Source organism: Streptomyces sp. NPDC052114 (genome assembly GCF_040680155.1).
GTDB lineage: Bacteria > Actinomycetota > Actinomycetes > Streptomycetales > Streptomycetaceae > Streptomyces.
In genome coordinates, this window is the sequence record NZ_JBFAWC010000015.1 from 56,660 (window position 1) to 111,404 (window position 54,745).

A 54,745-nucleotide genomic window follows, 5' to 3' on the forward strand; every position below is an offset into this window, starting at 1 on the left:
GGCGACCTCGTGCTCACGTACGAAGGAGGCGCGGCGCGGGGACGGTCCGTGCGCGACGGCGCGGTGCGCTGGGAACAGCCCCTGCCGAAGGGCACGCGCGTCGGTGACGTGGTCCTCGGGGAGCGCACGGTCTTCTTCACGGTCAAGGAGGACGACTCGACCTCGGTCCACGCCTTCGACGCCGCCAGCGGCAGGCCGCTGTGGCAGCGGCCCCTGTCCAACCGCAAGGCCACAGGAACCGGTGGGGCCGGTGGGGCCGGTGGGGCCGGTGAGGTGGGACAGGCCGGTGAGAGCGTTGGGGGCGACAGGGCCGACGGGGTCCGGTTCGGCGCGCAGGCCTTCGCGCAGGGGCGGGTCATCGCCACCTCGCCCGGCGGCCTCACCGGGTTCGACGCACGCTCCGGCGACCCCGTGCGCTTCACCACGGACAGCGGCGCCGCCTGCGTGCGGGTGCGGGCCATCGGCGCCGAGGTGCACTGCGGGCTCCCGGAGGGCGGCCTGGTCACCCTGGACGCCAAGACCCTCGAGGCCGTCGACGGCGCGAGCCTCGGCAAGACCGCGGGCGACGGTCTCGCGGCGCAGGAACTGGTCGACGCGGGCAGCGCGCTCTACCGCCTCGGCCCGGACAAGGACGGTACCCGTATCGAACTGCAGCCCCTGGCGGGCGGCGAGGCCGACGCCGAGCCGCGCACCGTCGGCACCTACCGCGCGTACAGCCCGCCCTCCGAGCAGTCGATCATCGGCAAGTACGCGGTCTACGCCGACAATTCCGCCCTGTACACCCTCCCCGTCGACGGCGGCCCCCGGAAGAAGCACCGCGTCGAGGGCGCCCCCGGCGAGCGGAATCGCGCCGCCGATCCCGCTGACCCCACCGACCCCGACAGGCACAGCTGGCAGCCTCAGATCCTCTCGATCGGCGGCGCGCTCTGGCTCGCCTACCACGACGGCACCGTCACCTCCTTCGAACTGCCCTCCTGAACCGCTCTCTTCGGCCGTGTGGCCCGCGCCACTCCCGTGTGCGGGAACTGGCCGCCGTATCCGTCCGACTCCTGAAGCGGCGCGGTCCGGCCGGTCCGCGTCCTGAGCACGACGCGACCGGGGAACGGCGATGACTGAGGACTCACGGCGACGCGGATTCCTGCCGCCGCCCGCGCTCTGCGGATTCCTGGTGCTGCTGGTGCTGGTCTTCGCGGTGTCGTACGCCGTGGGCAGGGCCGTCGGCCCCGTCGCGCCCGGCATGCGGGAGAGCGTCACGGACTCCGGGGACGGCGGCGGCAGGGGCCGCGGCGACGACGAGGGAGACATGGGCGGCATGCACGGGGACGGGCACTGATGGGCGCCGGAGCACTGGTCACCACCGACCTCGCCGTCACCGGCATGACCTGCGCGGCGTGTGTGAAGCGGGTCGAGAAACGACTCGGGCGGCTGGACGGCGTCAGCGCGACCGTGAACCTCGCCACCGGCCTCGCCCGGGTCAGCCATCCCCCGGACCTGACGCCGGACGCGCTGATCGCCGAGGTCGAGCGGGCCGGGTACGCGGCGGAGCCGCCCGCACCGCCCGAGCCGCGCGGCGCACGGCCGCCAGGTGCGGCGGAGCCGACGACGGACGATCCCGAAGCGGCCCGCGAACGGCGGCGCCTGCTGGTCACCGCGCTCCTCTCCGCGCCGGTCCTCGTCCTCTCCATGGCGCCCGCCCTGCAGTTCCGCAACTGGCAGTGGCTGTGCTTCGTGCTCGCCGCGCCGGTCGCCGCCTGGAGCGCGTGGCCGTTCCACGCGCGGGCGCTGCGGGGCCTGCGGCACGCGGCGGCGACCATGGACACGCTGGTCTCGCTGGGCGTCACGGCGTCCTTCGGCTGGTCGGCGTACGCGCTCTTCCTCGGGGGCGCGGGCGTGCCCGGCATGACGATGCCGTTCAGCCTGCTGCCCACCGCCGATGAGGGCACCGCGCACGTCTATCTGGAGGCGGCCGTCGGCGTCCCGCTGTTCGTGCTCGCCGGGCGCTTCTTGGAGGCGCGGGCCCGCCGGGGCACTGGGGCGGCGCTCCGCTCCCTCGCCGAACTCACCGTCAAGGACGTCGCCGTACGCGACGGCGACGGCGAACGTGTCGTGCCCGTGGCCGAGTTGGGGGTCGGTCAGGTCTTCGTCGCCCGGCCCGGCGAGCGGATCGCCACCGACGGTGTCGTCGTGGAGGGCCGCTCCGCGGTGGACCTGTCGCTGGTCACCGGCGAGAGCGAACCGGTCGAGGTCGGACCGGGCACCGAGGTGACCGGCGGTGCCGTCAACGCGGGCGGGATGCTGCTCCTGCGCGCCACGGCGGTCGGCGCGGACACCCGACTCGCCCGCATCACCCGCCTGGTGACGGAGGCCCAGTCCGGCAAGGCGCGTGCGCAGCGCCTCGCGGACGCGGTGGCGGGGGTGTTCGTGCCGGTGGTGCTCGCGCTCGCCGCGACGGTGCTCGGGTTCTGGCTCGGCGCCGGTGCCGCACCACAGGCCGCCGTCACCGCCTGCGTCGCCGTCCTCGTCGTCGCCTGCCCCTGCGCCCTGGGCCTCGCGACACCCACCGCCCTGCTGGCCGCCACCGGCCGGGGCGCCCGCCTGGGCGTCCTGGTCCGCGGGCCGCGGGCCCTCGAAGCCCTGCGGCACATCGACACCGTCGTCCTCGACAAGACCGGCACCCTCACCTCCGGACACATGGACGTCACCGGAGTCACCGCGACGCGGGACGGCATCGGACGGGAGGCCGCGCTGCGCCTGGCGGGGGCCGTGGAGCAGGGCTCGGAACACCCGTTGGGCCGCGCGATCACCTCGTACGCGCGACGGGAGGCGCCGGGGCGCCCGCTGCCGGAGGTCCACGCGTTCCGGGCGGTGACCGGCTGGGGCGTACGGGGGCGGGTCGAGGGACACCTGGTCGAAGTCTGCGCCCCCGGCGACGAGTTGATGACATCCGGCGACGAGTTGACGCCATCTGGAGACGGCCCGACGCCACCCGGAGACGGCCCGACCCCGCCCGGAGACGGCCCGACCCCGCGCACCGAACCGCTCGCCCGCGCCCTGGCCGACGCCGAGAACGCCGCGCACACCCCCGTCCTCGTCCGCGTGGACGGCGTACCCGAGGCGCTCCTCGCGGTCGGCGACCTGGTGCGGCCCGGGAGCTACCGCGCCGTGGACCGGCTGCGGCGCCTCGGCGTGCGCCCGGTCCTGGCCACCGGCGACCGCGCGGCCACCGCGCGCGCCGTCGCCGCGCACCTGGGCATCGACGAGGTCCACGCCCGCCGCACCCCCGAGGAAAAGGCAGCACTCGTAGGGGAGTTGAGGGAGCGCGGACGCCGTGTCGCGGTCATCGGCGACGGTGTGAACGACGCCGCCGCGCTGGCCCGCGCCGACCTCGGGATCGCCATGGGCACCGGCACCGACGTGGCGATGGGAGCCGCCGACGTGACGCTCGTGCGCGGCGACATCGAGGCCGTCGCGGACGCGGTCCTCCTGGCCCGGCGCACCCTGCGCACCATCCGCGGCAACCTCCTGTGGGCCTTCGGCTACAACGCCGTCACGCTGCCGCTCGCCGCGGTCGGCCTGCTCAACCCGATGGTCGCGGCGGCGGCGATGTCGGCGAGTTCCCTGCTGGTCGTCGGCAACAGCCTGCGGCTGCGCACCTGGCGGCCGACGCGCGGCCCCGCCGCCGGCGTGGCGAGGCGCCCCGCGGCGGCGGCCCGGGGCGGTGTCCGATGACCGCCGAACGGCACCCCTGGCGGCCGACCCGCCGCGGCCTGCGCGCCGCCGCCCTCGCCGCCCTCGCGCCCGTGACGGCCTGCGCCGTCGCCCTCGGCGCGCTCGCCGCGTGGGCCGGGTCCGGCGCCGCGGGCAGTCCGCCCCGCGTCGAGGTCGCTCCCGGCACGCTCTATCTGCCGTACGGCGACAGGACGGAGACCGCCGCGTTCTTCCGCGTCGCCAACTCCGGTGGCGCCGACGACCGCCTGACGTCGGTGACGTCCCCCGCCCTCGACGACGTGGTGCTGGGCCGGCACGCGGCGGCGGGCGAGGGTTCGGCCACCATGCGGATGGTCGGCTCCGCCGCCGTTCCGGCCCGCGAGGGGCTCACCATGTCCCCGCACGGCCTGGACGTCATGGCCCGTGTCCGCACGCCGCTGAAGGAGGGCGACCGGATCCCGTTCGTCCTGACCTTCCGGCACGGCGGACGGATCGCGACGGAGGCGGTGGTGGTCCGCCCGGTCGGCTGACCGGAGCCGGGCCCGCCGGCCCGCGCCCGGCGAGGCGGGGCACCCGTCCACGCCCCACGGAGACGTCCTAGGATGCGTGTGCATCCACTTCGATGCGTGTGCATCCACTTCGAGGAGGCGACGGTGCTCGGACGAGGGCTGCTCGCGGGCGCCATGACCGTCGCCTGCATGGTGCTCCTCGGCCCCAGCGCGCCGAGCGGCGCCCTCGTCGCGCAGGCCCTGCCGGCCGGCGCCGCCGACGACGTCGTACCGAACCGCGTCATGACGTGGAACATCTGCAACCCCTGTGGGAGCGGCAACAACGCGGGCCGGGCGGCGGAGATCGCCACCTACGCCCCGCAGGTCATCGGCATGCAGGAGGCGTGCGTCCGGGACGTCGAGCGGATCCGGGACTACCTGAAGCGCTTCTACGGCCTCGACTACCACGTCGCGTACGGGTCGGTCCTGAACAACGGGGGCCGCTGCGGGGGATGGCCGTGGAGCCCGGGGGCCTTCGGCCAGGCGATCCTCTCGGCGGCGCCCATGACGGACCGCGTGAACGTCGAGTATCCCGACGGCGGGTCCGAGGACCGCGGGTACATGGCCGTCACCACCGAGGTGGGCGGCCGTCCCGTCCGGGTCTTCAACACGCACTTCGCCCAGCGCCGTCAGGAGGAGGTCCGGGCGGACCAGGCCGAGGTCCTCGCCAAGGAGGTCGCCCGGCACGACCGCGCGATCGTCCTCGGCGACTTCAACGCCGTGCCGTACGCGCCCGAACTCGCCCCGATGTGGGACGTGGCCACCGACACGGACCCCCGCTGCCGCCCCTCGGACGCCGGGGCCTGCGAGCCGACCACCGACTGGCAGAGCAAGTTCGACTACGTCTTCCTGCGCGGCATCGCCCCGCTCCGGCACGCCGTGCGGCCCAGCCCGTACTCGGACCACCACATGCTCCAGACCGACCTGGACCCGCTCTGAGCAGGCCTGCCCACCGACCGCCTGTTCGGCCTATGACTCGCTGCGCCGAGGGCCCGCGCGCCGCATGATCGCTCCATGGACAGAGGCACAGACTCAGCCGGCGACAGCAGGCGCACCCCGGTGGGCCTGCGGGGACGTGCGGTCCGGGCCGCGGCCGCGGTCGGCCTGGCCCTTTCCGTGGGAGTGACGCTCCTCCCGGCGGAAGCCGCGAGCGCGCAGCCTCCCGCAAGCCGGTGCCGGGCCGCCACCGGCCCGTACCAGTGGCAGCTGGAGAAGTACTTGAAGCTGAAGCAGGACGGCGTCCAGTCCGAAGCGGACTGCCGCGCCATCCGTGCCTTCCAGCAGCGCCACCGCGTCAGGCCCGCCACCGGCCAGGCGAATCTGCGCACGTACCGCATGCTGCTGATCGTCCAGGCGGGCAAGACCCCGAACAAGGCGCGCCGTTGCCCGCAGCGCTCCTACCGGGTGGTGTGCGTGGACCGCTCGCGGCAGTTGCTCTGGGTGCAGCAGGGCGCCAAGGGCAAGCTGGTCATGAGGCCGGTCCCGATCCGCACCGGAGCCCGCGGCGTGGAGACGCGCGGCGGCATGCACCGCATCTTCCGGCGGGTCCGGCACGACGTCTCCCGCCTCTTCGGCTACGCCCGCATGCCCTACTCGCAGTACTTCAGCGGCGGGCAGGCGCTGCACGGCACCTACGGCGACGTGTACGACGGCGGCGGATCGCACGGCTGCGTCAATCTGGAGCTCAACGCATCCGCCCGGTTGTGGCGCCAGGTCGGCAGGGGCAACCGCGTCTACGTCTTCGGCATGAAGCCGGGCACCCGGCCGCGCAGCGCCACCCGGGGCGACGACGAACTGATCGCGACCACGCGGTGGGGCTACGAGGACGGCTCGGCGTACGAGGAGCCGCAGGGGCCGCCCGTCGCCCGGTAGCCCGGCCTCAGGCACGGCGGGCGGGACCGCCCCAGGGAGTGTCGGGAACCTTCGCGGCGCTCCTGCCCGCCACGATGTCGATGCGCACCGGTCCGGGCAGCCCGCGCACGGTCGCCTCGACCCGCCGCAGATCGCCCGTCGGGCCGATCCAGTACTTCAGCGGGGAGCGGCTGGTGCGCACCGCGGGCTTCTCCTTCGCCGAGGGGCGAGGCCCGGAGACGATGTCGTAGTCCGTGCCGTCGAGCGATTCCCGGCCGAGCCAGCGCGGCCCGGCCTGCGCGAGGAGCTGGGCGTTCTCGGGGCGGTTCGAACCCAGCATGTGCGTCATGCGCAGGGCGATGTCGAGCGGGTCGGTGCTGTAGGCGCGGGGGGACCAGGCCGGTCCGCGCAGGCCCGAGGCCGCCTTGGCGATGCTCCGCGGATCCGCGTCCCGCGCCGCGTCCGCGCCCTGCTTCGCCTTGTCCGGGGCCACCCCCAGGCCTCCCATGTCCCAGGCCAGCATGCCCGTGCCGCCCCGGGCCGGACGGTCCGTCATGCGGTAGCGCCCCACGGCACGGTGGACGCGGTAGTCGACGAGGCCCTCGACGACCATCGCCTGCTTCTCGTCCTGCGGGACGGTGATCCGCAGCTCGGCGGGGCTCGCCTCGTACGTGCTGAGCCGGGCCATGGCGAAGCGCTGGACCTCGGCGCCGGTGAGGGCCCGCTCGGGCGCGGCGTCCGGGCCGTGCGCCGCGACGCCGACGGTCAGGGCCGCGCCGGCCGCGACCACCCCCGCACAGGCGAGCAGGGTGCGGCGGCTCAGTCGGCGCAGTGGATTCGTGAGGGGCATGGGCCCGCCTTCCGTGAAGTGTGCGTGGGATCCGTGGAAATCCCCGGAACGGGGACGGCAGCCCGCCCGCGGCCGTGGGGCCGGGGCGGACTGCCGCAGTGGTCCGAGTCGTTCGAGAGCCGGACTACTTCTTCTTGATCGGCTTCTCCGGCTTGTTCTTGAGCGTCACCCGGAGCGGGTTGAACTCACAGTTCTTCTCGGTGACCTTGAGCGGCCCCGTCACGGCCGCCGCGCCCACGGGCTTGATGTAGCCCTCGGGGGTGGCGGTCTCGACCAGGTAGTAGCTGCCGATCATGATCTTCGGGAAGACGCACTTGCCCTTGGCGTCGGTGGCGCACTCGCCGAGGCGCTTGTCGGCCTTGCCGCTGCGCTGGAGGCCCTTCTTGCCGTTGGACTCCTGCCACAGCTGGAAGACGGCGCCCATCACGGGCTTGCTGTCCTTGGCGCTGACCTTGGTCAGGATGATCTGGGTCGGCTTGTGGAAGCCGAAGTCGATGTCGTGGTCGTTCTCCCCGGCGCCGTCGATCTTGACGTCGGCGGCCGAGAAGCCGTTGCCGTAGGGCTTGCCGTTGGAGTCGACGGCCATGTTGCCGCCGTTGCCGAACTGCGAGGGCTTGTAGCCGTAGAGCACGCCGCCCTTGGCGTAGTCGGCCGGGTTGTCCATGCGCACGAAGTACTTGCGGCCGTACTTCCAGTCCGCCGCGGCGACGTTCTTGACCAGCGTCGAGTCGAAGTAGTACTCGCCGCGCGCGTTCGTCTTGGCCGTGCCGATCTTCTTGCCCTTGGCGTCGTACAGGTTCACCGTGGCGCCCACGACCGGCTTCTCGTCCGCGTCCTGGATGCCGTTCTTCATGCGCTTGCCGTTGTCGTACCAGACACGGTTGCCGATCTGGAACGGCGCCTCGTCACAGAGCACTTCGAGGTCGGCCATGGAGCCGCCCTTGCCGAAGTTGTCGGTGAGGCGGTTGCCCAGACCCTGCGCGCGGGCGGGGTCGAAGCGGTTCACGAACATCGTGCCGCTGTTGTAGGTGGCGTCGGCCACGTCGATGCCGGAGCTGGCGATGGTGTCCTCGACCTTGGACAGGGCGATGCCGGAGAACGCGGACTCCTGGTGCCAGACGGTCCGGTACTCGCCCGGGTAGTACTCCTTGACGTCCGCGGCCTGTCCGCCGTTGTTCTGCGGGGTGGCGTTGTTCGTACAGCCGCCGTTGCCGTCCAGGACGAACTTGCCGCCCTTCTTGCACGCCCGGTTCAGGTCACCGCCCGCGGACGGCGAGGACAGGAAGCTTCCCGGCTTGGTGCGGAGCCCCTCGCCCGTCTGGTCGGCGTAGCGGTCGCGGAAGCCGAGGATCAGGTCGCCGTCGGTGTCCACGACGATGTCGCCGAGGATCGGCTGCGGGTAGGCGTGCCGTGCCCCACAGGTCCTGCCGTCCTGCTGGTCGCGCCAGCCGTCGGCCCACGGGTACCAGCCGGCTCCCTGGCAGGCGCCACCGAGGGTGTCGGCGATGCCGCGGGGGAAGTCGAGCTTCTCGTCCATGACCGTGCCGGTGAACGCGCCGCTCTTCGGGTTGAAGGTCTGGATGACGGCGCGCATGTCGGCCTTGTCCTGGCTCGACTCGGCCGAACAGACACCGCCGACGTACACCGTGCCGTCCTGGACGCCGAGGCCGAAGGGGCGCCAGTCGCCGGCCGCGGCGCAGCCCGGGTCCGGGATCGCGTACGACGCCTTCGGCGCGCTCGCGGTCTTCTTGGTGGCGTCGTACCGGTACAGCTTGCGGTCGTTCAGGTTGACGACGTAGAGGTCCTTGCCGTCCTCGGACACCTCGACGTCACCGAGCGACTCCTTGGTCACCGCCTTGCTGAAGGCGACGTCCATGTCGGGCTGCGACATGTCGTGGTCGGTGCCCCCGACGTTGGGGACCTTCGTGAACACGGTGGTCTCTTGGGACGGCCGGTCGGTCAGGTAGATGGCGCCCCGGCCGCCCGGACCGTAGTCGGCGGCGCGGCGGGCCATCGCCCCGGAGAAGATCCACTTCTTCTGCTTGCTGTAACCGATGCCGTAGAGCGCACCCGTGGTGGCCTTGTCCGACAGGTTCGTCGTCTGGTTGTCGTTGCCGCGGGCGTTGTACGGGAAGGCCACCAGCGTCCGCCGGTCGGCGGGGTCCGAGAAGTTCTCGACGTCCCTGCCGATACAGGCCGTCACCAGCTCGGCGTTCTTCTGGCAGTAGTCGCCCGGGTTCCAGAACGACGTGGTGAATTCGGCGTCCTTGCCGCCCTTCAGGTCCACGAACTCCACGTTCGAGGACATGATGTTCGGGTCGCTCAGGTCGTCCTTGGGCTGCGCGAAGCCCGGGAAGAGCACGCCCGGCTTGGGGTTCTTGGCCTCGACGCGGTACTTGCCGCCCCGCAGCTTGGTGCCGGGCGCGAGGTCGACGACGCCGTTCGCCCCGGTCTTGCCCGTGATGCTGCGGCCCTCGGCGTCGGTGAGAACCACCTCGACCCCGGACATCCCCGGCTCCAGCGCCTGGTCCCACTCGCCGTTGGCGTCGACCGCGCGGACGACGCGGACCTTGACCGAGCCGTCCCCCGCGTCGCGGACCTGTGGGGCCGCCCCGGCGAAGGCCGGTAGCCCGGCGCCGGCGGTCGCGACGGTGAGCAGCATGGTCATGCCGCCGAGCGCCCGCCGCTTGATGTGTTGTTCCACGGTTGTCCTCTCTGCGTCTCGAATTCGAGAAACCACTCGAAATTGCACATTTCGCTCATAAGGGACGACAGGAGGCGCGCCAAGGGATGATCAATTCGGAAGGGATCGCGCGTCCATCCGGACGAGGGAACGAAAGGTCGAAAGAACAGAGAGTCGAAAGAACAGAAAAGCGATAAACGCCTACGCCCGGGCCCGCCGACGGCGCACCTGGCGGAAGAAATAGGCCGCTTCGTTTCCGAGACTGACGCCCGTGGCCAGCACGACCATCAGGGCGACGGCCTGCACCATGTGCGTGACGCCGTGCTCGGATTCCCTGATGGCCAGCTCGCTCAGCGAGCGATAGAGGACACTGCCCGGCAGCAGCGGTGTGACGGCGGGAATGACCAGGGGCAGCGCCGACTCCCCGGTGCGCCGGACGATGAGCCGCCCCGCCACGCTGATGCCCGTCGCGACGACACCCGTGGTGAGCATGCGCGAGTAGCCCAGGTCCCGGAGGGCGACGTAGGCGATGACTCCGCTCACCCCGAGCAGCATCACGGTGAGCCACCGGCGGGGCGGTACCCGCATTCGGGAAGCGATCGCCGTCGCGAAGGCGGCGGCGCCCACGAAGCGCCACGTGAAGTAGTCGATCGTGGTGCTGTGCGAAAGGAGCGGCAGGTCCTGCCCGTTCTTGGTGGCGATGACGAGGACCACGCCGATGCCGGCGACGATCGCGACGAACACCAGCGCCGCGTCCATCACCCGGGCATACGCGGTCAGATAATGACCGGCCAGGGCGTCCTGCACGGCGCTCACCATGGTGAGCGTGGGCAGCAGCGACAGCACGCCGCCGACGACGAGGGCCGGGCTGATCTCGCCGTACCCGAGGATCTCGGCGACGTAGGCGAAGAGGGCGGCGGGCATGGCGGCCAGCGCGAAGCGGTAGAAGGGCAGGACGCCCAGCGCGGACAGGGCGCCGGTGAGGTATCCCGCGAGGGTGGCGGCGACGAACGACGGGACGACGACCAGCAGGTCGCCCCCTGCCACCAGGCTGCCCGACGCGGCGACGACACCGCTGTGCGCGGCCGCGACACCCCACCGGGCGGCCCGGCCCCGCCGCACCTCGCCCTCCGGCGGCGGCCCGAGCGCGAGCGCGCGTTCCCGGGCCTCGGTCGCGGTCACCGTTCGCTCGCTGATCTCCTGGACGAGGCGGTGGGTCCGCCCCAGGGCCGTGAAGTCGTTGGTCCTGCGGCGGACCACACGCTGCTCCACCAGCGGGCGGGCGTCCCCGGGCATCCGGCCCGACAGGGACACCACCCACATCGTCACGTCCGGCTCGCACCAGTGGAGCCCGAAGGACTCGGCCGTCGTCATCATGCCCGCGGCCGTCTCCTCGGCGGACGCGCCGTTGGCGATCAGCGCCTCGCCGATCATCAGCGCGAGAGCGATGACGAACGCGGCGTCGGGGCACCAGGGGTCGTCGGGCGGCGGCAGCGCCGGATCCGGATCGGGCTCCAGGCCGCGCAGCCGGCCCAGCTTCTCCTGCAGCCACGCCGGCGACTCGCTGGCCACGGCACGGTCCTTTCCTGTTCTCCGCCCCTGTCTTCGCGCCCATGGGGCCGGAGCGGTGCGCTGCTCCGGGCCCGGGTCAGGCCAGCCGGTCGCCCAGGTGCTCGCCCCGTCCGGGCGCGGGCAGGACGTAGCCGATCGCCGAGGCGCGGTGCTCGGTGAAGGCGTTCATGGCGTCCTTGTCGGCCAGCCGCTGCTGGACGCGGACGAAGAGCGCCGGGTCCCGCATGTACGCGATGAAGAGGAGGCCCTTGTCGTGGCTTCCGTCGTCGTAGGAGTAGCCGCGCCGCAGCATCCGGGCCCCGCTGTCGAGCCGGGAGTGCGCCAGGCGGACATGGGCGTCGGCGGGGATCACGTAGCGGCCCTGCGGAGTCTTGGCGTACAGGTCGACGTCGTCGCGTTCCGTGCGCCCGCCCAGGGGCGCGCCGCTGCCGCGATGGCGGCCGATCACCGCCTCCTGGCGGCCCCGGGACAGTGCCGTGAAGCGGTCGACGTCCATGCGGATGCGCCGGTAGACGAGGTGGGTGCCGCCGCTGCCGTCCCACACCCAGCGGGCCAGTTCGTCCTGTGCGGGGTTCTCGGTGCCGTCCTTGAAACGGAAGAGGTTGCGCGGGGTCTCGTGGGCGGCGTGCGGGGGCAGGAACCCCTTCTGCCGCCAGCGCGGGACGAAGGCGTCCTTGGCTTGGGCGGTCAGGCGGGCGGCGGCGCGGCGGCAGGCGAGCGGGTCGTCCGCGCAGAGCTGGACCAGGAGGTCGCCGCCGCAGCGCCGCTCCTCCAGCCGGTCGCCCGGGAAGGCGGGGGGTTCGCGCAGGCCGTCCGGCGCGGGAAGGTCCAGCTTGCGGTAGAGGTCCGGTCCGACGGCCACGGTCACGGTCAGTCGGCGTGCCGGGGGCGTCGTCCACGCGGCGAGGGTGCGGCGCACGGCGTCCACCGCCTTCCCCTTGCCCTCGGCGCGCAGGTCGTACGCGGCCAGCAGGACATGACGGGGCTGGGCCCCCGAGATGCCCGCCTGGACGCGACGCCTGGGCCGCTGGTCGTCGGAGCCGGTCGGGCGGGCCGCGCAGCTGCTCGCGCCGGCCAGGGCGGCGGTCGTGGCGAGCAGGGAGCGACGGGGCAGGGACGGGGGAGCGGTCACCGGTACTCCTCACAGGGGGGCGCGCCATCGTGGGCCGCTGAGGCAGGCATGACGGTACACCTTTGCGACATGAAGTCAGTTATTGCGAAATGTCGTGTATCGCCAGTCTGGTGGCGCCGTTCCGTCCGCACGGGAGCCGCCGTGCTGGCCGGGGCGGTCCTCGCGTCCCTGTCCGGCTGCGGATTCTCGGCCTCCGACGGCCGCCCCGGCCCGAGCGGACCTCCCGCGGTGCTGCGCGTTCCGGGGCAGTACCCGTCAATTCAGCGAGCGGTCGATGTCGCACGATCGGGTGACGTGGTGCTCGTCTCTTCGGGGGTTTACCGGGAGGCCGTGGTCGTGCGGCGGTCCGGGGTGACGCTGCGGGGCGCCGACCGCTCGCGCACCGTCATCGACGGGGAGTTCAAGCGGGCCAACGGCATCACCGTGACGGGCCCGGCCTCGGTGGTGGAGAACCTGACGGTGCGCAACCACCTCGCCAACGGGGTTCTGTTCACCGGCGTGACCGACGAGCGCCTCCAGGGCCCCGGCGCGGGCGGCGCCGGCTACGACCCGCTGGACACCGTCAAATTTCCGCCGCTGAAGGGCTTCAGGGCGTCGTACGTCACCGCGCACAACAACGCCTTGTACGGAATCTACGCCTTCGACGCCCGCAGCGGCGTCATCGAGCACTCCTACGCGTCCGGCCAGTCCGACTCCGGCATCTACGTCGGCCAGTGCGACCCCTGCGACACGGTGGTGCGCGGCAACGCGCTGGAGCACAACGCCATCGGCATCGAAGTCACCAACGCGTCGCGTGACTTGTACTTCCTCGGCAACGTGATCCGCCGCAACCGCGTGGGCATGACGGTCAACTCCAACAACCTGGAGGCGCTCGGCCCGCAGCACGAGGCCGTCGTCGTCGGCAACACCGTCACGGACAACAACGACCACCTCAGCCCCGAGCAGGCCGAGGGCGGCTACGGGATCGGCGTCGGTGTCGGGGGCGGCACCCGCAACCGCTTCGAGCGCAACCGCGTCGAGGGCCACCGGGTCGCCGCGTTCGTCCTCAGCGACGTGCAGGGCTATCCCGTCAAGGCCAACCGCGTCACCGGCAACGCCATCGGCCCGCGCGACACGGCCCTGGTCATCGAGGCGCGGCGCACCGGCGGCAACTGCTTCACGGGCAACGGCGCGTCGCCGACCAGCCCGGCGCCGCTGCCCCGCGCGGCAGCGGCCTGCCCCGGCCGGGACCGGCCGCTCACCCCACCCGGCAGGACGCGCCCGGTCGAGGTGCCGCCGGGCATCTCCTTCAAGGAGGTCGCCGCCCCGGCCCCGCAGCGCCCGATGCCCGCGGCGGCCACCGCACCGGGCCGCCCCGCACTCCGCCTCCCGGGCCCCGTCGACCTCGACACCTACCGGCTGCCCGCGCCCGTGCGCGACTGACGCCGGGCCGGGTGTCCTCGGGGCGCGTGGGTGATCCCAGGTGCGTGGTCCGCGCGGTGCCGGGGTCCGGCAGTGGTCCGAACCGGCTGCACTCTGTCTCTTGGGAAGATCCCTCGCCGACGCGTAACGTGAAGCGGCATGAAGATCCTCATCAGCGCCGACATGGAGGGCGCCACCGGAGTGACCTGGCCGGCGGACGTGTTGCCGGGCACCGCTCAATGGGAGCGGTGCCGGGCGATGTTCACCTCGGACGTGAACGCCGCCGTGCTGGGGTTCTTCGACGGCGGCGCCGACGAGGTGCTCATCAACGAAGCGCACTGGACCATGCGCAATCTGCTGCTGGAGCAGCTGGACGAACGGGCCGAGATGCTCACCGGCCGGCACAAGTCGCTGTCCATGGTCGAAGGGGTGCAGCACGGGGACGTCGACGGCATCGCGTTCATCGGGTACCACGCCGGCGCCGGCATGGAGGGCGTCCTCGCCCACACCTACCTCGCCAACCAGATCACCGGCGTCTGGGTCAACGGCGTACGGGCCAGCGAAGGGCTGCTCAACGCCCATGTCGTCGCCGAGTACGGCGTCCCCGTGGTGCTCGTCACCGGTGACGACCTCGCCTGCGAGGACGCCCTCGGCTACGCGCCCGGCGCGCTGAAGGTCGCCGTCAAGGACCACGTCTCGCGGTACGCGGCGGTCTGCCGCACCCCGGCCCGCACCGCCGCCGACATCCGCGGCGCGGCGAAGGAGGCCGCGGCGCTCGCCGTACGCCATGCGCCGGTGGCCGCCGGGCCGTTCACCGTAGAGGTCGAGTTCGACGCCGAGCATCTGTCCATGGCGTCGACCGTCGTACCTGGCGTGCGCCGTACGGGGGAGCGCAAGGTGGCCTATGACAGCGAGACGATGTACGAGGGGATCCGTACCTTCAAGGCGGTTACGACGATCGCCTCTGCCGCCGTGGAGGAGCAGTATGGGTGACCAGAGCCACAGCCAGCGTCAGAGCCGGGAGAACGAGGGGCAGGTGGACGACGACCACATCGACGCGCGGGCGCTCGACGAGGTCGTCACGTTCACCTCCGAGCTCATCCGCATCGACACCACCAATCACGGCAGCGGAGACTGCCGGGAGCGGCCGGCCGCCGAGTACGCGGCGGAGCGTCTCGCCGACGCGGGACTCGAACCGACGCTCCTGGAGCGCACTCCGGGGCGCACGAACGTCGTCGCCCGCATCGAGGGCACCGACCCCGGCGCCGACGCGCTGCTCGTCCACGGGCATCTGGACGTGGTCCCCGCGCAGGCCGCCGACTGGAGCGTCGACCCGTTCTCCGGGGAGGTCCGCGACGGCGTCGTCTGGGGCCGGGGCGCCATCGACATGAAGAACATGGACGCGATGATCCTCGCCGTCGTCCGGCGCTGGGCGCGCGCCGGGGTGCGCCCGCGGCGCGACCTCGTGATCGCCTTCACCGCCGACGAGGAGGCCAGCGCCGAGGACGGCTCCGGGTTCCTCGCCGACCGCCACGCCCCGCTCTTCGAGGGCTGCACGGAGGGCATCAGCGAGTCGGGGGCCTTCACCTTCCACGACGGGCGCGGCAACCAGATCTACCCCATCGCGGCGGGCGAGCGCGGCACCGGCTGGCTCAAGCTGACCGCACGCGGCAAGGCGGGCCACGGCTCCAAGGTCAACCACGCCAACGCGGTGAGCCGGCTGGCCGCCGCCATCACCCGCATCGGCGAGCACCGCTGGCCCGTGCGGCTCACCCCGACCGTGCGGGCCTCCCTCGTCGAACTGGCCACGCTCTACGGCCTGGAGACCGACCCGGAGGCACCCGGTTTCGACGTGGACGCCTTCCTGGAGAAGCTCGGCTCGACCGCCGACCTGGTCGCGCCGACCGTCCGCAACAGCGCCAATCCGACGATGCTGCAGTCCGGTTACAAGGTCAATGTGATCCCCGGGGAGGCCGTGGCCTACGTCGACGGGCGCTTCCTGCCCGGCGGCGAGGACGAGTTCCGTCGCACGCTTGACCGGCTCACCGGCCCTGACGTCGACTGGGAGTTCCACCACCGGGAGGTGGCGCTGCAGGCACCGGTCGACTCGCCGACGTACGCGCGCATGCGGGCGGCCGTCGAGGAGTTCGCGCCGGAGGGCCATGTCGTGCCGTACTGCATGTCGGGCGGCACGGACGCCAAGCAGTTCTCGCGGCTCGGCATCACCGGCTACGGCTTCTCGCCGCTGAGGACACCGGAGGGTTTCGACTACCAGGCCCTCTTCCACGGCGTGGACGAGTGCGTCCCCGTCGACGCCCTGCACTTCGGGGTCCGAGTCCTCGACCGCTTTCTGCGTACGGCCTAGGGAAAATGGGGGAAGTAAAGGACATGATGCAGACCCGGGCGTACGGATCATGGCCGTCACCGATCGACGCGGAACTCGCGGCCGCCCACGACGGCGCCCCGGGGTACGTGGGGTTCGTCGGGGGAGAGACCTGGTGGACGGAGCCCCGGCCCACCGAGTCGGGGCGCCGCGCGCTGGTGCGGCGGCTGCCCGGCGGCGAGGAGCGCTCGGTGCTCCCCGCGCCGTGGAACGTGCGCACCCGCGTCGTCGAGTACGGCGGCCGCCCCTGGGCCGGGACCGCGCGCCCCGAAGGGCCGCTGCTGGTCTTCGCGGACTTCGCCGACCAGCGCCTGTACGCGTACGAGCCGGACACCCCCGGCGCCGAGCCGCGCCCCCTGACGCCCGTCTCGGACGTCGGCGGCGGGCTGCGCTGGGCCGACCCGGTGCTCCGCCCGGACCGGGGCGAGGTCTGGTGCGTCCTGGAGGAGTTCACCGGCGAGGCGCCCACCGACGTGCGCCGCGTCATCGCCGCGGTGCCGCTCGACGGCTCGGCCGCCGAGGACCGTGGCGCGGTGCGCGAACTCTCCGACGGCGCCCACCGGTTCGTCACAGGACCCCGGCTCTCGCCCGACGGCACCCGGGCCGCGTGGATCGGCTGGGACCACCCGCGCATGCCGTGGGACGGCACCGAACTCGTCGTCGCCGACGTGCGCGAGGGCGGCGTCCTCGCCGCGCCGCGCACCGTCGCGGGCGGCCCCGACGAATCGGTCGCCCAGGTCGAATGGGCCCGCGACGGACGCCTGCTGTACTCCAGCGACCGCACCGGCTGGTGGAACCTGTACCGCGCCGCCCCGGACGGCGACGCCACCGCGCAGCCGCTCTGCCCCCGCCAGCAGGAGTTCGCGGGGCCCCTCTGGCAGATCGGCCTGAACTGGTTCGCGCCGCTGGACAGCGGCCTGATCGCCGTCGTGCACGGCAAGGGCGCCGCCGTGCTCGGCATACTCGACCCCGAGACCGGTGAGATCGTCGACGCGGCGGGACCCTGGACGGAGTGGGCCGCGACCGTCGCCGCCGAGGGCCCCCGCGTGGTGGGCGTCGCCGCGAGCCCGCGCAGCGCGCCCGAAGTGGTGGAGCTGGACACCGGCACCGGCCGCGCCCGCGTCGTCGGTGCCGCGCACGCCGACCCGGTGGACCCCACGTACTACCCCGAACCCCAGATCCGTACGTTCTACGGACCGGCCGGACGCGAGATCCACGCGCACATCTACCCGCCGCACAACCCGGCCCACCTCGCGCCCGACGACGAGCTCCCGCCCTATGTGGTGTGGGCGCACGGCGGCCCCACCGGGCGCTCGCCGCTCGTCCTCGACCTGGCCATCGCCTACTTCACCTCGCGCGGCATCGGCGTCGCCGAGGTCAACTACGGCGGCTCCACGGGATACGGCCGCGCCTACCGCAACCGGCTGCGCGAGCAGTGGGGCATCGCCGAGGTCGACGACTGCGCGGCCGTCGCCCTCGCGCTCGCCGACGAGGGCACCGCCGACCGGGACCGGCTCGCGATCCGCGGCGGCAGCGCGGGCGGCTGGACCACCGCCGTCTCGCTCACCGGCACCGACGTCTACGCCTGCGGGACGATCATCTATCCCGTCCTGGACCTCACCGCGTTCGCGTCGGGCGAGACCCACGACCTCGAATCCCGCTATCTGGAGTCCCTCGTCGGCCCGCTCGCCGAGGTGCCCGGGCGGTACGCGGAGCGCTCGCCGGTGGCGCACGCCGAGCGGATCACCGCGCCGTTCCTGTTGCTCCAGGGGCTCGACGACGTGGTCTGTCCGCCGGCCCAGTCCGAGCGGTTCCTCGCCAGGATGGAGGGGCGCGGCATTCCGCACGCCTTCATCGCCTTCGAGGGGGAGGGCCACGGATTCCGCCGCGCCGACACCATGATCCGCGCGCTGGAGGCCGAACTCTCGCTGTACGCCCAGGTCTTCGGGCTCACCCTCGCGGGCCGCGTACCGACCCTGGAGCTCGCCAAGTGAGACCCCTGGCACGGCCCGCGCGTCTGAACCCGGGCGCGCGGGTCGCCGTCGTCGCGCCCAGCGGCCCCGTCCCCGAGGCCGCCCTCGAAGCGGGCCTCGACCTGCTGCGCGGCTGGGACCTGGAACCGGTCGTCATGCCCCACGCGCGGGACCGCCACGAGGCGTTCGACTACCTCGCGGGGACGGACGCCGACCGCGCCCGCGACCTGGAGCGGGCCTGGTGCGACCCGACGGTCTCCGCCGTGTTCTGCGCGCGCGGCGGATACGGCGCCCAGCGCATGGTCGACCTCGTCGACTGGGCGGCGCTGCGGGCGGCGACCCGGGCCGCCGGGCCCAAGGTGTTCCTCGGCTACAGCGACATCACCGCGCTGCACGAGGCCTTCGCCACGCGCCTGGGCCTCGCCACCCTGCACGGCCCGATGACCGCCGTGACCGACTTCCTGAAGAACGCGCGGGCGCAGGAGCACCTGCGCACGACGCTCTTCACGCCGGAGGACGCCCGGGTGATCCCGGCCGCCGCGCCGCACGCCGCGACCCTGGTGGGCGGCCGGGCCCGGGGCGTCACGCTCGGCGGCTGCGTGTCGCTGCTGGCCGCCGAGCTGGGCGTGCCCGGGGCGCGGGCGTCCGCGCGCGGGGGCCTGCTGTTCCTGGAGGACATCGGCGAGGAGCCGTACCGCCTCGACCGCATCCTGACCCAGCTCCTGCGCTCCGGCTGGCTGAGCGGCGTCGCCGGGATCGCGCTCGGCTCCTGGGTGGACTGCGGGCCGTACGACGAGGTCAGGGCGCTCTTCGCCGACCGGCTCGGCGGCCTCGGGGTGCCGGTGGTCGAGGAGTTCGGATTCGGGCACGGCGAGGGGGCGCTGACCGTGCCGTTCGGCGCGGCCGGCGAACTGGACGCCGACGCGCTGACGTTGACGCTGGACGAGCCCGCGCTCGTGTGACGGCGGTGGTGGCCCGGCCCCGGGCGGCCCGCGCCCGGCCGCTCCGACCTTCGCCCGGCGACCTTGGCCTTCGCCCGGCGACCCCGGCCCCCGTCCGTCACCCGCATGGCCCAGCGCCCCACCCGGGGGACACGCCCACCGCGCGCGAACCCGTACCGCTGCCCATGCTGGGGACCGGGGGAGGCCGGACGTACCTCCGACGGAAGGGTCCACACCATGAGCCCCAACACCTCGACGGGCGGCTCCAAGAGCGGCGGCCCGGGCGGCGGGCTGATGACGCCCGGCCGGGTGGCCGTCGCCGCGGTCGCCGTCCTCACCCTGGTCTTCATCTTCGAGAACACCCGCAGCACCAAGATCCGACTGCTGATCCCCGAGGTCACCCTGCCCCTGTGGATGGCCCTGCTCGGCACGGCGCTGATCGGCGCCCTGTGCGGGGCCTACTTCGTCCGGAGGCGCAAGTGAACGTCAGGCTCAAGCGCGCGGGAGTGGTCGTGGGCGGCGCCGCGGCCGCGACCCTCATGGCGGTCACCACGGCGACCGCCGCGGGGCCTCCGCTGCCGGACTTCCGCGGACGGGGCCTGATGCACGTCTTCTCCACCGTCGACTACCGCACCCGCGTCGACGTCCAGGACGCGAGCGGCTTCCACCGCCACGTCCTGTGGCCGCTGAACTGGAAGGTCTGCACCCAGTCACCGGCGCCGGGCCGGCAGCTGGGCGGCGGCACGCTCACGATCGGCGTCGTGAAGAAGCAGGAGCGGTGCCCGGCGGCCTAGCCCCGGCGGCCTGGCCCCGGCGGGCGCCGGACGCGCCCGCGCGGGCAGCGGATAGCGTGGCCCGATGCCCGACAGAGCAGGTCATCTCGCCGCAGGCCCCCGCGTGGGGATACGCCACATCACTCCCGCGGACGGCGCGGAGTTCACCGCCCGCGCCCGGGAGAGCCGGGAACTGCACCGTCCCTGGCTCTTCCCGCCGGCCGACGGGCCCACCTACCGGACCTACGCCGAGGCGCTCGTCGGGGACCCGGCGAAGGCCGGATTCCTCGTGTGCGCGCGGGACAGCGGTGCCATCGGCGGATTCATCAACATCAACAACATCGTCCACGGCGCCTTCCGCTGCGGCGCCCTGGGCTACGGCGCCTTCGCCCACGCGGCGGGGCGCGGCCTGATGTCCGAGGGGCTCGGGCTCGTCCTGTCGTACGCCTTCACCGAGCTCGCACTGCACCGGCTCGAGGCCAACATCCAGCCGGGCAACGCCGGTTCGCTCGCGCTGGTGCGCCGCGCGGGCTTCCGGCGCGAAGGGTTCTCGCCGGACTTCCTCTTCATCGACGGGGCCTGGCGCGACCACGAACGCTGGGCGATCACCGCCGACATGGCGCGGCCCCCGGTCAGCGGCGCGACGGCTTCCGGTTGATCTTCATGGTGTCCATGTCCGTCACCGTGGACCGCAGCCCGCCGAAGCCGTGGCCCAGCGCGGTCAGCAGCCCCTCCGCCCTCTCCTCGGCCAGCGCCCCCGCCATCTCCTCGCCGTCCTCGGCGTCCGAGACCACCACGAAGCGGTACGAGAAGTGCTTGAGCACGCGGTCGTAGGTGAGCGAGCCCTCCGGGGTGAACTTCATCTGCGCCAGGCCGTGCTCCTCGACCTCCGCGAGGAGCGTGGCCCGGGAGGCGTCCGTCAGGCCCTCGAAGGTCCCCCGGACGATCACCCGGTAGGTGTGCTGCGTGCCCATGATCCGATCCGCTCCTCTCGCCCGACAGCGCCCGCGGCACTGCGATCGAACAGTGTGTTGAAAAGGCCAGCCTATGTCGCCGAGGATGATCCGCATGCGGAATATCGTGGTCGTCGACGCCCCCTCCAACCTGGGCCTGCGCCCGCCCGCCCCCGGCACCGTGCCCGGCTGCTACAAGCTCGCCGGAGCGCTGCGGGAGCGGGGTCTCCCGCGGCGCCTCGGCGCCTTCGAGGGCGGGGTCGTGGTCCCGCCGCGCTACGACCGGGGCGACTGGCGGGAGGGCGACGGCGTCTTCAACGCGGCCGCGATCGCCGCGTACACCGTCAAGCTCGCCGACCGCATCGAACACCACGTGCGCGCCGGTGACTTCCTCGTCGTGCTCGGCGGCGACTGCTCCATCCAGCTCGGCGCCGCGCTCGCGCTCCGGCGCATCGGGCGGTACGGCATCGCCGCCGTGGACGGCTCCGCGGACTTCCGCCACACCGGCAACTCCGACCGGATCGGTGCCGCCGGCGGCGAGGAGCTGGCCCTCGCGACCGGCCGCGGACAGGAAGACCTCACCGACATCGAGGGGCTGGGGCCCTATCTGCGCGACGAGGACGTGCGCCTGTTCGGGATGCGGGACGACGACGAGGACCGCGCCGAGTTCACCGAGCTGAAGATCTCCCACGCCACCGTCGGCGAGATCCGGGAGCGGGGTCCGCATGAGATCGCGCGCGCCGTCGTGCAGACGCTCGAAGTGCCCGTACTGGACGGCTTCTGGGTGCACCTGGACGCCGATGTCCTCGACCCGTCCGTGATGCCCGCCGTCGACAGCCCCGACGACGGTGGTCTGCTGCCCGACGAACTCCTCTCGCTGCTGCGGCCGTTGGTGAACTCGCCGCGCTGCGTCGGGCTCAACGTGACCATCTACGACCCCGACCTCGACCCGGACGGCACCGCCGGAGACCTGCTCGCGGATCTGGTCGTGGGCGCTTTTGCGCAATCCTGACCTGGGAACCCTCTGGTCGTGGCCGCGGTGACCGTGTTCCATGGTGATCGTGAAGACCACCGTGCGACGCGACGTACTGACCCTGCCCGCCGCCGAGTCGGGGCCCGAGAACCCGCTGCCTCCGCTGCTGCCGCTGCGGCACGTCCACACCCTGGACGAGCGCGACAAGGAGGGCCTGCCGCGCGACATGGCGCGCCAGCTCGGGTACGAGCCGCTGGGCTCACCGCTGCCCACCCGGGTCCTCGACGGCTTCGGCCGCGAGCGCGCCGAGACACGGCTCGACGTGATCGTCGTCGAGAACGACCGGCTGCGGGCCACGGTGCTGCCCGGCTACGGCGGCCGCGTCCACTCCCTGTTCCACAAGCCGACCGGGCGCGAACTGCTCTACCGCAACCCCGTGTTGCAGCCCGCCGCGTTCGCGCTCAACGGCGCGTGGTTCTCCGGCGGCATCGAGTGGAACATCGGCGCCACCGGCCACACCACCCTGTCCTGCGCGCCCGTCCACGCCGCCCGCGTGACCGGTCCCGACGGCGGTGAGATGCTGCGCCTGTGGGAGTGGGAGCGGCTGCGCGACCTGCCCTTCCAGGTGGACCTGTGGCTGCCCGATGGCTCCGACTTCCTCCATGTCGGCGTCCGCGTCCGCAACCCGCACGAGAAGCCCGTGCCCGTCTACTGGTGGTCGAACATCGCGGTGCCCGACGACCGCAGGGTCCTCGCCCCGGCCGACGAGGCCTGGCGGTTCGCCTACCCCGGCGGACTGCGGAAGGTGCCCGTCCCGGAGTACGACGGCGCCGACCGCACCTACCCGCGGCGCAGCGAGTACCCCGCCGACTACTTCTACGACGTGCCGGACGGCGAGCGGCGATGGATCGCCGCGCTCGACGAGGAGGGGCACGGCCTCGTCCAGACCTCCACCGACCTGCCGCGCGGCCGCAAGCTCTTCCTCTGGGGCACGGGCACCGGCGGGCGGCGCTGGCAGGAGTGGCTCACCGAGCCCGGCACCGGCGGCTACGCGGAGATCCAGTCGGGCCTCGCGCGCACCCAGCTCGAACACGTACGCCTGGACGCCGAGGCCGAGTTCAGCTGGCTGGAGTCGTACGGACCGCTGTCGGCGCCCGCGGAGCGGGTGCACGGCGACTGGGCGCAGGCGCGCGGCGAGGTGGCGGCGCGGCTCGCCGACGCGCTGCCGCGCGAGGACGTCGACACCGCGTACGAGGCGTGGCTCGCCCACGCCGACACCGAACCCGGCGAGGTGCTCGCCGTCGGCTCGGGCTGGGGCGCGCTCGAAGTCCTGCGCGCCGAGTACAAGTTGCCGGGCACGCCCTTCGACGAGTCGACGCTCGGCCCCGAACAGGAGCCGTGGCGGGAGCTGCTGGAGACCGGCGCCGTGCCCGAGCCGCGCAAGGTCGCCCCGCCCGGCCCGACGCTGGTCTCGCCGCACTGGCGCGACATGCTGGAGACGGCGCCCGCGCGCCCGCTGGCCGAGTACCACCTGGGCGTCGCCCAGTGGCACGCCGGGGACCGCGCGCAGGCGGTCCGCAGCTGGGAGCGGGGCCTCGCACTCGCGCCCTCGCGCTGGCCGTTGCTGCGCTGCCTCGCCGTCGCCGACCGTGCGGAGGGCAACACCGAGCGGTCCGCCGACCGGTACGCGGAGGCGTTCGACGACCTGTGCCTGGAACGGCGCGACGAGGGCGCCGCCTGGACGACGGCGACCGCCGCGCTCGGCCGCGAGGCGATCGAGGCGCTGCTGGACGCCCGCCGCACCGAGGCGGCCCGCGAGGTCTGGACCCGCCTGCACGAGGCCACCCGCGCCGAGGGCCGCTTCCGCCTCCTGGAGGCACAACTCCTCTACGCCGAGGGCGACATGGCTGCCGTCCGCGCCGTCTTCGAGTCCGGCTTCGAGCCGGCGGACCTGCGCGAGGGCGCGGAGGAGCTGGGCGACCTGTGGGCGGCCGCGACGGGTGAAGAGATACCGGAGCGGTACGACTTCAGGATGCGGCCGCCCCAGGAGTGAGCCGGGCGGTGCGGCCTCGCGCGGGGCCGCACCGCCGTCCCACGTCAGACGAGCCTGCCGCCGCGCGCCACCACCCGGCCGCCGTGCACCACCACGTCCCGCTGCGGCATGTCCACCACGACCTGCGGCAGGCACTCGGCCCTGACCAGGACGAAGTCGGCCGGGGCACCGGGGGAGAGGTCGGCGCGGGGCAGGCCCATGACGTCCGAGCCGCCGTGCGCGCCCACCTCGAAGCAGTCCGTGAGCTCCTCGTCCAGACGGACGTCGGTGACCCAGCCGAGGATGTGCGTGCGGTGGAACATGTCCGCGTTGCCGAACGGGCTCCAGGAGTCGCGCACCCCGTCCGAGCCGAGCCCGACCCGCACCCCGTGCTCGTGCAGCTTCGCGATGGGCAGGACCAGCGACTCGTTCGGCGCCACCGTCGTCAGGGAGATGTCGAGGTCTCCCAACTCGGCTGCCATCGGGCCCAGTTCGGTGTCGGACAGGTTCGGCAGGCAGAAGACGTGGCTGACTGTCACCTTGCCGCGCAGCGACAGCGCCCGGGTGCGCTCCATGATGGCGCGCAGGACCCGCACGCCCTTCTCGTCGCGGTCGTGCAGATGGATGTCCACGCCGATGCCGTGCCGGTCGGCGAGGCCGAAGACCAGGTCGAGCTGCTCGTCCATCGCGTGGTCGAAGCTGATCGGGTCGATGCCGCCGACGAAGTCGACGAGCCCGGAGCGGGCCGCCTCCTCCAGGAGTTCGGCCGTGCCGGGCGTGCGGACCACGCCGTGCTGCGGGAACGCCACGATCTGGACGTCGAGCGCGTGCTTCAGCCGCTTGCGTGCCTCGGCGACCCCTTCGAGTCCCGCCAGGTCGTAGGCGGGCGCCACGTCCGCGTGGGCCCGCATCGCGCGGGTGCCGCGGGTCACGGCATGCGCCATCAGGCCGTACGCGCGCTCACCGACCGAGCGCGACTGGCTCTTGAACAGTTCCACGTCCTGGGCGACGTAGTCGGCGATGCCGTTCGCGGGCCTGCGCGAGATCCAGTCGCCGCCCCACGTCGTCTTGTCGGGGTGGATGTGCGCGTCCACGAGGGAGGGCAGCGCGATCCGGCCGCCGCCCTCGACGACCTCCGCGCCCTTGGGCGCGGGCTTGTCGGAGATCCGGCCGTCGACCACGGTGAGGTCCACGGGCCGCTGCGCGCCGAGCGGGCGTACGTCGCGGAAGACCACGGCCCTCGGGCGGTGCCCGGCGCCGTGGCCGCCGCGGTCGTCGCGGTCGCGGGTGTCGGCGTACGCGGCCGTGGCGCCGGAGGGCAGGGTGGCGCCGGTGCCGGCCAGGGCGGCGGCGCCGGCGAGCACACCGCGGCGGGAGAGCGGGGTCATGGGTACTCCTTCGATGGGTGGCTTCGGGTCGTTCGGGCTCTGGTGGTCGGGGGCCGGACGTCGGGGGCCGGACTCAGAGGGCGATGCCCGAACGCACCACGCGTACCGGCTTCTTGAGTACACGGACGTCGGCCAGCGGGTCACCGTCGAGGAGGATCGCGTCACCGGCGAAGCCGCGCGCCAGACGCCCCGCGCGGCCCTGGAGTCCCAGGAGACGGGCCGCGCTCGTGGTGGCGGTGCGGATCGCGTCGAGGGCGGGCAGGCCTGCCTCGCGCATCAGCTCCACCTCGCGGCCGATCGGCTTGACCTTGCCGCCGGAGGAGTCGGTGCCCGCGGCCAGCGGCACGCCCAGCTCGTGGGCGGCGAGCACCGCCCGCTGGAGGGCCGGCAGATAGGTGCGGCCGCGCTCGGCGAGCACCGGGTCGGCGGACTCGGCGAGCCCGGCGATCGCGGTCAGGGTCGGCGTGAAGTACGTGCCCCTGCGCCGCATCTCGCGCAGCGTGTGCTCGCCGACGAACGCGCCGTGCTCCAGCGAGCGGATGCCCGCCATGACCGCGTCGTGGCAGCCCTTCTCGCTGTAGCTGTGGCAGAGCACGCCCTTGCCGCCGCGCCGGGCGGCCGCGACGACGGCGGAGAGCTGCTCGCGGTCGTACACCTGGGCCAGCGGGTCCTGCTCGGGGAGCCCGGCGCGTTCGTTGACGCGGGTCTTGATGACGTCGGCGCCCCGCGCGAGGTTGATCTCGACGACGCGGCGCAGCGCCTCGGGCGAGCGCACGCCGTCGCGCAGCCGCGCGAGCGGGGTGAGGTCGGGGTCGGCGAGGACCGTGTCGCCGAGGTCGGGCGTGACGAAGACGCCGGCGGCGCGCAGCCGGGGCGCGAGCCGCGGCGCCCGGCGGGCCAACTCCCGTACGGCGATGTCCTGGTAGAAGTTGGTCGAGCCGCTGCGGGCGCTGGTCGCCCCGTACAGCACGGCGTCCCGCGCCTCGGCCGCCGTGTTCAGGTGGATGTGCGCCTCGACGAGCCCCGGCAGGACCCAGCGGCCGTGCGCGTCGAGCACCTCGACGCCCTCGGGCACCGCGGTCCGGCCCCTGGCGCCCGCCGTGCGGACGACCCCGCCGACGATGACGACGACCGTGTCCTCGGTGACCTCGCCGGTCGCGGGGTCGAGGAGGGTGCCGCCCTCGATGACGAGATCGCCGCCGACGGATTCCGGGCGGGAGCCGGAGTGCCGGGCACCGGCCGCGGCGGCGCCGGGCGCGGCGGCGGAGAGGGCGGCGGTGGTCCCCGCGAGCGCGGCGGCGCCGGCGAGGATGCCGCGCCGGGTGAGCCGGGAGGGCGGGGGCGGGGTGTTCTCGACGCACATGAGGGCGGCTCCTGGGGAGGGAGTGGGCGGTGGACCGGCCAGGGACCGGAGGGGACGCGTCCGCCAGTTTGTATACCAAGTGGGGAACGGCTGCAAGGGTGGGCCGCATCAGGTGGGGAGTATTGCGCATTTACTGCGGGAAAGAGGGCGGGGTTCCGGATGTCCGGTATACAGAAATGGCGTATGCCTAGGCTGCACGGATGAGTGTCAGGCTGGCGGCGTACGCCGTGTGCATCGAGAACGGGCGCGTGCTGCTCGCCCACCACGTCCCGCCGTGCGGCGCGTCCAACTGGACGCTGCCCGGCGGCAGGGTCGAACACGGGGAGGACCCGCTGGACACCGTGGTCAGGGAGGTCGCCGAGGAGACCGGCTGCGACGCGGTGGTGGAACGGCTGCTGGGGGTCGACTCCCGGGTGGTCCCCGCCGCCGACCGGCGGCCCGGCCTCCCCGAGCTCCACAGCGTCGGCGTCTTCTACCGGGCCCGCATCACCGGTGGGCGGCTCCGGCCCGAGCCGAACGGCGAGACCGCCGAATCGGTCTGGACCCGGCTCACCGACGTCGCGGACCTCGGCCGCTCTTCGCTGGTCGACATCGGCCTCGCCCTGGCGCGGACCGCCCCGCCGACCGGTCATGTCGCCCCCGTGCCGGTCGGCGGTCTGCTCCGGCACTGAGGCCGGTCAGCCCTGGCCGTCGACGGCCGGTCGGCCCGGGGCGCCAACGGTCGGTCAGCCCTGGCCGTCCCCGGCCGGTCAGTCCTGGTCGTTCTCCTCGAAGAGCGATCGCAGGGCCACCGCCTGGCTGTCCCTCACGTGCAGCAGGGTGACGGCCGCCGCCGTCTCCTCGTCGCCCGTCGCGATGCGGTCGTAGATCAGCCGGTGCTGGGAGCGCATGTGGGCCGGTTCCGCGCGGATGCCGAACAGGAGCTGGAGCTGCCAGCTCAGCTGGTCCATCGTGCGGGCGAGGAGCGGATTGCCGGAGAGTACGACGATGCCCTCGTGGAAAGCGGTGTGCGCGGCGACCTCGCGCGGCCCGTCGTCCGCGTCCGAGGCCCGCTCCGCGTGGCCGAGCGTGGCCCGCAGCGCGGCGAGGCCCGGCGGCTCGTCCGGCGCGCACCGCGCCACCCGGCGCGCGGAGAGGCGCGACGCCTGGACGGCCAGGGGCTCCCACACCTCGTACAGATGACGTACGTCGTCGCGGTCCAGGCGCCGCACCCGCACGCCGCTGTGCGGGAGGAGTTCGAGCAGGCCCTCCGCGACCAGGGACCGCAGCGCCTCGCGGACGGGAACGCGCGACATCCGCAGCTCCTCGGCGACCTCGCGCTCCACGAGGCGCGCGCCGAGCGCGTAGCGGCGGTCGACGATGCGCTGCCGGACGGCCTCGCGGGCCTGCGCGCTCAGCGACGTGCGCTCCGCGCCGCCCGCCGTGTTGCCTGCCACCTGCACCGTCCTCCGTTCCGGGCGGGGCCCGGTGCCCCGCCGTGGAGGATACGGGTGAGGAGGCGGGTCACGTTTTGGCGCGGCGGTCCACGTACTCGAAGACGGAGCCGTCCGGGTGCATGGCCATGAGGCTGCGGCCCGCCGGGGTGGGCAGCGGGCCCGCGATGACCCGGCCACCGGAGGCCGTCAGGACCTCGTTGGCCTCGTCCACGTCCTGCACCGCGATGGTCGCCGAGACCTTGCGGAGCACGTCGAGCTCTCTCGCCGGACCGCTCATCAGCAGGAAGCAGCCGACCGCGGCGACGGACACCCCGCCGCGCTCGAAGCGCATCGCCTTGCCGCCCGCGAGCCGCTCATAGAAGGCGACCGAGGACTCCAGGTCCTCGACGCAGATGCGCAGTGTGGTTCCCAGGATCTCCATGGCTGGACAGCTCTCACCTTTCTGACCTGCGGCGACCTTGACCGAGCGGGCGGCAGTGGGCGACAGCGTGCAACAGCCGTGAGCTGACCGGTCGTTGCGCCCCTCGCGCGCTCCCTCGGGCCTGCAACGATTTCATGATTGCCTGCCTTGTCGCCACCGTCCCGGGGAATCCGGGGCGGGCCGTCACCCCGCCCCGGCCGCCGCCCACGGATCGGCTTCGGCCAGCACCTGGGCGAGGGGACGGCCGGTGCGGGCCGCGATCCGCCGCCGCTCCTGGACCTCGCGCATGGTCCGCGGCCGGTAACCGGGACCGTCGGCGCAGCAGCGGCACGCCGGGTGGAACCGCAGCCCCGCGCCCAGGACCGCCGCCAGGGCCTGCCAGCCGTCGGTGTCGCGGCGGGGCGGCACCGCCAGCTGCTCGCCGGCGTCGATCATCGGCCCCGCGCAGGACGGGCAGGGGCTCGGTCCGGTGCTCTCGCGCTTGAAGCCCTGACGGCAGTCCAGGCACACGTAGTGCGTTCGCATGATCAGTGGCATGGCGGCACTCTACGGAGTACGCGGAGGGGGCGCACCGGAGATTCGAGGGAGGCGCCGGTTGCTCCCGCGCCGTGCCGTTACGCATCCGCCGCCCCGGGTACCCGGGGCGCCATGACTGGTCCCGAGAACCCGCTGACCGGACTCGACAAGCCCATGACCGACGAACTGGTCCGGGCGATCCGCGCCGAGCTGCGCGAGGAACTGCGCGAGCAGACCGCGCGGCAGCGCCGCAGGGCCGCCCTCTACGCCGCGTCGGGCACCTCGGCCCTCTACGCGGGCGCCGCGACCGCCCTGGCGATCGGCCTGGCGCTGGCCCTCGGCCTGCCGGACTGGGCGGCGGCCCTCGTCGTGGCCGCCCTGTTCGCCGTCGTCGCCGTCGTCCTGCGCAACGCCGCCCGCCCGAAGGGCGTCCGCGACCGGGCGCCCCGGACCGACCCCGCCACACGGGCGGCCGACGCCGTACGCGCGACCCCCGCCGCGCAGGCGGACCCCACCGGCGCCGGACTCGCCGCCCCCGTCGCGCCCCCGGGCGCGCCCGGCACCCCCGCGCCCCCGCTGCCGCGCCGCAAGCCCTGAACCGGCGCCACCCGGTCACGGCCACCCGGTCACCGCCACCCGGTCACCGCCGCCTGGTCACCGCCACCCGGTCACGGCCACGACCTCCCGGGCGATGTCCGTCAGGGCGCGGTCGTCCGTGGCGATGCGGTGGGTGTCCCGCGGTACGTGCTCGTCCAGGTGCCGGGCCATGAACCGGCTGCGGCGCAGCTGCTGTTCGAGCTCCGAGCCCCGCTCGCGCGCCCGCAGCCGCTCCTCGGCCGTGGCGTCCTTCGCGGTCAGCAGGACCCGGACGACCCGCGGTCCGTCCAACGCCTCGGCGAACAACGACTCCTCGCTGCCCAGCACGCTCGCCGTGTTGGTGTAGACGAGCCGACGGCAGCCGAGATCGCGGTAGTTGGCCCAGATCGCCGCGAGGTTGCGGCCGGTGATCCGCGAGCGGTGGGGGTCGTCCGGCGGCGCCGGATGGACCGCGTCCAGGAGGTCGCCCTCGATCAGCGCGTGGCCGACGTCCGCCGCGCGCAGCAGCGCCGCGACCTCCAGGCCGACCGACGACTTGCCGACGCCCGAGCGGCCCCCGATGAGCAGTACTTCGCTGTTCCCCATGCCCGGAGCGTGTCAGGCGGCGCGCCCCGTACGCGACCGGAATGCCGGCGCACCGGCCCCGCCCCGACGCGCACGCGCGCTCACGCCACCCGGAACTCCGCCACCTCGTCCGTACGCAGCAGCAGCCCGTGCCCGATCCCGCCGTCCGGGCTGACCACGCCCCCGGTCGGGTCGAGCGCCCCGTCGAAGAACATCGACTCGATCCGGACGTGGTCGTGGAACCACTCGATGTGCCGCAGGTTCGGCACGCAGGCGGCCACCGCGGCGTGCGCGTGCGGCGCGCGGTGCGCCGAGACCTCCAGGCCGTGCGCCTGCGCGAGGGCCGCCGCGCGCAGCCACTCCGTGAGGCCGCCGCAGCGCGTCGCGTCCACCTGGAGGCAGTCCACGGAGGGGATCATGCGGGCGAAGTACGGCAGGTCGCAGCCGTGTCCGCCCGCCGCCACGTCGCACACCAGCGCGTCCCTGATCAGCGCGAGCCCGCGCAGGTCGTCGGCGGAGACCGGCTCCTGGAACCAGCCCACGCCGTGCTCGGCGAGCACCCGGCCCACCCGTATCGCCTGCTTGCGCGTGTAGCCGCCGTTCGCGTCGACGTACAGCTCGGCCTGCGGGCCGATGACGTCGCGTGCGGTGCGGACCCGGGAGACGTCACGGGCGGCCGCCCGGCCCCAGCTCTCCCCGACCTTGATCTTGACGCGTGGGATGCCCTGTCCGTGCACCCAGCCGTTGAGCTGCGCCGCCAGATGCGTGTCGTGGTACGTCGTGAAGCCGCCGCTGCCGTAGACGGGGACCTCCGTGCGGGCCGCCCCGAGCAGCCGGCCGAGGGGCAGCTCCAGCAGGCGGGCCTTGAGGTCCCACAGCGCGATGTCGACCGCGGAGATCCCGCACGCGGCGGCGCCGGGGCGGCCGGTGTCGCGGACCGCGTGGGCCATCGCGTCGTGCAGGGCGGGGATGTCGAGGGCGTCGCGGTCGGTGACGACGGGGGAGAGCTGCTCGTCGACGAGGGCGGCGACGGACGCGGGCGCGTAGGTCCAGCCGGTGCCGGTCGCGCCGCCCGCCGTGATCTCGACGACGACGATCGTCGTGGTGTCCCAGGCGAAGGTGCCGTCGGCCTCGGGGCCGTCGGCGGGCACGGTGTACGCGGAGACGGCGGGCCGCTCGATGGGGACTTCCTGCTTCATCGGGATCTTTCCTCGGTCATGGGGTGTGAGGCGGGGCAGTGAGCGGTGTGTGAGGTGTGTCGGAGGGGAGGGGAGAGAAGAGGCGGGGTGTGGTGGTGGGCCCGGCCCCTCGGCCGTGCGGGCCACGAGGGGGCCGGCGGGGCGGAGCGCGCGGGACGGGTACGACGTCGGGTATCCCCGTCGCGCGGGCGCAAACGGCGTGCACGCGGGGCACGACCGGTGCGGATCCAGGGCCCGGGAGCGCGGGCGCCGCACGGGGCCGTGACCCGAGTTTGGCGGTCGCCCCGCAGGGGCACGCGGGAGGCCCGAACCCGCCGGAGGTGGACCGTGGGCCGACCCCGCATCGTCGTCGTCGGAGCCGGATTCGCCGGCTACCGCACCGCACGCACCCTGTCCCGACTGACCCGGAGCAAGGCCGACATCACCCTGCTCAACCCGACCGACTACTTCCTCTACGTGCCGCTCCTGCCGCATGTCGCCACGGGCGTCCTGGAGCCCCGGCGCGTCACCGTCTCGCTCTCCGGCACGCTGCCGCACGTGCGCCTCGCGCTCGGTGAGGCCGACGGCGTCGATCCGGCGGGGCGCACGGTGACGTACACCGACCCCGAGGGGCGGCCCGGGGAGCTCGCGTACGACCGGCTCGTCCTCGCCGTCGGCAGCGTCAACAAGCTGCTGCCCGTGCCCGGCGTCGCCGAGCACGCGCACGGTTTCCGCGGCATGCCCGAGGCGCTGTACCTGCGCGACCACATCATCCGCCAGATCGAACTGGCCGCCGCCGCGCCGGACCCGGACACCTGCCGGGCCCGCTGCACGTTCGTGGTCGTCGGCGCCGGCTACACCGGCGTGGAACTCGCCGCGCACGGCACGCTGTTCACCGAGGCGCTGCTGCGCGACCAGCCGCTGCGGCAGGGCATACGGCCCCGCTGGCTGCTCCTGGACATCGCGGACCGTGTGCTGCCCGAACTCGACGAGCGGCTCTCCGCCACCGCCGACCGCGTCCTGCGGCGGCGCGGCGTCGACGTGCGCGCCAAGACCTCCGTCAAGGAGGCCACCTCGGACGGAGTGCTCCTGGACGACGGGGAGTTCGTCGACACCCGCACGCTGATGTGGTGCGTCGGCGTACGGCCCGACCCCTTCGTCGCGGGGCTCGGCCGGCCGCTGGAGCGGGGGCGGCTGCTCGTCGACCCGTTCCTCCAAGTGACCGGACAGCCCGACGTGTTCGCCTGCGGTGACGCCGCCGCCGTGCCCGATCTGCACCGGCCCGGCCAGTACACCCCCATGACCGCGCAGCACGCCTGGCGCCAGGGCGCCGCGGCGGGCCGCAACGTCGCGGCCTCCCTCGGCATCGGCACCCGCCGCTCCTACCACCACCGCGACCTCGGCTTCACCGTCGACCTCGGCGGGGTCCAGGCCGCCGCCAACCCGCTCGGCGTGCCGCTGTCCGGACCGCTCGCCGGGGCCGTCACCCGCGGCTACCACCTCGCCGCGATGCCCGGCAACCGCGTGCGGGTCGCCGCGGACTGGCTCCTGGACGCCGTACTGCCGCGCCAGGCCGTGCAGTTGGGCCTCGTCCGCTCCTGGTCGGTGCCGCTGGACACCGCGTCACCGGAACTGGCCCGGGTGCCGGAAGCACGAGAGGCGCCCGAAGCGCGTGAGGCGCCGGACGCGCGAGAGGTGCCCGACGGGCCCCGGTCGCCGGACGCGCGCCGGGCGCCGGACGGGACGCGCGCGTCGCAGACCAAGGAGGAACCCCATGGACACCAGTGAACTCACCTCGCTCGCGCGGCAGTTGCGCGTCGACGCCGTCCGCGCCGCGGCCGCCGCGGGATCCGGGCACCCCACCTCGTCGATGTCCGCCGCCGACCTGATGGCGGTGCTCGTCGGCCGCCACCTCCACTACGACTTCGAGCGCCCCGACCACCCCGGCAACGACCGGTTCATCCTCTCCAAGGGCCATGCCTCGCCGCTCCTGTACGCGGCGTACAAGGCGGCAGGGGCGCTCACCGACGAGGAGCTCCTGACCTTCCGCGCCCGGGGCAGCCGGCTCGAAGGGCATCCGACGCCGCGCGCCCTGCCCTGGGTCGAGGTCGCCACCGGATCACTCGGGCAGGGCCTGCCCGTCGGCGTCGGCATGGCGCTGTCCGGCAAGCGGCTCGACCGGATCCCCTACCGCGTCTGGGTGCTGTGCGGCGACAGCGAGCTGGCCGAGGGATCCATCTGGGAGGCGGCCGAGCATGCCGGGTACGAACGCCTCGACAACCTCACCGCGATCGTCGACGTCAACCGCCTCGGCCAGCGCGGCCCGACCCGTCACGAATGGCACCTGAAGGCCTACGCCGACCGCTTCAGGGCCTTCGACTGGCACGTCGTCGAGACCGACGGGCACGACATCGACGCCGTCGACCGCGCCTTCCGCGAGGCGGGCTCCACCGCGGGGCAGCCCACGGTGATCCTCGCCCGCACCGTCAAGGGCAAGGGCGTCGCGTCCGTCGAGAACCGCGAGGGCCTGCACGGCAAACCGCTGCCGGACCCGGAGGCGGCGATCGCGGAGCTGGGCGGCGCCCACGACGTGCACGTGGCCGTGCGCAGGCCGCCCGCCGCGCGCACACTGCACGCGGTGCGCAGCGGCCACCTCGAACTGCCCCGCCACGAAAAGGGTGAGCGCGTCGCGACCCGCACCGCCTACGGCCAGGCGCTCGCCGCCCTCGGCACCGCGCGCGGCGACGTCGTGGCCCTCGACGGCGAGGTCGGCGACTCGACGCGGTCGGAGTACTTCGCCAAGGAGCACCCCGACCGCTTCTTCGAGTGCTACATCGCCGAACAGCAAATGGTCGCCGCCGCCGTGGGGTTGGCGGCACGGGGCTGGGTGCCGTACGCCTCGACGTTCGCGGCGTTCTTCACCCGCGCCCACGACTTCGTGCGGATGGCGGCGATCAGCGGCGCGGGGATCAGCCTCGTCGGCTCGCACGCCGGTGTCGCGATCGGCCAGGACGGGCCCTCCCAGATGGGCCTGGAGGACCTCGCGATGTTCCGGGCGGTGCACGGCTCGACGGTCCTCTACCCCTGTGACGCCCACCAGACGGGACGGCTCGTCGCGCAGATGGCCGGCCTCGACGGCGTCCGCTACCTGCGGACGTCGCGCGGGGACACGCCCGTCATCTACGGACCCGGCGAGGAGTTTCCCGTCGGCGGCTCCAAGGTGCTGCGCTCCGACGACGCGGACCGGCTGACCGTGGTCGCCGCAGGGGTGACCGTCCACGAGGCGCTGGCCGCGGCCGAACTCCTGGACCGCGAGGGCATTCCGGTGCGGGTGATCGACCTGTACAGCGTCAAGCCCGTCGACCGCCGCACCCTCAACGAGGCCGCCGCGCGCACCGGTTGCCTGCTCACCGTCGAGGACCACCGCGAGGAGGGCGGCATCGGCGACGCCGTCCTCGACGCCTTCAGCGACGGCCGGCCCGTGCCGCGCCTGGTGCGGCTCGCGGTGCGGACGCTGCCGGGCTCGGCGGCGCCCGCCGAACAGCTGCACGCCGCGGGCATCGACGCGGAGTCGATCGCGGCGGCGGCGCGGCTGCTGGTGGAGGAGGGAGTGGTGCGGTGAGCGGCGTGGTGCGTTGAGCCGGAGGTGTGTGAGCCAGGAGGAGCGGTGAGCGGGGCGGCGCGGTGAGCCGGGCGGCGCGGTGAGCGGGGCGGTCACCGAGGGGAGCCGGCCCTCCTGAACCAGGCGTTCGCCGTCGGGCGGAACATCGCGACCACCGCGGTCAGCGCCGCCGCCCCCAGCAGGACCCGGCTGCCGCCCGACAGGACGTCCACCACGCCCACGTCCCGGAACGCGTCGCCGAGCACCTGACCGTCGGCGAGCCACCGGACGGGGCCGGCCACCACGGACAGCGCGCCGAGCACGCCGAACGCGCAGGCCAGCGCCGCCCGTGCGGCCCGCGAACCGCGCCGCATCCGCACCGCGACCAGGACGGCCGCCGAGAACACCGCCATGCGCAGCGCGGGACCGCCCCCGACGGAGGTGAGGGACGCCTCCCCGTCGGCCACCGCCCCGGGCACGGCGAGCACCGTCCCGAACACGCCCGCCGCGACCGCGGCGAGCCAGAGCGCGAAGGACGCCCTGACGGCGGCGGGTGCCGGTGGCTCGTCGGTCCCCGGCAGCATCGGCGGCAGGAGCCGCGGCTCCTGCGGGCGTGGCCGCGGGCGGGAGCGAGGGGTGCGGTGCGGGTCGGCGCTGTACACGGGGGAGCGGTGTGTCATGGCTGTCCTTCTCGACGGGCCCCGGTGCGGGACGGCTGGCGGTACCCCTGATCCTTCCTGCGCGGACCGCGCCGGGGCACGCCCGCCGTCCCCCGGCTTCGGGGTGGGGCCAGCCACCCTCCCGACCAGGGAAAACCCCACCGCTACCGGGGCCTCAGGGCGACCATCCGACCGGCCCCGGGGCAGCCGCCCGCGCGTCGTGCGCGGGGGGCGTGCGGGCGGCGCGCGACGGATGTCCACGTGAGCGACGAGGTTTGGCCAAGGGCCGCCGGGTCACTCGGCCCAGGAGGTGGACATGGCGAACATGTCACGCAAGATCACGGAAACGGACGACGAACTGCCGGGCCCCATGGCGGTGCTCCGGCAGGCCCGCGTCCAGCTCACGGAACTCACCGGCATGACGTCCGAGTCGGTGTCGTCCTTCGAACGCACCGAGGACGGCTGGCTGTTGGAGATCGAGGTGCTCGAACTGGCCCGGATCCCCGACACGATGAGCCTGCTCGCGACCTACGAGGTGCGGCTCGACCCGCGGGGCGAGCTCACCGGCTACCGGCGGATCCGGCGGTACGAGCGGGGACGTTCGGAACCGCGGGGCCCCGGCGGCCAGTAGCGCACGGCCCCGGCGGTCGGCGGACCGCCGTGCTCCACGCACGGAACGCACGCGCACCCGAGCCCTCACCGGCGTACCCGAGCCCTCACGGGCACCCCCACGGGCAAGGCGCCCCCAGCGACAAGCCCTCAACGACAAACCCCCACAGACAAGGAGGAAAGGTCGGTATGACCGTTGTCCCGGCACAGCAGTCCGGCGGCGGAGGCGGCTCCAGCGGCCTCTACGACGTCGTGGAACTCATCCTCGACCGAGGCCTGGTCATCGACGCCTTCGTACGGGTCTCCCTCGTCGGCATCGAGATCCTGAAGGTCGACGTCCGTGTCGTCGTCGCGAGCGTCGACACGTATCTGCGGTTCGCCGAGGCGTGCAACCGCCTGGACCTGGAGTCCGGCCCGCACAAGAGCCCCGGCCTGCCCGACCTGGTCGGCGAGATCACCGAGTCCGGTGCCCGCGGCAAGTCCAAGGGCGCGCTCTCGGGGGCCGCCGAGACCATCTCGGACGCCTTCAAACAGGCCCGCGAGGAGGGGCAGGCCGAGGAACGGCCGCGGGCCCGCCGCTCCACCGCCTCCCGCAGGAAGGAGGAGAGGGAGCAGTGAGCACGTACATCTACGGCATCGCGAGCAGCTCGCACCCGGCCCTGCCCGACGGCATGGAGGGCATCGGCCGGCCGGCGTGCGTCGTCCGCGTCCTGAAGCACGGGGAGCTCGCGGCGATCGTCAGCGACGCCCCCGATGACCTCAGGCCCAAGCGGCGCGATCTGCTCGCGCACCAGAACGTCCTGTCCGAGGCGGGCGCGGCCGGCGCCGTGCTCCCGATGCGCTTCGGGAGCCTCGCGCCGGACGACGAGGCGGTCGTCACGGTCCTCGGCGACCGGGCGGACCACTACGAGGAACGGCTGCGCAGCCTCGACGGCAAGGTCGAGTACAACGTGAAGGCCACGCACGACGAACAGGCCGTGCTCCACCAGGTCCTCGCCGAGAACCCGGACCTGCGCGCCATGGTCGAGGCCAACCAGGCTCAGGGCGGCGGGAGTTACGAGCAGAAGCTCCGCCTCGGCGAGATGGTCACCGCCACCGTGCGGGCCCGGGAGGCGAGCGACGCCGTCGAGGTGCGGCGCGCCCTGGAACCGGCCGCCGAAGCGGTCGGCGTCGGCCCCGAGGGCGCCGGCTGGCTGGCCAACATCTCGTTCCTGGTGAACCGGAAGACGGCCGACGGATTTCTCGCCGCGGTCGAGGAACTCCGGGCCACGCAGCCCCACTTGGAGCTTCGGCTGCATGGCCCGCTGCCCCCGTACAGCTTCGTCGATCCGGGGCCCGCCCAGCCCGCGGGGTGACGGCATGGGACTGATCGGCGAACTGCTCCTGCTGCCCCTGGCCCCGGCCCGCGGCTCCCTCTGGGTGCTGCGCCAAGTGGTCGCCGAGGCGGAACGGCAGTACTACGACCCCTCGGCCATCCGCCGTGAACTCACCCTCCTGGAAGAGCGTCTGGAGGCGGGCGAGATCGACGAGGCCGCATTCGAGCGGTACGAGGACGAGCTCCTCGACCGGCTGCACCACAGGACAGAACAGGATTTCTGACTCATGAACCGACTAGCAGTGGGCCTCGCCGTGGGTGCGGGGTATGTCCTCGGCCGTACGAAGAAGGCGAAGTTCGCGTTCGCCGTCGGCACGATGGTGGCGGGCAGGCGGATGCAGCTGAGCCCGCGCGCACTGGTCGCGACGGTGACCCGGCAACTGGAGAGCAACCCGCAGTTCAAGGAGATCGGCGATCAGCTGCGCGAGGATCTGCGGGGCGTGGGCAAGGCCGCGACGGGTTCCCTGGTGAACCGGCAGATCGAGGGCCTCGCCGACCGTCTGCACGAGCGCACGCTCGGCGTCCAGGACCGGATCTCCGGCGTGCTGCCGGGCGATGCGGGGGAGGAGGCCGAGCAGTCCGCGGAGCCCGTGGACGCCGACACCGACACCGATACCGAGGACGCGGACCAGGGGCCGTCCGGGCGGGACGAGGGACCGCGCCGGCCGGCCGAGAGGGCCGCGGGGAAGAAGAAGCCGCCCGCGCCGAAGTCGGCCGCCCAGCAGGCCGCCAAACCGGTCGCCAAGGCCACGAAGCCGTCCGCGCGTGCCTCCGCGAAGCCGCCCGCCAAGAAGGCCCCCGCGAAGCAGTCCGCTCCGCGGAAGACGGCCCAGAAGAAGACCGCGGCGGCGGCCCGGGGCACCGCCCGCAGGGCGAGCTCCACGGCCCGCGCGGACCGGGCGAAGGGAGGCCGCGACCATGGCTGAGTCACCCCTGAAAGGCATCGCGGGCGGCCCCGCCGCCGACCGCCTCAAGGACGAGGCCCAGGCCTACCTCATGGCCCAGGCCCAGCGCATGCTGGTCGGCGTCGGCCACCGGCTCGGCGACGCGACCGTCAGGCTCAACGACATCGCCGACGGGAAGAGCCCCGGCTTCGGCAAGCTCGCCCTGGACGCCGGGCGGAAGGTCGCCGAGGGCAAGGGGCCGGTGCGCAGCGCCCTGGAACTGGGCGGCAGCCACCTCAAGGACAAGGTGAAGGACGCGTTCAAGGGCCTCGGCGGCAAGCGCAAGAAGGGCGGCGCGGGCCAGAAGCCCACGGTGATCCTGGAGTACGTCGACGTGGGCGTCCCGATCCGCGACGCGTACGACCAGTGGACGCAGTACCAGGAGTTCTCCACCTTCGCCAAGGGCGTCAAGGGTGCCACCGTGGCGAGCGACACCGACTCCGACTGGAAGCTCAAGGTCTTCTGGTCCAGTCGCAGTTGGAAGGCGCACACCACGGAGCAGGTGCCTGACCAGCGGATCACCTGGACGTCCGAGGGCGGCAAGGGCACGACGAAGGGCGTCGTCACCTTCCATCCGCTCGCCGAGAACCTCACCCGGGTGCTGCTGATCATCGAGTACTACCCGAAGGGCCTGTTCGAGAAGACCGGCAACATCTGGCGCGCCCAGGGCCGCAGGGCACGCCTGGACCTCAAGCACTTCGCCCGGCACATCTCGCTGCGCGGCGAGGCGAGCGACGGCTGGCGCGGCGAGATCCGCGACGGCGAGGTCGTCCGCAGCCACGAGGACGCGGTGGCGGAGGAGGAAGAGGAGCGCGCCGAGCACGAGCAGGAAGAGCACGACGAGCCCGAACCCGAGGCCGAGTACGACGACGAGGAAGCGCCGGAGGAGGAGACCGAGGGCGAGCCGGAGTACGCGTACGAGGACGAGGAAGGCGCCGAGGACGAGGCCGAGTACGACGAACCCGACGCCGAGTACGAGGAGTCCGAGTACGCCGAGTACGAGGAGGACGACGCGGGGGAGCCCGACGCCGAGGACGCGAAGCGGCGTGAGTACGCCGATGCCGGGCGGGGCCGCCGATGACGGCGGCCACCGGCCGGCTGCCCGACCCCTACGGCCGCGACGGCGGCGGGGCCAACCTCGCCGACATCCTCGAACGCGTCCTGGACAAGGGCGTCGTCATCGCCGGCGACATCAAGATCAACCTGCTCGACATCGAACTGCTCACCATCAAGCTCCGCCTGATCGTCGCCTCGATCGACAAGGCCAAGGAGATGGGCATCGACTGGTGGGAGGACGACCCGGCGCTCTCCTCGGGGGCGCGCCGGGCGGAACTCGCCCGGGAGAACGCCGAGTTGCGTCGTCGTGTCGAGGAGCTGGAGGAGCAGGGGGCCCCGAAACCGACGGCGGGCCTCCTGGAACCGGCAGAGGAGGAGAAACGTGAGCGTCGCAAACGGTGACCTGCGCTACGTCTACGCGGTCTGCCGCCCGCTCGCCGCGCCGCTCGCCGCCGACCTGACCGGGGTCGGCGGCGAGCCGCCGCGCCGGATCGCGCACGAGGGCCTGGTCGCCGTGGTCGGCCCGGTGCCCGAGGGGGACTTCGCCGAGGAGCCCCTGCGCGCCCACCTGGAGGACCTGGACTGGCTCGCCGGCACGGCCCGCGCCCATCAGCGGGTCGTCGCCGCGCTCGCCACCGTCACCTGCCCGCTGCCCATGCGGCTCGCGACCGTCTTCCGGGACGACAGCGGCGTACGCGTCATGCTCCGGGACGGCGCGGAGCGGTTCCGGCGCGTCCTGGACCGCATCGACGGGCGCGTGGAGTGGGGCGTGAAGGTCCACGTGCGGAGCGCCGAGGAGCCGCCGGGGCCGCGCGGGGCGCCGCGCTCCGGGCGCGACTATCTGCGGCAGCGGCGCAGGCAGCGTACGGCGCACGAAGAGGCGGGGGAGCGGGCGGAGGCCTTCGCACTGCGGCTGCACCGGATGCTTGCGGAACGCGCCGACGACGCCCGGCTGCACGCCCCGCAGAACGCGGCGCTGTCCCGCGCGCCGGGCCGCAACATCCTCAACGCCGCTTATCTGGTGGCCCGTTCGCGCTCCGAGGAGTTCGTCGAGGTCGTCGACCGCACCAAGGACGAGGAGCGGGACGCGGACGGCCTGACGGTGGAGCTGACGGGCCCCTGGGCCGCCTACTCCTTCACCGGGGAGGAGCCGGACGCAGGCGAGGGGTCGGATACCGGCGAGGGATCGGACGGCCCGGCATGACCGTCGTGGAGCGCCGCGAGATCGCCCTGGTCGACCTGCTGGACCGCCTGCTCGCGGGCGGCGTCGTCATCACCGGCGACATCACCCTGCGGATCGCGGACGTCGACCTCGTACGCATCGACCTCAACGCCCTGATCAGCTCCGTGAACGAACAAGTGCCCTCGCCCTGGCCGGAGGCGTCAGTACCGCGGGAACGGGAGTGACCGCGGGGACGGGAGTGAGCGAACCGTGGACCGAGAACGCCGCAATCGCATGGACCTCGACCCCGACACCGTCGAGCGGGACCTGGTGAAACTGGTCCTGACGGTCGTCGAGCTGCTGCGGCAGCTGATGGAGCGCCAGGCCGTGCGCCGCTTCGACACCGGGGAGCTTTCGGAGGACCAGGAGGAACGGATCGGCCTCACGCTGATGCTTTTGGAGGACCGGATGGCCGAACTCCGGGAGCGGTACGGACTGCGGCCCGAGGACCTGAATCTGGACCTCGGGCCGCTGGGTCCCCTGCTCCCCAGGGGGTGATCGTCCGTGTCGGCTACCACCTGTACCAGCGGGACCTGGTGCCCGTGGCGGTCGTGCTCCGCATCAGGAAGCCGACCAGCCAGATGACGAGCACGGCGATGGCGACCCACCAGAGAACCTTCACGGCGAACCCCGCTCCGAAGAGGAGGAGCGCCAGAAGAAGGACCAGCAGAATAGGAACCATGGTGTGTACCTCCTGTGGTCCGGGTGTCCCCAACTGCACTTTCTACGCCGCCAGTTGAGTGAATCGGGCCACTATTTCCGGCAGAGGACCTCGCCGTGCAGGACCGCGAACCAGGCGTCCTCGTGGCCGCCCCACTCCCGCCACGCCGCCGAGACGGCGCGCAGTCCCTCCTCGTCCGTGTGGCCGCCGCCCACCGCGCGCTCGGCGTACGCGGAGGCCAGGGTGCGGTCGGCCCACAGCCCGCTCCACCAGGCGCGCTCCTCCTCGGAGCCGTAGCACCAGGTGGCCGCCGTGGTGGTGATGTCCGTGAATCCGGCGGCCAGGGCCCAAGACTTCAGGCGGCGCCCGGCGTCGGGCTCGCCGCCGTTGGCGCGGGCCACCCGCCGGTACAGGTCCAGCCAGCCGTCCAGGGCGGGCACCTCGGGGTACCACGTCATCGCCGCGTAGTCCGCGTCGCGCACGGCCACGATCCCGCCCGGCCGGCACACCCGCCGCATCTCGCTCAGAGCCCGCACCGGGTCGCCCACGTGCTGGAGCACCTGGTGGGCGTGGACCACGCAGAAGGAGTCGTCGGGGTAGTCGAGGTCGTGCACGTCCGCGACGCCGAACTCCACGTTCTCCAGGCCCCGTTCGGCGGCCGTGGCGCGCGCCGTCTCCAGGATGTCCGGCGCGTGGTCCACGCCCGTGACGTGGCCCTGCGGCACCAGCTCCGCCAGGTCGGCGGTGATGGTGCCGGGGCCGCAGCCGATGTCGAGGACCTTCATGTGCGGCTTCAGTGAACCGACCAGGTAGGCGGCCGAGTTGGCCGCGGTGCGCCAGGTGTGCGAGCGCAGCACGGACTCGTGGTGGCCGTGCGTGTAGACGGCGGTCTCCTTCGGCATGGCGGGCACTCCTTCGTGTACGTGTATGAGGCACCGTACGCCGTCATGCCGACATGTGAGACCCGCGTATCAGTATGTGGTCAGCCGTGGAGGTGGTCCCGGGACGGGCCCCGCCCTGCCCCGCGCGGTCGGCGCGGGGCCGACAGCGGCCGCTGGACGGTCGGTGCCTCCGGCAGCTTGTCCAGGTACAAGCAGCCCTGGACGTGCGTCACTTCACCGTCGTACGCCACCGCGGTGCCCGGCCCGCGGCCGTCCACCCGCGGCCGGGGCAGCCGTACCGTCGTCCGGCAGCGCGGGCGCCTCGGCCCGGGGCCGCCCCGGCGGGGCCGGCTGTGCCCGCGTCGGCACCAGACCGCGTACCGCGAACGCCGCGCCCGCGCCGAGCGCCCCGCCGACCAGGACGTCGCTCGGGAAGTGCGCCCCGGTGTAGACCCGGGACACCGCGACGGCGACGGCCAGCGGCGCGACGGCCGCGCCCCAGGCCCGCGACTCCAGTGCCACCCCCGTGGCGAAGGCGACGGCGGACGCCGAGTGACCCGAAGGGAACGACGTGGTGATGGGCTGACGCTTGAGCTGCCGCATCAGCGGCACCGTGTCCAGGACCGGCCGGGCGCGGCGCACCGACCGCTTGCCCAGCGTGTTGATCGTCGCGGACGCCAGCGCCAGCGAGGCCACCCCGCGCAGCGCGGCCCGCCGGGCCCGCGGGGTGCGCGTCGCGGTGATCCCCGCGGCCGCCGCGAACCACAGCACCCCATGGTTGGCGCTCCGGCTGAGCCGGGGCAGCACCCGGTCCGCGCCGGGCCAGTGCCGCGCCGCCACCGCGTCGAACAGCCGGCGGTCGACCCCGACCATGCGGGACATCAGCGGACGGTGCCCCGCGCCCGGCAGGGGCAGATCCACGTCTGACGCATCCGAATACTCAGCACACATGGCGCCTCACGTACCCAGCGGACCACCTTTCAGGCCCTGGCCCGGGAAACCCGCAGGTGAGCGCGGTCGGCGGGCCCTTCGCACCCCACGATCGGAATCCGTTTGCCCGCACGCCCCGGCGCCCCGGACAATTCCGCTCATGGGACATGTCGAAGCCGCACACCTCGAGTACTACTTGCCGGACGGGCGGGCGCTGCTCGGTGATGTCTCCTTCCGGGTCGGCGAGGGCGCGGTCGTCGCCCTGATCGGGGCGAACGGCGCGGGCAAGACCACCCTGCTCCGGCTGATCTCCGGCGAGCTCCAGGCGCACGGCGGCTCCGTCACCGTCAGCGGCGGCCTCGGCGTGATGCCGCAGTTCGTCGGCTCGGTGCGCGACGAGTCCACGGTCCGCGACCTCCTGGTCTCCGTCGCCACGCCCCGCATCCAGGAGGCCGCGAGGGCCGTGGACGCCGCCGAGCACGCGATCATGACGGTCGACGACGAGGCCGCCCAGCTCCAGTACGCGCAGGCGCTCTCCGACTGGGCGGAGGTGCAGGGGTACGAGGCCGAGACGCTGTGGGACATCTGCACCACGGCCGCGCTCGGCGTCCCGTACGACAAGGCCCAGTTCCGCGAGGTCCGCACGCTCTCCGGCGGCGAGCAGAAGCGCCTGGTCCTGGAGTCCCTGCTGCGCGGCTCCGACGAGGTGCTGCTCCTGGACGAGCCGGACAACTACCTCGACGTACCCGGCAAGCGCTGGCTGGAGGAGCGGCTCAAGGAGACCCGCAAGACCGTCCTGTTCGTCTCCCACGACCGGGAGCTGCTCGCCCGCGCCGCCGAGAAGATCGTCAGCGTCGAGCAGAGCCCCGGTGGCGCCGACGCCTGGGTGCACGGCGGCGGTTTCGCCACGTTCCACGAGGCCCGCAAGGAACGCTTCGCGCGCTTCGAGGAGCTGCGCAGGCGCTGGGACGAGAAGCACGAGCAGCTCAAGAAGCTGGTCCGCAATCTGCGCCAGGCCGCCGAGATCAGCCACGAGCTCGCCTCCCGCTACCAGGCGGCCCAGACCCGGCTGCGCAAGTTCGAGGAGGCGGGACCGCCGCCCGAGCCGCCGCGCGAGCAGGACATCACCATGCGCCTCCAGGGCGGCCGCACCGGCGTGCGGGCCGTGACCTGCGAGGGCCTGGAGCTCACCGGGCTGATGAAACCCTTCGACCTGGAGGTCTTCTACGGCGAGCGGGTCGCCGTCCTCGGTTCGAACGGCTCGGGCAAGTCGCACTTCCTGCGCCTGCTCGCGGGCGACCCCGACGACCCGGTCGCGCACACCGGTGCCTGGAAGCTCGGCGCGCGCGTCGTGCCGGGCCACTTCGCGCAGACCCACGCCCACCCCGAGCTGATCGGACGGCCCCTGCTCGACATCCTGTGGCGCGAGCACGCGCAGGACCGCGGCGCCGCCATGTCGCGCCTGCGGCGGTACGAACTGACGGCCCAGGCCGAGCAGAAGTTCGAGCGGCTCTCCGGCGGCCAGCAGGCCCGCTTCCAGATCCTGCTGCTCGAACTGCAGGGGTGCACGGCCCTGCTCCTGGACGAGCCCACCGACAACCTGGACCTGGAGTCGGCCGAGGCCCTCCAGGAAGGCCTGGAGTCCTTCCAGGGCACCGTCCTCGCCGTCACCCACGACCGGTGGTTCGCCCGTTCCTTCGACCGCTATCTGGTGTTCGGCAGCGACGGCAGGGTCCGTGAGACTCCGGAGCCCGTGTGGGACGAGCGGCGGGTCGTCCGCGCCCGGTAGCGCGGCACCTACGCGGTACGGCGTGCCCCACTTCCGCCGTGCGGTGCGCACGCGGGTCCCGGGCGGTGCATGCTGGGTAGGACGGGCCGAACGGGCAGCCGGGAGGCCGGGCGCGGCACGACCGAGCGATCGGAGCCATCCATGACCGGAGTCGATCCGGGTCGGCTGGACGACCAGCAGCTCATCAAGGAGCTGGAGACCATCCACCGCACCCGCCACACGACCCTGCTGCACGGCTCGAACGACGCCCTGCGGGCGCACAACGACCGCATGGCGTCGCTGGAGGGCGAGTATCTGCGCCGCCATCCGCGCAGGTCCGTCGCGGGCAGCCGGACCCGCGCGGGCGCGCGGGAACGGGGAGGCGGGGAGTCGTGACGGGCGGGCCGGACGACTCCGCGGCCGGATCCGCGGGCACGTCCACGGGCAAGGCCGCCGAGGGCGGCCGGAAGGGCAGGACCACACCGCCGCTGCTCGACCGGCACGGCGAGGCGCTCGACCTCTTCACCGACCGGGTGCACGCCGTCCGCGCCGACCAGTGGGACGCCCCCACGCCCTGCACCGAGTGGACGGTCCGCGACCTGGTGGACCACCTCACGACGGAGCAGCTGTGGGTGCCGCCCCTGCTGGCCGGCGCCACCGTCGAGTCCGTCGGCGACGCCTTCGACGGGGACGTGCTGGGCCCTGACCCGGCCGCCTCCTGGGACACCGCGTCAGCCGCGGCCCGCGCCGCCTTCCGCGCCCCCGACGCCCTGGACCGCACGGCCCACCTCTCCTTCGGCGACACCTCCGCCGCGTTCTACTGCGGCCAGATGACCACCGACCTCGTGGTGCACGCCTGGGACCTGTCCCGGGCCATCGGCGCCGACGAGACCCTGCCCGAGGACCTCGTCAACTTCTCCGTACGCGAGATCTCGCCGTACGCCGCCGAGTTGGAGAAGAGCGGGCTCTTCGCCGCGGCGGTGGAGCCGCCGGCCGGTGCCGACGTCCAGACGAAGCTGCTGAGCCTGCTCGGGCGACGCGTGTGAGGCGGGGCGTGCGCCGGACCGGGTGACGTGGGGGTGCGCCGGGGCCGGGTCAGCCCCGGGTGATGCCCGGCCAGTCGTCCGGTTCCGCGCCGCTGATGTCGGCCAGCGCGGACGACGGGTCCCTGGCGAGCGCCAGATCGCCGAGGCTGACCATGCCCACCGGGTTCCCGTCCTCGACCACGGGCAGCCTGCGCACCGCGTGCTCGCGCATCAGCCCGACCGCGGCCGACACCGCGTCGTCGGGGCCCACCACCACCGGGTTGGGCGTGCAGATCGCCTGGGCGCTGACCGTCAGCGGATCCGCGCCGTCGGCGACCGCGCGGAGCGCTATGTCCCGGTCCGTGAGCACCCCGAGGACGTGACCTTCCGTGGCGACCAGGACGTCACCGATGTCCTGCGCGCGCATCAGCTGCGCCGCCTCGACGAGGGATGCGTCGGGGCGCACCGCCACGACGCCGGTGGTCATGACGTCCCTTACGAAATCAGCCATGGCTGAGGGCCTTTCCTGCCTGCGTTCGCTGCCTGCGTGCTCTGCCTGGGTTCCTGCCTGCGCTCGTCCTGCCGTGCTCGTCGCTTGTTCTGCCGCGTTCTTCGCTCGTCCTGCCGTGCTCGTCGGTCTGACTCCGCTCGCAGTACCCCCGTGTCACAGCGGTATGCCTCGGTCCGCGGGCAGGTTTGCGCCGCCCGGCCGGGGAGACCCGGCCCCGACACCCCCCACGACGATTCTGGGAGGGGAGGGAGTCATGGCCGTTCTCGCCGTGTTCCTCCCGGTGGTGCTGCTGGGCCTGGTCCTGGCACTCGGCCGGTACGAGGAGTTGCTGCTGCCGCCCGCGAACGATCCGGACGAGGTGGACGGCGTGTGGAGCCGCGCCGCGTGAGGCGGCGCGGCCGTGCCGCCCCGGTGCCGCGCCGGCCGGGACGGCACGCCGCCCGCTGCCTCCACGGGCCGTGCGCGGCTAGCCGTGCCGTCCCCCGTGCCCCTTCCCGTGCCCCTTGTGGGGCAGGAACTCCTGCACCTTCGCCTTCAGCCCCTGTTTCACCACCGACGCCCGGTCCGCGTCGCCCTTGAGGACCGATGCCGCCGTCGCCTCCATCTGCTCCCAGGTCGCGTGCGGCGGGATCGGCGGTACGGCGGGGTCGGTGACGAAGTCCAGGACCACGGGGCCCGACGCGTCGAGCCCGGCCCGCCACGCCGCCTCGACGTCCTCGGGCCGCTCCACGCGGATCCCGGTCAGCCCGATCGAGCGCGCGAACTCGGCGTACGGCACGTCCGGGAGCGACTGCGAGGGCAGGAAGGACGGCGCGCCCTCCAGTGCCCGCATCTCCCACGTCACCTGGTTCAGGTCCCGGTTGTTCCACACGCCCACGACGAGCCTTGGATCGTCCCAGCGGTGGCGGTACTTGGCGGCCGTGATCAGCTCGGCCATGCCGTTCATCTGCATCGCGCCGTCGCCGACCAGGGCGAACACCGGGCGGTCGGGGTGCGCGAACTTCGCGCCGATCGCGTACGGCACCGCGCACCCCATCGTGGCGAGCGTCCCCGACAGCGAGGCGCGCATGTCGCCGCGCATCGTCAGGTGGCGCGCGTACCAGTTCGCCACCGAGCCCGAGTCGCACGTGACGATCGCGTCGTCGGGGAGCAGCGCGTCCAGGGCGCGCGCCACGTACTCGGGGTTGACCGGGTCCGCGGACAGCGCCGCCCTGCGGTCCATCACGCCGTTCCAGCGCACGATGTTCGCGCTGATCTCGTCGTGCCACTCGCGGCTCACCGCGCGGCGGTCCTTGTCGATCAGCGGGATCAGCTCGCGCAGCGTCGCCCGCGCGTCGCCGACCAGGTTCACCTCGTACGGATAGCGCATCCCGACCATGTGCGGATCGATGTCGATCTGCACGGCGCGGACCTTGCCGAACTCCGGCAGGAACTGCGTGTACGGGAAGCTGGAGCCGATCGTCAGGAGGGTGTCGCAGTCGCGCATCAGCTCATGGCTCGGGCGGGTGCCGAGCAGGCCGATCGCGCCGGTGACGTACGGGAGTTCGTCGCTCAGCGCGTCCTTGCCGAGCAGGGCCTTCGCCACGCCCGCGCCGAGCAGTTCGGCCATCTCCTCGACCTCGGCGCGGGCGCCCGCCGCGCCCTGGCCGATCAGGATCGCCGCCCGGTCACCGGAGTTGAGGACGTCGGCGGCCCGCTCCAGGGCGGTCGGTGAGGGCATCGCCGTCCAGGCGCTGCGGTCCAGGCTGGAGGGGACCATCTTGAACGCGTGCCGGGGAGGCGAGTAGTCCAGCCCCTGGACGTCGCCCGGGACGATCACGGCGGTGGGGCAGCGACGCGCGTACGCGGTGCGGATCGCCCGGTCCAGCACGTTCGGCAGCTGCTCGGGCACCGTCACCGTCTCCACGAAGTCGGACGCCACGTCCTTGAACAGCGTGTGCAGGTCGACCTCCTGCTGGTACGAGCCGCCCATCGCGCTGCGGTCGGTCTGGCCGACGAGCGCGAGGACGGGCACGTGGTCGAGCTTCGCGTCGTAGAGGCCGTTGAGGAGATGGACGGCGCCGGGGCCCGAGGTGGCCGTGCACACGCCGAGGCGCCTGCCGAACTTGGCGTATCCGACCGCCTCGAACGCGGACATCTCCTCGTGCCGCGACTGCACGAAGCGCGGCCGGTCCTCGGCCCTGCCCCAGGCGGCGAGCAGTCCGTCGATGCCGTCACCGGGATAGCCGAAGACCTGCTCGACGCCCCAGGCGCGCAGCCGCTCCAGGATGTGGTCGGCGACCTTGACGCTCATGACGGAAACCTCCGTACGGGTCGGGGACACGTCCGTCCCGTCCGGGTGTCCGGGCGGCCGGGCCGGAAACCTCCCGGTGTTTGGTCCCCCGGGGCCGGGGCAGGCGCAGAGACAGTGCTTCGGAACGGAGGCACGTCCGTGGGAGCGGCCATGCCGTCGGCCCCGGGTGTGTCCCGTCATGTCCCGACGCGCGCGCACTCCCACGGTGACCGTGCAACCCAAGGCACCCACAAGGGAGTTGCGACGCACCATGCGATCCCACACCTGCACCGCGACCACCACGAGGACCAGGCGTCACCCGCACGACGACGCCCCCGACACCGCGGCGGCCTTCGCCCGGCTGGTCGAACTGCCCGACGGACCCGAACGGGACGCCCTGCGCGACGAGATCGTCCGGGCCTGGCTCCCCATGGCCGAACGCCTCGCCGCCCGGTTCCGCAACCGCGGCGAGTCCCTCGACGACCTGCGCCAGGTCGCGGCCCTCGGCCTGGTCAAGGCCGTCGACCGCTATGACCCGCGGCGCGGCAACGCCTTCGAGAGCTACGCGGTCCCGACCGTCACCGGCGAGGTCAAGCGCCACTTCCGCGACCACATGTGGACCCTGCACGTGCCGCGCCGCGTCCAGGACCTGCGCAACCGCGTCCGGTTCGCCCGCCAGGACCTCTCCCAGACGTGCGCGGGCCGCACCCCCACCACCGCCGAGATCGCCGAGCACGCGCAGATGAGCGTGGAGGACGCGGCGACGGGCCTGGAGGCGCTCGACAGCTTCACCGCGCTCTCCCTCGACGCCGAACTCCCCGGCAGCGAGGACGGATACGCGCTGCGCGACACCCTCGGCGGCCCCGACCCCGCGCTCGACGTCGTCGTCGACCGCGAGGCCGTCAAGCCGCGCATCGCGCAGCTGCCCGAACGCGAACGCACCATCCTCTACATGCGGTTCTTCGGCGACATGACGCAGAGCCGCATCGCCGAGCAGATGGGCATCTCGCAGATGCACGTCTCACGGCTGATCAGCCGCTGCTGCGACCGGTTGCGGGACCAGGTCATGCGGGACGCGGCGTAGCCACCGTGCACGCCGCGCCCCCTCAGCGCGAGCGGCGCATGGCCAGGGACACATGGCGGGACAGCACGTCGACCGCCCGTGCCTCGGCCATCGAGAAGGCGAGCCGCGCACCGCTCCGGAACAGCGTGAGGACGCCGTCCACCGGGGCGTGCGGCCCCGCCGTCAGCGGCACGCACAGCAGGGACGTGACCTCGGCGCGGACCAGGACGTGCGCGCCGGACGCGTCCCGGCCGAAGGCGTCCGGGTCCTCGGGGCGCACCTGGAGCGCGGGCGCCCCGCCGCGCGCCGCCTCCACGACGAGGGGGCACGCGGCGGGGTCCTGCGCGAGGAGGTCGGCGACCGGCGCGTCCGCCGGGCCGAGCACGGCCCTGCGGCGCAGGCGCGCGGCCCCCTCGTCGGCGATCACCCAGTCCGCGAACCGCCCGTGCAGGACCGCGGCCGCCCGCTCCAGGACGGCCCCGGCGTCCCCGATCGGCGCGCCGAGCAGCGCCGTCGTCATGGCGTCCGCGAGGTCGAGCTGGGCCGCGTGCCGGGTCGCCTCGCCGAGGTCGGGCACGGGGCCGGGGGTGCCTGCCTGCTGCGGGCGGGCCCCCGGGGGCTGGAGGACGGCGAGGACGGCCGGGCGCGGCTCGGCGCCGGGGCGCAGCGCCGTGAGCGTCGCGCGGACCGGGGTGCGGGGGCCCTGCTGGAGGTGGACGATCAGGCTCCGGTCGCCCTCGCCGCGGGCGACCGCCGCGGTCTGCGCGCGGAACGCGGCCCGGTCGGCGTGCACCAGGAACCCCGCCATCGGCCGGCCCGTCGCGTACCCGGCGCGCACCCCGGTCAGGCCCGTCGCCGCGAAGTTCATCCGCCGCACCACGGTCTCCCGGTCTATCAGGGCGACCGGCAGCGGCATCCGCTGGAACAGGGCGCGCAGCAGCCGCTGCTCGTCCCGGTCGGGCGCGGCGCCCGACGGCTGCGCGTCGGTGGTGAGGCGTGCGTACGTGGGCCACAACTGGTGAGCCACATGGTCGAGTTCGAAGATGGCCGCGTCGAGCACGGTGAGCAGTTCCTCGGCGGGCACGGAACGCGCCGCCTTCAACTCGGCGACCCGGCGCAGGAAATCCGCCAGCTCTTCACCGAACTCCTCCATTTGAGACATGTGTCGAACCTAACGGCTGCGACCGTTTTCCGAGGGGTTCGCAGGGAAGCCGAGGGAAGAGAGGAGACTTGTCATGGCGCCCTTGCCGGATCCCGATCTGCTCCGGCCGGAGTCATCCCTACCCGGCCGCAGGCTCTCCGAACTCGCCGAACAGGCGGCGCGATGCACCCCCGCGTGCTGTGGCGCGAGCACCACGGTCTCGGACGGAGGTGAGGAGCACCCCACCGCGGTCACCCATCCCGACCTGGCCGGACTCGTCTCGGTCCAGCGCCGCTCGGGCGACGGGCCCATCCCCGCCGCCGAGGAGCAGGGCGAGCCGGTCGACTCCGGCGACCTGCTGCGGGACGAGCGCTGGCCCGCGTACCGCGCGATGGCCCTCGACTCCGGTGTGCGCTCCAGCGTCACGCTGCCCTTCCAGCGCGGCGGGCTCACCGTCACCCTCAGCCTGTTCAGCTTCCGCCCCGGGGCGCTTGAGGAGGCGGAGCACGGGCCGGCCCAGGCGCTCGGCGACCTCGCCACCAGCAGCTTCGTGCGCGACCGGCACTACCGCGCCGCGCTGACCGAGCTGGACCAGCTGGGCGCGGCCCTGCGGACCCGGCCCGTCGTGGACCAGGCGTGCGGCATCGTCATGCACGTCCTGGTGTGCGACGCGGACGCGGCGTTCGCGGTGCTGCGGCGGATCTCCCAGACCACCAACCGCAAGCTCGCGGACGTCGCGGCGGCGCTGGTCGAGACGAAGGGCCGGGGCCTGGAGCGCGAACTGGTCTCCCTGGCCCGCTGAGCGCGGGAGCAGGAGCCCGGACCGGTCGGCGGCGACCGGTCCGGGCCTTCTGCGTCCCGGGGGCCGCGCGCCGCGGGACGCTCACCCGGGCGGGGGTCAGAGCGGGCGGGAGGGATGGGGGCGCGCTGTGATGGGCACGTACGGCCCTGTCCCGGAATGTCCTGGGTTCGTACCGGTGCGACGGGGCAGGACACAGTCACGTGAGTGCACGGAGGTACGGATGCGGCGGACGGAGACGGAGGGCCGCGGCCCCGTCCGGTACGGGCCGCCCCCGCCCGAGCCGGGCCTCCCGGTCCTGCCCGAGCTGGCGGCCGCCGCGGCCGCGGCGGCGGGCCGTTCCCCGTGCGAGCCCCCCGGCGGCGGCCCCGCGCTGCACGACGCGGCGAGCGGCTACTGGGCCCGCCGGGGCCTTGCCGTGGAGCGCGACCAGGTCGTCGCCGCCCCCGGCGCCCCGCCCCTCCTGCTCGCCCTCACCGCGGCCCTCGGCGGCGACGTCCTGCTGCCCCGCCCCTGCCCCGCCTGGTGGGCGCCCCAGGCGCGGCTCCTGGGCCGCGGGGTCTACCGCGTGCCGACGCCCGCCGAGTGCGGCGGCGTCCCCGACCCGTACGCCCTCCTGGAGACCGTCCGCCGCGTCCGCGCCGAGGGCGGCAGACCGCGGCTGCTCGTGCTCAGCGTCGCCGACGACCCGACCGCCACCGTGCCGCCCCCCGAGGTCCTCCACGAGGCCGTCGAGGCCGCCGCCGACGAGGGGCTGCACGTCGTCAGCGACGAGACCTGGCGCGACACCCTCCACCACCCCCGCGACACCGTCCTGATCGGCCCCGCCGAGATGGACCACGAGCGGGTGACCGTCGTCTGCGACCTCGCCGGGGCCTTCCTGCCGCCGGCGCTGCCCGCCGCCGTCGCCCGCTTCCCCGCCACCGCCGAGGGCGCCGCGCTGCGCGCCCGCACCCTCGACGTGCTCACCGCGCTCGGCGCGACCCTCGCCGCACCGGTCGTCGCCGCAGCCTCCTACGCGCTCGGCGAGCCGGACGAGATCCTCGAACGCCTGGCCGCCGCCGTACGGCTGCACGCGCGCGTGGCCGAGGCCGCGCGGCACGCCGTGCTCGCCGCCGGCGCCTTCGTCCGGCCCCCGCGGGCGGGCCGCCACCTCTACGCCGACCTGGGCCCGCTGCGCGCCGCCCTCGCCGCACACGGTGTCGGCGACGCGCAGGACCTGGAGGACTTCCTCGGCGCCCGGCTCGGCATGCCCGCGCCGGGCGGACACCGCTTCGGGGACGACATCGACGCCCTGCGCGTACGGCTGTCCACGGGACCGCTGCTCGGCACGACCCAGTCGGAGCGCCTGGCGTCGCTCACCGCACCGGACCCCCTGGAATTGCCGCACGTGCAACGGGCGTTGAGCATGTTCGGATCGGCCTTCGACGATCTCCGCGCAGACGCACGGCGAATGGAGCCTCCTCGGTGACCCAGCAGGCGCGACAGACGCAGCAGCAGACACAGCGGACGACGGCGGGGGAACGGGGCGGAGAGGACCGGGCGGACCGGGCGGGCCGCAGGGGCGGTGAGCGGGTGTCGCCGGTCCTCGCACCGGCCCCGGAGACGGCCCTCGCCCCACCGCGCGCGCCCGGCGGGCGACGCCTGTGGCCCCGGTCGTTCGCCGACCGCCTGACCGCGCCCCTGCCGGGCCTGCGCGCCTTCGCGCGGCTGGCCCGCGAAGGCGCCCTGCGCCCGCGCCCCGCGGGCCTCGCCGACATCCGGCGGCTGCCCTTCGACCCCGGACCGCTGCCCCGCGTCGACGCCCGCACCGTCGCCGTCACCTGGGCGGGCCACGCCAGCTGGGTCGTCCGCATCGGCGGCCTCACCGTCCTCACCGACCCCGTCTGGTCGCGCAGGATCCTCGGCACGCCCGCCCGCGTCACCCCCGTCGGCGTGGCCTGGAGCGCCCTGCCGCGCGTCGACGCGGTCGTCATCAGCCACAACCACTACGACCACCTGGACGCCCCGACGCTGCGGCGGCTGCCCAGGGACACCCCGGTCCTCGTGCCGGCCGGGCTCGGCCGGTGGTTCACCCGCCGTCGCTTCACGGCGGTCACCGAACTCGACTGGTGGGAGGCGGCCGAACTGGACGGGGTGCGCTTCGACTTCGTGCCCGCCCACCACTGGTCCAAGCGGAGCCTCGTCGACACGTGCCGGACGCTGTGGGGCGGCTGGGTGCTCACGGACGCGCAGGGACAGCGCGTCTACTTCGCGGGCGACACCGGGTACGGCCACTGGTTCGAGCGGATCGGCGCCCGCTACCCCGGCATCGACCTGGCGCTCCTGCCGATCGGCGCGTACGACCCGCGGTGGTGGCTGAGCGACGTGCACTGCGACCCGGAGGAGGCGGTCCGCGCGGCCGCCGACCTCGGGGCGCGCCGGATGGCCCCCATGCACTGGGGCACGTTCCTGCTCTCGTCCGAACCGGTGCTCGAACCGCTCACCCGGGTGCGGGCGGCCTGGGAGAGGGCGGGCCTGGCCCGCGAGGACCTGTGGGACCTGCCGGTGGGAGGGTCACGGGTCCTGGCCGCCTAGACGGACCCCGCCGGGCCTAACGGACCCCGCCGGGCCTAACGGGATTCCCTCGGCCCGTACGTCAGCCTCCGCAGCAGCTTCTCCGCCGGGCCCGGCAGCCCGCGGCGTTGGAGCAGCGCGGCGCCCGCCACCGTCGCCAGCCAGGCCGCCACGGCGGTCAGGGCGGCGGTGAGCGTGGGGCTGCCGGTCCGCCCCGCGAGGTCCAGCGCGTACGGGGACAGCACCAGCACCCACACGAGGGACTGGAAGAGATATCCGCTCAGCGACCGCTGTCCCAGCGCGGCGAGCGCCGACACGACGGGCCTCGCACGGGACGAGCGGGGCGGCCTCGACAGGCGCAGGGCGAGGAGCCCGAAGAGCGCCACGTATCCGGGTCCGCCGAACTGGCCACTGACCTGATAGAGCCTCAGGAACG

Annotated in this window: 57 protein-coding genes and 1 pseudogene (2 of these 58 cut by a window edge); 38 read left to right on the plus strand and 20 right to left on the minus strand. The window is 73.8% G+C overall.

Translation table 11 applies throughout. The annotated features are described in order from the left end of the window. The 6 genes from AB0L89_RS29605 to AB0L89_RS29630 all read left to right on the plus strand — a co-directional run. Nucleotides 1-978 carry the 3' end of a protein kinase gene (locus AB0L89_RS29605; RefSeq protein WP_365147393.1) on the plus strand. The gene continues 1,716 nt to the left of window position 1, outside the view, so only the last 978 of its 2,694 coding nucleotides appear in the window; its start codon lies off the left edge, out of view; its stop codon occupies nt 976-978. Nucleotides 979-1,108: 130 nt separating this feature from the next. After that, a complete protein-coding gene (locus AB0L89_RS29610) occupies nt 1,109-1,333 on the plus strand; it encodes a hypothetical protein (protein WP_365147396.1) in 225 nt (74 codons plus the stop codon). After that, nucleotides 1,333-3,729 carry a heavy metal translocating P-type ATPase gene (locus tag AB0L89_RS29615; RefSeq protein WP_365147399.1) on the plus strand — a complete coding sequence of 799 codons (2,397 nt, stop codon included), beginning with the start codon at nt 1,333-1,335 and terminating at the stop codon, nt 3,727-3,729. Before AB0L89_RS29610 ends, AB0L89_RS29615 begins: the two co-directional genes overlap by 1 nt. Next, the gene (locus AB0L89_RS29620) at nt 3,726-4,238 is read left to right on the plus strand and encodes a copper chaperone PCu(A)C (RefSeq protein ID WP_365147402.1); all 513 of its coding nucleotides are present in this window, start codon (nt 3,726-3,728) and stop codon (nt 4,236-4,238) included. Before AB0L89_RS29615 ends, AB0L89_RS29620 begins: the two co-directional genes overlap by 4 nt. A gap of 153 nt (nt 4,239-4,391) precedes the next feature. Then, nucleotides 4,392-5,195 carry an endonuclease/exonuclease/phosphatase family protein gene (locus tag AB0L89_RS29625; RefSeq protein ID WP_365147879.1) on the plus strand — a complete coding sequence of 268 codons (804 nt, stop codon included), beginning with the start codon at nt 4,392-4,394 and terminating at the stop codon, nt 5,193-5,195. 75 nt (nt 5,196-5,270) lie between these two features. Next, on the plus strand, nt 5,271-6,128 hold the full coding sequence (locus AB0L89_RS29630) for a L,D-transpeptidase (protein WP_365147405.1): 858 nt from the start codon (nt 5,271-5,273) through the stop codon (nt 6,126-6,128). 7 nt (nt 6,129-6,135) lie between these two features. Here AB0L89_RS29630 and AB0L89_RS29635 read toward each other — a convergent pair whose 3' ends face one another. The 4 genes from AB0L89_RS29635 to AB0L89_RS29650 form a co-directional block, all read right to left on the minus strand. Further along, complete coding sequence (locus tag AB0L89_RS29635; protein WP_365147408.1) at nt 6,136-6,957, minus strand: hypothetical protein; 822 nt, start codon at nt 6,955-6,957, stop codon at nt 6,136-6,138. A 124-nt stretch (nt 6,958-7,081) separates the two neighbouring features. After that, a complete protein-coding gene (locus AB0L89_RS29640; RefSeq protein WP_365147411.1) occupies nt 7,082-9,661 on the minus strand; it encodes an SdrD B-like domain-containing protein in 2,580 nt (859 codons plus the stop codon). A 180-nt stretch (nt 9,662-9,841) separates the two neighbouring features. Then, a complete protein-coding gene (locus AB0L89_RS29645) occupies nt 9,842-11,212 on the minus strand; it encodes a threonine/serine exporter family protein (protein WP_365147414.1) in 1,371 nt (456 codons plus the stop codon). 76 nt (nt 11,213-11,288) lie between these two features. Continuing rightward, the gene (locus AB0L89_RS29650) at nt 11,289-12,344 is read right to left on the minus strand and encodes a Dyp-type peroxidase (RefSeq protein WP_365147417.1); all 1,056 of its coding nucleotides are present in this window, start codon (nt 12,342-12,344) and stop codon (nt 11,289-11,291) included. A gap of 294 nt (nt 12,345-12,638) precedes the next feature. Here AB0L89_RS29650 and AB0L89_RS29655 point away from each other — a divergent pair, with 294 nt between their 5' ends. From AB0L89_RS29655 to AB0L89_RS29690, 8 genes are all read left to right on the plus strand, one after another. Next, the gene (locus AB0L89_RS29655; RefSeq protein WP_365147420.1) at nt 12,639-13,766 is read left to right on the plus strand and encodes a right-handed parallel beta-helix repeat-containing protein; all 1,128 of its coding nucleotides are present in this window, start codon (nt 12,639-12,641) and stop codon (nt 13,764-13,766) included. A gap of 138 nt (nt 13,767-13,904) precedes the next feature. Continuing rightward, a complete protein-coding gene (locus AB0L89_RS29660; protein WP_365147423.1) occupies nt 13,905-14,738 on the plus strand; it encodes a M55 family metallopeptidase in 834 nt (277 codons plus the stop codon). Continuing rightward, nucleotides 14,731-16,110, plus strand: a complete 1,380-nt coding sequence (locus AB0L89_RS29665) for a M20/M25/M40 family metallo-hydrolase (protein ID WP_365147426.1) — start codon at nt 14,731-14,733, stop codon at nt 16,108-16,110. Before AB0L89_RS29660 ends, AB0L89_RS29665 begins: the two co-directional genes overlap by 8 nt. 26 nt (nt 16,111-16,136) lie before the next feature. Further along, a complete protein-coding gene (locus tag AB0L89_RS29670; protein WP_365147882.1) occupies nt 16,137-18,122 on the plus strand; it encodes a prolyl oligopeptidase family serine peptidase in 1,986 nt (661 codons plus the stop codon). Continuing rightward, the gene (locus AB0L89_RS29675) at nt 18,119-19,063 is read left to right on the plus strand and encodes an LD-carboxypeptidase (RefSeq protein WP_365147429.1); all 945 of its coding nucleotides are present in this window, start codon (nt 18,119-18,121) and stop codon (nt 19,061-19,063) included. The genes AB0L89_RS29670 and AB0L89_RS29675 overlap by 4 nt, the downstream gene beginning before the upstream one ends. Before the next feature lie 216 nt (nt 19,064-19,279). Beyond that, nucleotides 19,280-19,525: a DUF1049 domain-containing protein gene (locus tag AB0L89_RS29680; protein WP_365147432.1), complete on the plus strand. Its 246-nt coding sequence runs from the start codon at nt 19,280-19,282 to the stop codon at nt 19,523-19,525. Next, nucleotides 19,522-19,836, plus strand: coding sequence for a hypothetical protein (locus AB0L89_RS29685; RefSeq protein ID WP_365147435.1), 315 nt, complete (start codon nt 19,522-19,524; stop codon nt 19,834-19,836). Before AB0L89_RS29680 ends, AB0L89_RS29685 begins: the two co-directional genes overlap by 4 nt. Before the next feature lie 64 nt (nt 19,837-19,900). After that, a complete protein-coding gene (locus AB0L89_RS29690) occupies nt 19,901-20,473 on the plus strand; it encodes a GNAT family protein (RefSeq protein ID WP_365147438.1) in 573 nt (190 codons plus the stop codon). Here AB0L89_RS29690 and AB0L89_RS29695 read toward each other — a convergent pair. Then, nucleotides 20,448-20,789, minus strand: a complete 342-nt coding sequence (locus AB0L89_RS29695; protein WP_365147441.1) for a DUF6204 family protein — start codon at nt 20,787-20,789, stop codon at nt 20,448-20,450. The two genes, AB0L89_RS29690 and AB0L89_RS29695, sit on opposite strands and share 26 nt — an antisense overlap. Nucleotides 20,790-20,883: 94 nt before the next feature. On the opposite strand from AB0L89_RS29695, the gene AB0L89_RS29700 reads away from it, so the two are divergent. After that, on the plus strand, nt 20,884-21,780 hold the full coding sequence (locus AB0L89_RS29700; RefSeq protein ID WP_365147444.1) for an arginase family protein: 897 nt from the start codon (nt 20,884-20,886) through the stop codon (nt 21,778-21,780). 40 nt (nt 21,781-21,820) lie between these two features. Next, nucleotides 21,821-23,794, plus strand: coding sequence for a DUF5107 domain-containing protein (locus AB0L89_RS29705; protein ID WP_365147447.1), 1,974 nt, complete (start codon nt 21,821-21,823; stop codon nt 23,792-23,794). 44 nt (nt 23,795-23,838) lie between these two features. On the opposite strand, the gene AB0L89_RS29710 is transcribed toward AB0L89_RS29705, so the two are convergent. Further along, nucleotides 23,839-25,161, minus strand: coding sequence for an amidohydrolase (locus AB0L89_RS29710; protein ID WP_365147451.1), 1,323 nt, complete (start codon nt 25,159-25,161; stop codon nt 23,839-23,841). Between the two features lie 73 nt (nt 25,162-25,234). Then, a complete protein-coding gene (locus AB0L89_RS29715) occupies nt 25,235-26,524 on the minus strand; it encodes an amidohydrolase family protein (RefSeq protein WP_365147455.1) in 1,290 nt (429 codons plus the stop codon). 200 nt (nt 26,525-26,724) lie between these two features. On the opposite strand from AB0L89_RS29715, the gene AB0L89_RS29720 reads away from it, so the two are divergent. Beyond that, on the plus strand, nt 26,725-27,195 hold the full coding sequence (locus AB0L89_RS29720; RefSeq protein ID WP_365147458.1) for an NUDIX hydrolase: 471 nt from the start codon (nt 26,725-26,727) through the stop codon (nt 27,193-27,195). A 78-nt stretch (nt 27,196-27,273) separates the two neighbouring features. On the opposite strand, the gene AB0L89_RS29725 is transcribed toward AB0L89_RS29720, so the two are convergent. The 3 genes from AB0L89_RS29725 to AB0L89_RS29735 form a co-directional block, all read right to left on the minus strand. Beyond that, nucleotides 27,274-27,960 (minus strand): GntR family transcriptional regulator, encoded by a 687-nt coding sequence (locus AB0L89_RS29725; protein ID WP_365147461.1) that lies wholly within the window; start codon nt 27,958-27,960, stop codon nt 27,274-27,276. Nucleotides 27,961-28,027: 67 nt separating this feature from the next. Further along, nucleotides 28,028-28,381, minus strand: a complete 354-nt coding sequence (locus AB0L89_RS29730; protein ID WP_365147464.1) for a VOC family protein — start codon at nt 28,379-28,381, stop codon at nt 28,028-28,030. Nucleotides 28,382-28,564: 183 nt separating this feature from the next. Next, nucleotides 28,565-28,918, minus strand: a complete 354-nt coding sequence (locus tag AB0L89_RS29735; RefSeq protein ID WP_365147467.1) for a deoxyxylulose-5-phosphate synthase — start codon at nt 28,916-28,918, stop codon at nt 28,565-28,567. Between the two features lie 111 nt (nt 28,919-29,029). Here AB0L89_RS29735 and AB0L89_RS29740 point away from each other — a divergent pair, with 111 nt between their 5' ends. Further along, entirely contained in the window at nt 29,030-29,494 is a 465-nt protein-coding gene (locus AB0L89_RS29740; protein ID WP_365147470.1) for a phage holin family protein, read from the plus strand. 57 nt (nt 29,495-29,551) lie between these two features. Here the strand turns inward: AB0L89_RS29740 and AB0L89_RS29745 are convergent, their stop codons facing one another. After that, entirely contained in the window at nt 29,552-30,079 is a 528-nt protein-coding gene (locus AB0L89_RS29745; protein WP_365147473.1) for a hypothetical protein, read from the minus strand. A gap of 80 nt (nt 30,080-30,159) precedes the next feature. Further along, the gene (locus tag AB0L89_RS29750) at nt 30,160-31,257 is read right to left on the minus strand and encodes an enolase C-terminal domain-like protein (RefSeq protein WP_365147476.1); all 1,098 of its coding nucleotides are present in this window, start codon (nt 31,255-31,257) and stop codon (nt 30,160-30,162) included. A 327-nt stretch (nt 31,258-31,584) separates the two neighbouring features. Here AB0L89_RS29750 and AB0L89_RS29755 point away from each other — a divergent pair, with 327 nt between their 5' ends. Together AB0L89_RS29755 and AB0L89_RS29760 are read left to right on the plus strand one after the other, a co-directional pair. Beyond that, the gene (locus tag AB0L89_RS29755) at nt 31,585-33,024 is read left to right on the plus strand and encodes an FAD-dependent oxidoreductase (protein WP_365147479.1); all 1,440 of its coding nucleotides are present in this window, start codon (nt 31,585-31,587) and stop codon (nt 33,022-33,024) included. After that, nucleotides 33,011-34,858, plus strand: coding sequence for a transketolase (locus AB0L89_RS29760; RefSeq protein ID WP_365147482.1), 1,848 nt, complete (start codon nt 33,011-33,013; stop codon nt 34,856-34,858). Before AB0L89_RS29755 ends, AB0L89_RS29760 begins: the two co-directional genes overlap by 14 nt. 92 nt (nt 34,859-34,950) lie before the next feature. On the opposite strand, the gene AB0L89_RS29765 is transcribed toward AB0L89_RS29760, so the two are convergent. Beyond that, nucleotides 34,951-35,517 (minus strand): hypothetical protein, encoded by a 567-nt coding sequence (locus tag AB0L89_RS29765; protein WP_365147485.1) that lies wholly within the window; start codon nt 35,515-35,517, stop codon nt 34,951-34,953. A gap of 295 nt (nt 35,518-35,812) precedes the next feature. Here AB0L89_RS29765 and AB0L89_RS29770 point away from each other — a divergent pair, with 295 nt between their 5' ends. The 10 genes from AB0L89_RS29770 (at nt 35,813) to AB0L89_RS29815 (ending at nt 41,200) form a co-directional block, all read left to right on the plus strand. Further along, nucleotides 35,813-36,127 carry a gas vesicle protein gene (locus AB0L89_RS29770; RefSeq protein ID WP_365147488.1) on the plus strand — a complete coding sequence of 105 codons (315 nt, stop codon included), beginning with the start codon at nt 35,813-35,815 and terminating at the stop codon, nt 36,125-36,127. Nucleotides 36,128-36,294: 167 nt separating this feature from the next. Further along, entirely contained in the window at nt 36,295-36,723 is a 429-nt protein-coding gene (locus tag AB0L89_RS29775) for a gas vesicle structural protein GvpA (protein ID WP_365147491.1), read from the plus strand. After that, nucleotides 36,720-37,460 (plus strand): GvpL/GvpF family gas vesicle protein, encoded by a 741-nt coding sequence (locus AB0L89_RS29780; RefSeq protein WP_365147494.1) that lies wholly within the window; start codon nt 36,720-36,722, stop codon nt 37,458-37,460. Before AB0L89_RS29775 ends, AB0L89_RS29780 begins: the two co-directional genes overlap by 4 nt. 4 nt (nt 37,461-37,464) lie before the next feature. Beyond that, nucleotides 37,465-37,704 carry a gas vesicle protein GvpG gene (locus tag AB0L89_RS29785; RefSeq protein WP_365147496.1) on the plus strand — a complete coding sequence of 80 codons (240 nt, stop codon included), beginning with the start codon at nt 37,465-37,467 and terminating at the stop codon, nt 37,702-37,704. A gap of 3 nt (nt 37,705-37,707) precedes the next feature. Further along, nucleotides 37,708-38,406 carry a DNA primase gene (locus AB0L89_RS29790; protein WP_365147499.1) on the plus strand — a complete coding sequence of 233 codons (699 nt, stop codon included), beginning with the start codon at nt 37,708-37,710 and terminating at the stop codon, nt 38,404-38,406. Further along, complete coding sequence (locus AB0L89_RS29795; protein WP_365147502.1) at nt 38,399-39,505, plus strand: SRPBCC family protein; 1,107 nt, start codon at nt 38,399-38,401, stop codon at nt 39,503-39,505. Before AB0L89_RS29790 ends, AB0L89_RS29795 begins: the two co-directional genes overlap by 8 nt. Then, nucleotides 39,502-39,882 (plus strand): gas vesicle protein, encoded by a 381-nt coding sequence (locus AB0L89_RS29800; protein WP_365147505.1) that lies wholly within the window; start codon nt 39,502-39,504, stop codon nt 39,880-39,882. The genes AB0L89_RS29795 and AB0L89_RS29800 overlap by 4 nt, the downstream gene beginning before the upstream one ends. Further along, nucleotides 39,863-40,684: a GvpL/GvpF family gas vesicle protein gene (locus tag AB0L89_RS29805; RefSeq protein WP_365147508.1), complete on the plus strand. Its 822-nt coding sequence runs from the start codon at nt 39,863-39,865 to the stop codon at nt 40,682-40,684. Before AB0L89_RS29800 ends, AB0L89_RS29805 begins: the two co-directional genes overlap by 20 nt. After that, nucleotides 40,681-40,887 (plus strand): gas vesicle protein, encoded by a 207-nt coding sequence (locus AB0L89_RS29810; RefSeq protein WP_365147511.1) that lies wholly within the window; start codon nt 40,681-40,683, stop codon nt 40,885-40,887. The genes AB0L89_RS29805 and AB0L89_RS29810 overlap by 4 nt, the downstream gene beginning before the upstream one ends. Before the next feature lie 49 nt (nt 40,888-40,936). Beyond that, the gene (locus AB0L89_RS29815) at nt 40,937-41,200 is read left to right on the plus strand and encodes a gas vesicle protein K (RefSeq protein ID WP_365147885.1); all 264 of its coding nucleotides are present in this window, start codon (nt 40,937-40,939) and stop codon (nt 41,198-41,200) included. 13 nt (nt 41,201-41,213) lie between these two features. Here AB0L89_RS29815 and AB0L89_RS29820 read toward each other — a convergent pair whose 3' ends face one another. The 3 genes and pseudogenes from AB0L89_RS29820 to AB0L89_RS29830 all read right to left on the minus strand — a co-directional run. Further along, entirely contained in the window at nt 41,214-41,384 is a 171-nt protein-coding gene (locus AB0L89_RS29820) for a hydrophobic protein (RefSeq protein WP_365147514.1), read from the minus strand. A 71-nt stretch (nt 41,385-41,455) separates the two neighbouring features. After that, nucleotides 41,456-42,265, minus strand: coding sequence for a class I SAM-dependent methyltransferase (locus AB0L89_RS29825; protein ID WP_365147517.1), 810 nt, complete (start codon nt 42,263-42,265; stop codon nt 41,456-41,458). 282 nt (nt 42,266-42,547) lie between these two features. Further along, nucleotides 42,548-43,126, minus strand: a pseudogene (locus AB0L89_RS29830) (phosphatase PAP2 family protein); the annotation flags it as partial. Nucleotides 43,127-43,334: 208 nt separating this feature from the next. Here AB0L89_RS29830 and AB0L89_RS29835 point away from each other — a divergent pair. From AB0L89_RS29835 to AB0L89_RS29845, 3 genes are all read left to right on the plus strand, one after another. Then, nucleotides 43,335-44,963 carry an ATP-binding cassette domain-containing protein gene (locus AB0L89_RS29835; RefSeq protein ID WP_365147520.1) on the plus strand — a complete coding sequence of 543 codons (1,629 nt, stop codon included), beginning with the start codon at nt 43,335-43,337 and terminating at the stop codon, nt 44,961-44,963. Nucleotides 44,964-45,104: 141 nt separating this feature from the next. Beyond that, entirely contained in the window at nt 45,105-45,338 is a 234-nt protein-coding gene (locus AB0L89_RS29840) for a DUF6158 family protein (protein WP_365147523.1), read from the plus strand. A 92-nt stretch (nt 45,339-45,430) separates the two neighbouring features. Then, nucleotides 45,431-45,988, plus strand: coding sequence for a TIGR03086 family metal-binding protein (locus AB0L89_RS29845; RefSeq protein WP_365147888.1), 558 nt, complete (start codon nt 45,431-45,433; stop codon nt 45,986-45,988). Between the two features lie 49 nt (nt 45,989-46,037). On the opposite strand, the gene AB0L89_RS29850 is transcribed toward AB0L89_RS29845, so the two are convergent. Continuing rightward, nucleotides 46,038-46,478: a CBS domain-containing protein gene (locus AB0L89_RS29850; protein WP_365147526.1), complete on the minus strand. Its 441-nt coding sequence runs from the start codon at nt 46,476-46,478 to the stop codon at nt 46,038-46,040. Between the two features lie 253 nt (nt 46,479-46,731). On the opposite strand from AB0L89_RS29850, the gene AB0L89_RS29855 reads away from it, so the two are divergent. Beyond that, entirely contained in the window at nt 46,732-46,866 is a 135-nt protein-coding gene (locus AB0L89_RS29855) for a hypothetical protein (protein ID WP_365147529.1), read from the plus strand. Nucleotides 46,867-46,944: 78 nt separating this feature from the next. On the opposite strand, the gene AB0L89_RS29860 is transcribed toward AB0L89_RS29855, so the two are convergent. Next, nucleotides 46,945-48,771 (minus strand): thiamine pyrophosphate-requiring protein, encoded by a 1,827-nt coding sequence (locus tag AB0L89_RS29860; protein WP_365147532.1) that lies wholly within the window; start codon nt 48,769-48,771, stop codon nt 46,945-46,947. A 250-nt stretch (nt 48,772-49,021) separates the two neighbouring features. Between AB0L89_RS29860 and AB0L89_RS29865 the strand changes: the two genes are divergently transcribed. Continuing rightward, nucleotides 49,022-49,834: an RNA polymerase sigma factor SigF gene (locus AB0L89_RS29865; RefSeq protein WP_365147535.1), complete on the plus strand. Its 813-nt coding sequence runs from the start codon at nt 49,022-49,024 to the stop codon at nt 49,832-49,834. Nucleotides 49,835-49,856: 22 nt separating this feature from the next. Here AB0L89_RS29865 and AB0L89_RS29870 read toward each other — a convergent pair whose 3' ends face one another. Beyond that, complete coding sequence (locus AB0L89_RS29870; RefSeq protein ID WP_365147538.1) at nt 49,857-50,975, minus strand: PAS domain-containing protein; 1,119 nt, start codon at nt 50,973-50,975, stop codon at nt 49,857-49,859. A gap of 73 nt (nt 50,976-51,048) precedes the next feature. Between AB0L89_RS29870 and AB0L89_RS29875 the strand changes: the two genes are divergently transcribed. The 3 genes from AB0L89_RS29875 (at nt 51,049) to AB0L89_RS29885 (ending at nt 54,330) form a co-directional block, all read left to right on the plus strand. Beyond that, nucleotides 51,049-51,756: a GAF and ANTAR domain-containing protein gene (locus AB0L89_RS29875; RefSeq protein ID WP_365147541.1), complete on the plus strand. Its 708-nt coding sequence runs from the start codon at nt 51,049-51,051 to the stop codon at nt 51,754-51,756. 220 nt (nt 51,757-51,976) lie between these two features. Continuing rightward, on the plus strand, nt 51,977-53,224 hold the full coding sequence (locus AB0L89_RS29880) for an aminotransferase class I/II-fold pyridoxal phosphate-dependent enzyme (RefSeq protein WP_365147544.1): 1,248 nt from the start codon (nt 51,977-51,979) through the stop codon (nt 53,222-53,224). Nucleotides 53,225-53,328: 104 nt separating this feature from the next. After that, nucleotides 53,329-54,330, plus strand: a complete 1,002-nt coding sequence (locus tag AB0L89_RS29885) for an MBL fold metallo-hydrolase (RefSeq protein WP_365147891.1) — start codon at nt 53,329-53,331, stop codon at nt 54,328-54,330. A gap of 35 nt (nt 54,331-54,365) precedes the next feature. Here AB0L89_RS29885 and AB0L89_RS29890 read toward each other — a convergent pair whose 3' ends face one another. Further along, nucleotides 54,366-54,745 carry the end of a DUF418 domain-containing protein gene (locus AB0L89_RS29890; RefSeq protein ID WP_365147547.1) on the minus strand. Its footprint extends 853 nt past the window's final position, so the window shows 380 of its 1,233 coding nt (coding positions 854-1,233); the start codon falls outside the window, past its right edge; its stop codon occupies nt 54,366-54,368.

Coding starts and splice junctions, on each gene's coding strand:
- AB0L89_RS29880 (WP_365147544.1), top strand. CDS start 51,977: ATGCGGCGGACGGAGACGGAGGGCCGCGGCCCCGTCCGGTACGGGCCG.
- AB0L89_RS29840 (WP_365147523.1), top strand. CDS start 45,105: ATGACCGGAGTCGATCCGGGTCGGCTGGACGACCAGCAGCTCATCAAG.
- AB0L89_RS29775 (WP_365147491.1), top strand. CDS start 36,295: ATGACCGTTGTCCCGGCACAGCAGTCCGGCGGCGGAGGCGGCTCCAGC.
- AB0L89_RS29745 (WP_365147473.1), bottom strand. CDS start 30,079: ATGGGGAACAGCGAAGTACTGCTCATCGGGGGCCGCTCGGGCGTCGGC.
- AB0L89_RS29620 (WP_365147402.1), top strand. CDS start 3,726: ATGACCGCCGAACGGCACCCCTGGCGGCCGACCCGCCGCGGCCTGCGC.
- AB0L89_RS29615 (WP_365147399.1), top strand. CDS start 1,333: ATGGGCGCCGGAGCACTGGTCACCACCGACCTCGCCGTCACCGGCATG.
- AB0L89_RS29865 (WP_365147535.1), top strand. CDS start 49,022: ATGCGATCCCACACCTGCACCGCGACCACCACGAGGACCAGGCGTCAC.
- AB0L89_RS29820 (WP_365147514.1), bottom strand. CDS start 41,384: ATGGTTCCTATTCTGCTGGTCCTTCTTCTGGCGCTCCTCCTCTTCGGA.
- AB0L89_RS29825 (WP_365147517.1), bottom strand. CDS start 42,265: ATGCCGAAGGAGACCGCCGTCTACACGCACGGCCACCACGAGTCCGTG.
- AB0L89_RS29670 (WP_365147882.1), top strand. CDS start 16,137: ATGCAGACCCGGGCGTACGGATCATGGCCGTCACCGATCGACGCGGAA.
- AB0L89_RS29855 (WP_365147529.1), top strand. CDS start 46,732: ATGGCCGTTCTCGCCGTGTTCCTCCCGGTGGTGCTGCTGGGCCTGGTC.
- AB0L89_RS29810 (WP_365147511.1), top strand. CDS start 40,681: ATGACCGTCGTGGAGCGCCGCGAGATCGCCCTGGTCGACCTGCTGGAC.
- AB0L89_RS29610 (WP_365147396.1), top strand. CDS start 1,109: ATGACTGAGGACTCACGGCGACGCGGATTCCTGCCGCCGCCCGCGCTC.
- AB0L89_RS29835 (WP_365147520.1), top strand. CDS start 43,335: ATGGGACATGTCGAAGCCGCACACCTCGAGTACTACTTGCCGGACGGG.
- AB0L89_RS29680 (WP_365147432.1), top strand. CDS start 19,280: ATGAGCCCCAACACCTCGACGGGCGGCTCCAAGAGCGGCGGCCCGGGC.
- AB0L89_RS29740 (WP_365147470.1), top strand. CDS start 29,030: ATGACTGGTCCCGAGAACCCGCTGACCGGACTCGACAAGCCCATGACC.
- AB0L89_RS29715 (WP_365147455.1), bottom strand. CDS start 26,524: ATGTGCGTCGAGAACACCCCGCCCCCGCCCTCCCGGCTCACCCGGCGC.
- AB0L89_RS29790 (WP_365147499.1), top strand. CDS start 37,708: ATGAACCGACTAGCAGTGGGCCTCGCCGTGGGTGCGGGGTATGTCCTC.
- AB0L89_RS29750 (WP_365147476.1), bottom strand. CDS start 31,257: ATGAAGCAGGAAGTCCCCATCGAGCGGCCCGCCGTCTCCGCGTACACC.
- AB0L89_RS29735 (WP_365147467.1), bottom strand. CDS start 28,918: ATGCCACTGATCATGCGAACGCACTACGTGTGCCTGGACTGCCGTCAG.
- AB0L89_RS29785 (WP_365147496.1), top strand. CDS start 37,465: ATGGGACTGATCGGCGAACTGCTCCTGCTGCCCCTGGCCCCGGCCCGC.
- AB0L89_RS29665 (WP_365147426.1), top strand. CDS start 14,731: ATGGGTGACCAGAGCCACAGCCAGCGTCAGAGCCGGGAGAACGAGGGG.
- AB0L89_RS29710 (WP_365147451.1), bottom strand. CDS start 25,161: ATGACCCCGCTCTCCCGCCGCGGTGTGCTCGCCGGCGCCGCCGCCCTG.
- AB0L89_RS29870 (WP_365147538.1), bottom strand. CDS start 50,975: ATGTCTCAAATGGAGGAGTTCGGTGAAGAGCTGGCGGATTTCCTGCGC.
- AB0L89_RS29635 (WP_365147408.1), bottom strand. CDS start 6,957: ATGCCCCTCACGAATCCACTGCGCCGACTGAGCCGCCGCACCCTGCTC.
- AB0L89_RS29630 (WP_365147405.1), top strand. CDS start 5,271: ATGGACAGAGGCACAGACTCAGCCGGCGACAGCAGGCGCACCCCGGTG.
- AB0L89_RS29625 (WP_365147879.1), top strand. CDS start 4,392: ATGACCGTCGCCTGCATGGTGCTCCTCGGCCCCAGCGCGCCGAGCGGC.
- AB0L89_RS29860 (WP_365147532.1), bottom strand. CDS start 48,771: ATGAGCGTCAAGGTCGCCGACCACATCCTGGAGCGGCTGCGCGCCTGG.
- AB0L89_RS29770 (WP_365147488.1), top strand. CDS start 35,813: ATGGCGAACATGTCACGCAAGATCACGGAAACGGACGACGAACTGCCG.
- AB0L89_RS29815 (WP_365147885.1), top strand. CDS start 40,937: ATGGACCTCGACCCCGACACCGTCGAGCGGGACCTGGTGAAACTGGTC.
- AB0L89_RS29720 (WP_365147458.1), top strand. CDS start 26,725: ATGAGTGTCAGGCTGGCGGCGTACGCCGTGTGCATCGAGAACGGGCGC.
- AB0L89_RS29690 (WP_365147438.1), top strand. CDS start 19,901: ATGCCCGACAGAGCAGGTCATCTCGCCGCAGGCCCCCGCGTGGGGATA.
- AB0L89_RS29760 (WP_365147482.1), top strand. CDS start 33,011: ATGGACACCAGTGAACTCACCTCGCTCGCGCGGCAGTTGCGCGTCGAC.
- AB0L89_RS29705 (WP_365147447.1), top strand. CDS start 21,821: ATGGTGATCGTGAAGACCACCGTGCGACGCGACGTACTGACCCTGCCC.
- AB0L89_RS29795 (WP_365147502.1), top strand. CDS start 38,399: ATGGCTGAGTCACCCCTGAAAGGCATCGCGGGCGGCCCCGCCGCCGAC.
- AB0L89_RS29700 (WP_365147444.1), top strand. CDS start 20,884: ATGCGGAATATCGTGGTCGTCGACGCCCCCTCCAACCTGGGCCTGCGC.
- AB0L89_RS29850 (WP_365147526.1), bottom strand. CDS start 46,478: ATGGCTGATTTCGTAAGGGACGTCATGACCACCGGCGTCGTGGCGGTG.
- AB0L89_RS29660 (WP_365147423.1), top strand. CDS start 13,905: ATGAAGATCCTCATCAGCGCCGACATGGAGGGCGCCACCGGAGTGACC.
- AB0L89_RS29730 (WP_365147464.1), bottom strand. CDS start 28,381: ATGGAGATCCTGGGAACCACACTGCGCATCTGCGTCGAGGACCTGGAG.
- AB0L89_RS29695 (WP_365147441.1), bottom strand. CDS start 20,789: ATGGGCACGCAGCACACCTACCGGGTGATCGTCCGGGGGACCTTCGAG.
- AB0L89_RS29875 (WP_365147541.1), top strand. CDS start 51,049: ATGGCGCCCTTGCCGGATCCCGATCTGCTCCGGCCGGAGTCATCCCTA.
- AB0L89_RS29765 (WP_365147485.1), bottom strand. CDS start 35,517: ATGACACACCGCTCCCCCGTGTACAGCGCCGACCCGCACCGCACCCCT.
- AB0L89_RS29800 (WP_365147505.1), top strand. CDS start 39,502: ATGACGGCGGCCACCGGCCGGCTGCCCGACCCCTACGGCCGCGACGGC.